The sequence below is a fragment of the Gilliamella sp. Pra-s52 genome (genome assembly GCF_009795805.1).
Classification (GTDB): domain Bacteria; phylum Pseudomonadota; class Gammaproteobacteria; order Enterobacterales; family Orbaceae; genus Gilliamella.
The window spans coordinates 57,672-115,342 of record NZ_WTEY01000001.1 but is presented as its reverse complement, the minus strand read 5'-3'; the positions used below and the strand labels follow the sequence as shown (position 1 = coordinate 115,342).

The window sequence follows — 57,671 nt, the reverse complement described above, 5'->3', positions numbered from 1 at the left end:
ATTTTTTCGACAAACCACATAACATAAAAATGTAGCTAAAATCAATTTATCTTTATAAAGTATTAGTGTAATTATTTATGTTCTTTACAATTCTTTACAAAAAGAAATTCAATCCTGCTAAGTCTATTACAAAAATGTCATTTATCAAAGCGATTTATTACTTTTTTTTGATTTTTTCTATAAATTGCATTTTATAACTATAAAATACAATTAGTTATATTAACATATATTACTATAAATTTTGACAAATTAAATGAAATATTAAATTAAATTAACTATAATTAAATAAAAAATTTATTAATTTGTAATTTTAATTGTTTATATAATATTTCTTTTTTACAATTATTATTGCTATTCATTGACCTTCATTATAGATTTCTAGGTTTTCTGACTCTTTAGAAGCTAAAAATTTTTTACTTTCGCCTCTTTTTTTTTCTAGTGATGATAAATAACTATTATCAATTCCTCCAGTAATATATATTCCATCAAAAACAGAACACTCTAAATGACGAATATTCGGGTTTTGTTCTGTGATTGAATCAATTAAAGCGGATAAGTCTTGAAAAATGAGTTTATCAGCACCAATAACCTTAGCAATTTCATCAACTGTTCGGTTATAAGCAATCAGCTCACTAGCAACAGGCATATCAATGCCATAAACATTTGGATGTCTAATTTCTGGTGCCGCAGACGCTAAATAAACTTTTTTTGCACCAACTGAACGCACCATTTCAACAATTTCTTTTGAAGTTGTACCTCGGACAATAGAATCATCAACTAAAAGTACATTTTTACCTTCAAATTCAATGCGATTAGCATTGAGCTTTCTTCTTACAGATAACCTACGAGCACTTTGTCCTGGCATAATAAATGTACGACCAACATAGCGATTTTTAACAAACCCTTGTCGATAAGGCTTATTTAAAATACGTGCAATTTCAAGAGCAGCATCACAAGAGGTCTCAGGAATAGGAATGACTACATCAATATCAATATCCTTCCACTCTCTAGCTATTTTCTCTCCCAGCTTTTTCCCCATTTCAATACGTGATTGATAAACTGATACGCCATTAATTAACGAATCTGGTCTTGCAAAATAAACATATTCAAAAATACATGGGTAATATTGAGGATTATCGGAACATTGCTTAGAATATAACTGTCCATTTTGACAAATATAGATAGCTTCTCCTGGCTCAACATCACGCATAAATTCAAAATCAAGTATATCTAGAGCAACGCTTTCTGACGCAACCATATATTCAATTTTTTTATTTTCAAGGACTCGTTTACCAATTACTAAAGGGCGGATTCCATAAGGATCACGAAAAGCAACAAGACCATGGCCAATAATCATTGCTACGCAAGCATATGCGCCTTTAATAATACTGTGAACATTATGTATTGCGTTAAAGATATTATCGGCAGTCAATGGAAAAGTAGGAAACTTATCTAATTCATTGGCAAAAATATTGAGTAAAACTTCAGAATCTGAATTTGTATTAACATGACGTTTTGCAAGTTCAAATACTTTATTTCTAAGCTCATCGGTATTGGTTAAATTTCCATTATGAGCAAGCGCAATACCATAAGGTGAATTGACATAAAAAGGTTGCGCCTCGGACGGGCTTGAACTACCTGCAGTAGGATAACGAACATGCCCTATTCCCAAATTACCTTGCAATCGCTGCATATGATGCTCTTGAAACACATCTTTAACTAAACCATTCGCTTTACGCAAACGAAAGCGATTTTGATTATCAATAGTCACAATACCAGCTGCATCTTGCCCTCGATGTTGCAAAACAGTCAATGCATCATAAATAGATTGATTAACAGTACTACACCCTACAATACCAACAATACCGCACATACTATGATTACCTCAAATTTATTGCACTAAAAACGAAGAAGACTGTTGTATAAAATCAAAAAACCAACGAATAATAAAATGAAAATGTGGAATTAATTGTGATTGAGCCCAATACGAAGATTGAGATAACGAAGTAAAGGTATCAACCAAAAAGAGAACTGCCGCAACAACCAAAATACCCCGTAATACGCCAAAACAGATACCTAATACACGATCAGTGCCAGATAATCCCGTTTTTTGGACTAATTGACCAATAAGATAAGATACAATTGAGCAAACTAATAGCGTAGCAATAAATAAGATAACAATGGCTGTTGCAATGCGTATAATATTACTATCAAAATAAGTTAAATAATCGGTAATATAGATATAAAATCGGCTAGAAACAAAGAAAGCTAAAACCCAGCTAATAAGAGATAAAGCTTCTCGAACAAATCCCCGCACAATGCTAATTAATGCAGAAACGGTAATTACACCAATAATCGAAAAGTCAACCCAGTTCATCATAATAACTCACAATTTTATATTAATAATATTTTATTTTAATTGTTATTTGCAATACAAAACAATGACTAATTAGCAATAATAATACCTTTTAATTTTGTTAAATTATTTAAGTTAATAATCACTTGTTCTGCTTGTTCTTTTTTAGCATAAGGACCAACCTGTAACTTAATTAACTGATTAGGTTCAGGGTTTTTGGGTATTGTTTTAACGCTATAATTATTTAGCCTTAACAATGCAACTAACTCTTCTATTTTTTGCCTATTTTTTAAAGCAGTAAGCTGGATCATATAAGGCTTAGGTTCTTGTTGTGACACAGAATCGTTGTTTATCGTTGTTGAAGTATCTGCATTATCAACAATATCTGACGAAACGATTGAACTAGGACTTTGTTCTGAATCAGGTATATAAGAAATATCTGGTATATTATCGGTAAAATCATCATCGTTGGTTGATGCTATAGCCTGATTTTGATGAGTAATAACGTCTGGTTGAAAAATAGGGGTTGTAGAAATTGGCAAGTTAGACTTATCGGTTATTATCCATGGTGTAATTGCTGCAGTAATAAGCAATAATGTAGCAAACCCTACAAGACGATTCCTTATTTTATTGTAATTTTTTGGATTAATTTGTTGATTATCCGTCATAATTAATTCCACTTAAATGAGGAGTTTCAGCTAAAACATCAGATACAGTATGAAATGAACCACATATCACGATAATATCACTCTGTTTAGCATCCTGCATTGCTTTTCGATAAGCTCTAGAAACCGTATCAAATGTTGATACATTAGGTTCACCTTTATTCAATAAGTGTTGTTTTAATACTTCTGCACTACAACCTCGCTCACCATAAAGTGAGGCACAATACCATGCATCGCCAGTTAAAATAGATAAGGTGCTTTTAATATCTTTGTCTTTAAGCATACCAATGACAAATCGTAGTTTTCCAAGCCCCAAATATTTCTCTTTTAATTTTTCTAATTGTTGTGTTAAATAAGTTGCAGCATGGGGATTATGAGCTACATCAAGGATCACCAACGGTGATGTTTTGATAATTTGAAAGCGTCCCGTTAAATTAGAATTTTTTAATCCATTAACTATTTCGTGTCGTGTTATTTTAAGCGATGAATAGCTTAAAGCAGCAACTGCAGTTGCTGCGTTAGCTAAAGGAACATTAGCAATAGGTAAATTTTCATATTGTTTTATAGATGACTGAAATACCCATGAATTGTTATTAACTTGTCTAAAATACCAATCACAATTTACCGAATAGATCGGGCAGTTAACTAATTTTGCAACATTTAAAATAGATGTAGGCATATCTGGCTCACCAACAACAGCAATACTTTTAGATTTAAAAATACCTGCTTTTTCACGCCCGATACTTTCACGGGTATCACCTAAATAATCAATATGATCAATATCAATAGTTGTGATGACAGCCACGTCTGCATCAACAATATTGGTTGCGTCTAACCGCCCACCAAGGCCAACTTCTAATATAACCACATCTAATTTTGCATGTTTGAATTGATAGAGTGCAGCAAGTGTTGCATATTCAAAATAGGTAAGAGATATATCGGCTCTGGCTTTTTCTATTTCGACAAAAGCTTTTACGGTTTCTTGTTCACTTGACTCTTGGTTATTAATACGTACGCGCTCAGTAAATCGTAATAAATGAGGGGAGCTATACACACCAACGTGCAAACCAGCCTCAAGCAATATCATTTCAAGTGTTCGGCAAGTGGTTCCTTTGCCATTGGTGCCAGCAACAGTAAAAATGTAAGGTGCTGGTTGCACTAAATTAAGACGTTGAGCGACTGTCTTTACTCGTTCTAAACCCAAATCAATAGTTGTTGGATGTAATTGCTCTAAATAACAAAGCCATGTATTTAGATCTGACATGGCATTCGGTTGTTTAATTTGCATACTCAATCAAACTGTCTCGGTAAGAGTAATATTATTAAACGGATCAGGTAATCTCATTAATTTAGCTATTAAACTAGCAATTTTAGGACGCATATCTTTACGATGAATGATCATATCAATTGCGCCTTTTTCAAGTAAAAACTCACTGCGTTGAAACCCTTCTGGTAACGTTTCACGAACAGTTTGTTGAATTACTCGCGGTCCAGCAAAACCTATTAGCGCTTTAGGTTCTGCAATGTTAATATCACCTAGCATCGCCAAACTTGCAGATACACCTCCCATGGTAGGATCGGTCATTACAGAAATATAAGGTAAACCTTCATCTTGCATTTTAGCAAGAATCGCACTAGTTTTTGCCATTTGCATTAACGAAAACAAGGCTTCTTGCATTCGAGCACCACCACTTGTTGAAAAACAAATTAAAGGGCATTTATCCTCAATAGCTTGCTCTGCTGCTCGTGTGAATAATGCACCAACAACAGAAGACATTGATCCACCTATAAACGCAAACTCAAAACAAGCCACAACGACTGGAATACCTAGTAATGTACCTTTCATTACAACCATTGCTTCCTTTTCGTGGGTATCCTTTTGCGCTGCGGTTAAACGATCTTTATATTTTTTAGTATCTTTGAATTTCAAAATATCTTTAGGCATAAGCTCTGTACCGATCTCAGTATCCGAACCTTCATCTAAAAAACGGTATAAACGCACACGGGCAGGAATATGCATGTGGTGGTCACATTTTGGACAAACCTCTAAATTAAGATCAAGTTCAGCTTGATAGATAACTTGCTCACAATTACTACATTTAGTCCAAACCCCACCAGGGATATTTGCTTTTTTATGATCTGACGATATATTATTTTTACTAAGAATTTTTTCAATCCAGCTCATTATGATTCTCTCATTCTGGCACTCTTTACAAATTTGGAGCTATTGTACAATACTTTGTGCTAATTCTTAATAGTTGTTTTTATTTTTATCTTATTTGGTAAATGGAATTTCCCTCAGAATATGACATTTAAAACAAATTAAAACACTAAAAATTTAAATACCACTGAGAAAACATCATTTATATATAAAAATAGATTTAATATGACCTTAAAAAATTATTGGTATATAATTGGTAAAATTTTATTTTCCATTTTTTAAAATTAAGGGGTTATAGATGGACAAGGAAAAATCAACCGCACCATCGTTTCAAGGTGTACTTGAATATATTCGTTTATCTCGTCGTTTAAATAAATTAAAACGCGAAATTTCAGATAACGAAAAAAAGATTCGTGACAACCAAAAACGAGTATTATTACTTGAAAACTTAAGTGAATATATTAAACCAGATATGACTTACGAAGAACTTCAAGCAATCATTGCTAACATGAAAAGCGATTATGATGATCGCGTAGACGATTACATTATTAAAAATGCTGAAATTTCAAAAGAGCGTCGAGAAATCAGTAAAAAAATGCGCAGTTATCGTTCTAACTAAGCATACTATTTTATAAATAGCGTCCCTTGCATGTGGACGCTATTTTTTATATAACTAAATCAGCCTCCAGCCAATTTGACTTTAAATCCTTTATCTTCTAACAATGATTTTAATAAATCTCGTTTATCCCCTTGAATTTCAATAATGCCATCTTTAACCGAACCACCACAACCACAACGTTTTTTTAATTCTGCTGCTAACTGTAATAATTGTGCATCACTCATATCAAATCCCGTAATAACACAAACACCTTTACCTTTACGACCTGACGTTTGTCGTTGGATTCGAATAATGCCATCCCCCTTAGGCCGAGAGATCATTGTTTCAGTTGGTTTAATTCGACCTTTATCGGTCGAGTAAACAAGTAGATTTTCTGACATCATTTTGTTTAGCTCTTAGTTGGTTCAAGTGTTGCTAAAATTGTTTTTAACGCTTGAGCAGGATCGTCTGCTTGAGTTATTGGACGACCAATCACTAAATAATCAGAACCAGCAGCTTGAGCTCGCTGAGGCGTCATAATCCGACGTTGATCATCGGGATCGCTACCTGCGGGTCTTATACCTGGTGTAACTAACTTAAAATCACTACCTAATCGTATTCTAAAACTTTGAACTTCTTTAGCTGAACAGACCACTCCATCAAGCCCGCAGTTTTTAGCAAGTGTTGCCAATCTAGTCGCTTGTTCTAGAGGTGATACATTGATACCAATTTCTTGAAGATCGGTTGACTCCATACTGGTTAGTACAGTTACTGCGATCAAAATTGGTGCATCTTTACCATATGAATAAAGCGCATCCTTTGCAGCAGTCATCATGCGAGAACCCCCGCTAGCATGTACATTGGTCATCCAAACCCCCAGATCAGCAGTGGCTGCAATTGCTTTTGCGACAGTATTAGGAATATCATGAAATTTAAGGTCTAAAAAGACATCAAAACCTTTTTGCATAATTTTCTTAATAAAATCAGGTCCAGCATGAGTAAAAAGCTCTTTACCGACTTTGAGTCGACAATCTTTAGGATCTACTCGATCAATAAAATTCCACGCTGATTTTAGATCCGCAAAATCAACTGCAACTATAATTGGTGATAACATAACTCACTTATTCCTTTTAATAAAAATTTAGCTGTTTTTTCTAACAAATTCGTTCAAATCGGTATAAAAAATGCGGGCACTTTCTTTATAGCCTTTCAGAGTCTGATGTACTAGATCTGGGCGAGCTAACTTTTGTTGACGCCATTGTTTAATAGAATACTTACCGCCCATTGCCACTTGCCAATCCCAAAATAATGTTTTTTCAGATTTAGCAACTTGTTTTTGAATTTCCATAACTTTAGCAAAAGACGGAGGCATATCTGTTTCATTTAACATTGTATCTGGCGGTGTCATTAGCAAAATTGCCGCATTAGGTAATGTTTTACGGATCAGTCTAATATTATTGATTAAGTTGTTTCGATACTGATCAGCATTTAATGATTTATCAAAACTTTCATTTGTTCCGTATTGCAGAATAACCAAATCACTTTTTGATACACTTAGTTCTTTATACCAATCTTGCCCCCACTTTTGCAAAATGGTTTGTTTTGCCCCATTCGTAGCAATCGATGAAACAATTACACCAGGTTGTTGGTAACGAGTTAACCAAACGCCACCAAGCTCAATACTTCTTTGCCCTTTTATAATTAAAGGCAATTTAGATACAACCGTTGTAGTTTGCCAAATATTTGATTTAGGCATATAACTAAAATCTAGTTTATTATTATTTGCATCATAAAGTGTTAGTATATTTGAACTGCTTTTAAGCATCTTAAAGGTTAACTTAACTTGCCAAGTTTTATCCTTTAATCCTATAGGTATAATCTGGATAGCCGCCGAATCTTTATTAGGTTTAGCAATAAAACCACCCATAGGGAAATCCAAATTACTTAACTTTCGGCTACTTAACACATCCCAATGATTAAATTTCCATGTCACTGCTGCATGGTTTTGCCCCTTTATCTCAATAGGCGTTATCCAACCAACACCTGCATTACCATACTTTTTTTGCATTAATGTTCTAAATTCACCTGTAAAAAAGTCAGCTGCCGAATGAGAATCGCCAAATTGAGTGATATTAATGACTTTATTAGTTTTTTTGTTATTAGCTAATAACTTTAAACTTCTGGTAAATTGTTTAGTATTAGGATCGCCAAAATCAATAATGGCAGATGCAGTAGAAGTTTTACTTTCTGCTACGCTACATCCAACGGTAATAGTTATTACAATTACCGCTGTAATATATTTTAAAAATTTAATCATTATGGAGGCCCTCTAATTCTTTATAAATTATTTTTTCCATAATTTCTTTTGCCAGAATTTTTTGGCCTGTTGGAGTAAAATGAACGCCATCGTCAACCCTTACTTTGATTTTTGCTTTATCTATTTCTACAAAATTGCTGAATTTTTCGTATGTACATCCTAATAATTCATTGGTTGTTAAAAAATGTTGTCGAGCTTTTTCTATTTCAGATTTATATAAGCTGTTTAAGTAAACCATACCATCATTTAATTTTGCCTTACGCATACAAGGCGCCGCAAGCCAAAGTACTTGAACATTATGCTCTATGGCACTATTTAAGATAGATTTAATACGTAAACGGTATTGATCTTCCCACAATTCAGATTTGAATTTAGCATATTTGATATACCCCTTAACAGGGAAATCCCAAGGATCATTAGCACCAAGAAAAACAACAAGTAATTTAATAGAAGGATCAGCAATTAAATGATCGTTAATTGTTTTTGACCAATCAAAAGCTCTTGGATAAGCAAGACCTGTACTTTGTTTGCTCAAATCAAGGCTTTCTATTTTATACTGTTTAAATAGCATTTTTTTAACATATGGTGCAACACCTTGCATTAAAGAATCCCCTGCAAAAAATACTTTATCATTACTTGTTAATACAATAGGTAGTGATTTATTAGTTAATTCAATCTCTACGTTTAGATTTTTAGGTTCATCTTGCAATACAGGCTCTAGTTTTGCTTTATTCAGTTCGATAGTATCTGAATGTGTATCCGAATTTGAACTTATTTTACTATCTTGAATATTGACTAATTGATCTCTTTTTAAATCCACTTTTGTTACAAGTTCGATTTTATTATGTTGTTTTTCATCTTCAGGATAAGGCGCATTTAACTCTGAACTCTCATTTTCAAAAATAGGCAAAAAAATATTAATAGATGGAGTAAGTAATGTTGATTTTCGTATTGGCAAATATTGTTGAATATTAGGTTCATTATTGTTATTTTCTTCCAATTCTTGAGTTGGTAGTGTGCCTTGAGCAATAAAATTATTACTGTTAAGTAAATCGGTATGATATGCCTGCTGCCAATAAATTAGTATTGATTTATAATAAAGTATAATTAATGCCACTGAGGTAACAAACAAAACAATCAATATATAACCAGCAGATAAATGGTTACTGACAAGAACTGAAGCAGGTTTGTTTTTTTTATTTTTCTGATGACTTTTTTTAAATGTATTTTTATTCAGCGATTTATGATGTTGCCGTTTCAAATTCGATGGTGATTTTTTATTACTTCTCGAAAACGATTTTTTATATATCATCATAACTAAGCACTATAATTAAAAATTAGCGTAAATAAAGTTAGGAATACCTGATGGCGCAATATAAATAGCCAACCATAAAATAAAAATAAATACCAATGGTAAAAAAAACAGTGATATTTTGGTTAATTGCATGATAAACCACTCAGTGAAATTTTTACACATTGGATAAATGAAGTAGATAAAACTAATAACTAAAAACCCCCCTGCATATTGTGGTTCTATCAAAAAATTATGCACTAATGCGGACAAATAATCCAACGCATCAAACACGTTTTCACAATAAAAAAAGAGCCATGTAAAACAAACATAATGCCATGTTAGTAATCTTGCTAACGTTGGCGAACGTAGTGCTATCCTATCTTTACCTAAATAACGATCACCAATATTAAGTGCCACAATGCCAATACCATGACATGCTCCCCAAATAATAAAATTAAGACCTGCACCATGCCATAGTCCAGACAGTAACATGGCAATCATGACATTAATTTGCGTTTGAATAAAACCTCGCCGATTTCCACCAAGTGGAATATAAATATAATCACGAATCCAGTGAGATAAGCTAATATGCCAACTCCCCCAAAAGTCTTTTAAATTCAATGATAAATAAGGAAAATTAAAGTTAATTGGCAAACGAAAACCTAGTAATAAAGCCATACCTGTAACTAAATCTGTGTAACCCGAAAAATTTAAGTAAATTTGTATAGCATAAGCATAAAGTCCAACTAACAAATCAATTACACTAAATTCTAATGGATTGGCAAATATTGGTTTAACCCAATGCTCACTGATTAAACCACCTAAACAGTAAACCTTAATAACAGCCAAAATAAGCAATGTAAATGCACGAAACGGCTCTAAAATTTCGCGAGGTTGGGCAACATTGATTTGCGGTAAAAAATCTTTAGCACGGTTAATCGGACCTGCAATAATACTAGGAAAGAACGATAAAAATAGTGCAAAATCCCAAAATTTAGCAACAGCAAGCTCTTTCTTTTTTATTGAAACTAAGTAACTTACCGAATGAAAAGTATAAAATGAAATACCAATAGGAATTAATACTGTTATAGCTGGCAATAAAACAGATAAATTCAATAAATTAAAAAATTCTTGTAGCTCGTAACGGAAAAAATCAAAATATTTAAATAAGGCTAGATTAATAATTGATACACATAACCCTAAAACGAGCCATCGCTTTGCATGATGTTCCGATGCGGCAATCATCACCGAAAATAAATAAATCACACAGGTATAAATAAAAAGGATAAGCGAAAATTGCCAGCTATAACTACCAACAACAAGATAGCTTGCTACTAAAAGCAGGCTATTTTGTATTTTGGGCGATCGGTAGCATCCCCAATACAAGGCAAAAAAAACAATAAAGAGTAAACCAAATTCAATAGATAAATAACTCACTGTCATCCTTTTTATTTAACGGGATACTTTCCTAAAATTTTTTGACAAATTCCATTATAAATTTTTTAACTCTCCGTTTCGCTAATCAATTCGGATTGAGCAAGTACATTATAAACAATGAGTTCCTTATTCAATCCAGTAACAGTTAATAACTGGTTTCTTGCCTGTAACCATAAATTATAAAGTGCAGAAAGTTTTTCATTACTTTTAGTTGCAAACAATCGAACTAAAGGGACTTGATCACGATTAACAATAAAACGCCCTACTTTTTGCTTCGCTTTTAGCGCATCACTTAATAATGAACAGAACCAAATGATTTGTTCAATAAAATCTTCATTATCAAAGGTTTTAGCCAACTGCCAATAATTATTTTGTGGTACAACGTCTAATAAATGGTTACAAAAAACTTTACGTCGTTGCCACTTTTCAGGTGTTAATAATATCGCTGCTTTTAGTGGCGCATTTTCGCTCAATAATAACGCCGAGGCAAGTTCATTATCGCTATATTGCTGATCATGTTGTTTTTTTAACCACCCAATAGATTGTTCCAATTTAGGAAGAGCCAAAAAATAAGAAAAACAACGGCTATGTATTGTTGGCAATAATTGGCTATTATGTTCATCGCTCAAAATAAAATATGTATTTTGGGGTGGTTCTTCTAATGTTTTAAGCAACGCATTAGCAGCGGCTTCAGTCATTAAAGCCGCATGTTTTATCCAAAGAACTTTATTGCCACCTTGCTGAGATTTTTCGTAAACTTTGCTAGCTATATTACGAATTTGATCAATGCCGATTGAACGTTTACCTTGCTCATTGGTTATTACATCATAATCAGGATGATGATGAGCCAAAAACAATTGACAGCTATGACAGGTTAAGCACGGTTCTAATTGCTGTGAACATTGGCATAATAAACGATTTGCAAGCTTTGAAATAAATTCGTTCTCACCACTACCTTGAACATAATTAATTAGCAAAGCATGATGAGCACGCTTGTTTATAATTCCTGATGCTAATTGCTGATAAGGTAGCGAAAGCCATGGGTAGTCATTTAAGATCATTGAATATTAAACCTATTTTGTTAACCATTTTGTTAAAATTTGTTCAATTTGCTTGGTTACATTGTCAATTGATTGAGCTGCATCAATAATCATAATAGTATTGTCTTGCTTGGCAAGATCCAAATAACGTTGCCGAACTCGTTCAAAAAATGGCAACGATTGTTGCTCAATACGATCGAGTTTCCCTCTCGCTTTTGCGCGCATTAAACCAATTTCAGGAGCAATATCTAAATATAAAGTAAGATCAGGCTTAAAATCACCTAATACTTGTTCTTTTAATGTTGTTATAAAAGTTTGATCTAACTGACGCCCCCCACCTTGATAAGCCTGCGTTGATAAGTCATGACGATCACCTATCACCCACTTACCAGCTTTAAGTGCCGGTTTTATAACATTATCAATCAACTGAATACGCGCTGCATATAGCATTAACAATTCGGCTTTATCAGTCAAAGGGTCGTTATCTAAACCATTTTTAATCATATTGCGTAACGCTTCAGCAATCGGGGTGCCTCCTGGCTCTCTAGTAAATTGCAAATCGTCAATACTGTGTTGAATTAAAATGTGGGCAACGGCATTAATCGCCGTTGTCTTACCCGCCCCTTCAAGCCCTTCTATGACAATAAATTTGCCTGTCATACTAAATTCCTAATCTATTTATGATAAGCCTGTATTTAATATTGCGCTATTGTACGCTATTTTTATTCATTATTTTAGCCTGTATCATAAAAATAGCTTATTAAAATATAGTAGGTACATGGTTCAGAAACATCTAAATTATAAGGACACCTTTTAAATTAAAGTCAAATAAAACATAAATTAAACCATGACGCACATTATGCGAAGCATTACGTAAAAAAAAATATATTATAGCAATCTGTAAATTAATGACATTAAAGCCATTTAATCCTTATAATAATAAAGTAAACAATAACCCCACCAAACAATAACGAGCACAAAACGTAATACACTCTAGAGATATTTATGAATCAACAAGATAATAATAAACACCTTGAAGCTACTCAAACCAATGTAAAATGCCCTTTTATAATGACTATCATGCATAAATTAGTTCCTTTTTCGATGATTTGGATAAGTTTGGTTTTAATGTATGGTGTTGTGTGTATGTACACTAATTCTGTTGGGCAAGACGAGTTTTATCGCTTTATTTTCTTCTTGCGTAGCCCTTTTGTTGTCATGCTTAATTGTATAGCGTTATTTGTTAGCGTCTTCCATACGACAACTTGGTTTAATTTAATGACTAAAACGATACCAAGCGCACTGTTAAATAAAAAGTCGAACAGATTATTACTGATTGTAGGACTGTGGGCAGTTATGCTAGCTGTATCGGTTTTCTTATTTTTATTTGTATTGAAATGAGTGGTATTGAATCAATGAAAAATCAACAAATTCAAACAACAAACAAAGATGGAAGCGTAATAAGAAGTTTGTTTATGCTTGGTGGAACATGGGCTGCTATGTTTGCCCCCATTGTGCTAATAATTATGGCGTTTATGCTCCCCTTTGGGGAGGTTGCGACGCGATCTTATATTCTTAAAATAGCCAATACAGACATAGGTAAAGTTCTTTTATTTTTGACAATTTCATTACCTGTCTGGTTTGGATTACAACAAATTTTAACTATTTTGCATGAGCATCAAATCCACCCAAAACGTGAAAAATTACTGACATTTGGCTTAGCATTAGCATGGACATTACATGCTATTTACCTATTGTTTATTCGAATGTGATAATGTTTTTCTAGTAAATAGATAGAATACAAAAAATGCCATCAACCAAATAACGTTTTTTGTATTCTTGTATTCCTAAAAATTAATAATAAGTCAATTCTCGAGTCACCGTTGTTTGTTTACCACCTTGGTTATTTTTAACTTTACTTGCTGTTAGCCAGTCATTTTTTTCATTAAAAGTTAAAAATTTAGTGACATAATGAGCCGCTTCTTTACCTGCGGATAAATAAGAAGAATCGATGGACATTAATCGATGATGTTCATTATCGTATTGATACGAAAAATCACTTTCATTTTTCATATTATTACTAAATTGATAGAGCACTTTAGCTAACTGTTGATTTTGATACTCAAACGTATAGGTTGACGCCCCTTTTTGTTCTGTACCTGTGTATTGCCCATTCTCATCAATTTCTTTTAGTTGCCATTGTACATTTTTATTGATCAGGCAATTATTCGTGTCGTACATATAATTATCGGTTTCAACAAAAACAAAATCAGCCGCTTTTTTGGTTTGTTGGGATAGTACAATTTTGCCTTGTTCATCAGTACTAAATTGAATAATGCTATTGGTTTTATCTTCTGCATCTTCAATAATATTTTCCCAACCTGATTTATTTTTTTGTAGGTGTTCAGAATAAATTCGGATATCTTTTTCTGAATAAAGATCGTAATGGCTTTGTGTGATAAGCCCATTGGAATCATACATTAGTGTATGCTTAGCTGTTGTACTATTTACATCACTATCACTACCTAATTTAGTCGTTGAATTTCTAACCTCTTGCTTAATACCTTTTATTGGTGAGTCAATATAATCAAGAATCTGAAAGATATAATTATTTGATTCAACAGTATTTTTAGTAAGATTATCACCACAAGTTAGCGCCATCACTTTTATCGACATGAACGACAAACAAGATGTTAATAAAAAAGTGAGTATTCGTTTTTGCATAATGAACCTGTTAAATAAATTAATGTATTGATTTATTAAAAATTAATTATAATTTAAATTATTGTTTTATATATTCATTTTTTACGCATCAACAGCGCATCATCCCAATTGACCTTTTTTTCTTGGTCTGGCTTTTTATTTTGTTGATTTTCTTGTTGAGTATTATCTTTATCAGTAAATTTTACTGTAGTTTCTATTTTTTCAATTTTATCTAGGTGAATCAAAGTCTTATTTTGTTTTCGCGGTAATTTATCCAAAAATGAAAGTAATGTTTTGGTATATTCATCTTCAGGTGAATAGAAAATCTTTTCACGTGAACCTTGTTCAATAATTTGACCTTCTTTCATTACAACCACTTGATGACACATAGAATAAACCAACGCTAAATCATGGCTAATAAATAAATAGCTAAGTTGATACTTTTCTTGCAACGACTTAAGTAAATAAATAATCTGTTTTTGAATAGTATGATCTAACGATGAGGTTGGCTCATCTAAAATCAATAGTTCTGGTTGTAAAATTAATGCGCGAGCAATGGCTATTCGTTGACGCTGACCGCCAGAAAATTCAGTTGGATAACGATAACGCATTTCAGGGTCAAGACCAACTTCTTGCATAATATCAATTACCGCTTGTTCACGCTCCGCTCTACTTAGTTTTTTGTGAGTCACCAATCCTTCACTAATAATCTGCTCAACATTAAAACGTGGATTAAGTGATGAAAACGGATCTTGAAAGACCACTTGAATTCGGCTACGAAACGGTAACAATTTTTTAGCCTTTAAATGTTGTATCGGATGACTATCAAATAAAATATCACCTTGCGATTTAATCAATCGCAAAATCGCTAGTGCTGTAGTGCTTTTACCCGATCCTGATTCCCCCACAATCCCAACTGTTTCGCCTTGGTGTACAGCAAATCCAATGTTGTTAACGATCTTCTTTTTTTGGTTAAGAAATAACTGTTTTTTCCCAATGACTTCAACATTAAGATGATTAACATTAAGCAGAATTCCAGGAGTATCAGGCAGCGGTACTGGTTCCCCGGTGGGTTCGGAATTTAATAATGTTTGAGTATATTCATGTTGTGGGCGTAAAAAAATACGCTGCTTATTATTGTATTCAATAATTTGCCCTTGTTGCATTACAGCCACTTTATCAGCTAGCTTTTTCACAATACTAAGATTATGTGAAATAAATAACATGCTCATATTCAGCTCTTTCTTCAGCTCTTTTAATAACTGAATAATTTGCGCCTGCACTGATACATCCAAAGCAGTAGTAGGTTCATCGGCAATCAATAATTTAGGATGCGTTAAAATCGCCATAGCAATCATTACTCGTTGCCTTTCACCACCTGATAGTTGGTGAGGATAAACCGATAACTTACTTTTTGGATCTTTAATTCCCACACGATCAAGGTATTGCAAAATCTCGCTACGTGCATTATGGCGACTCATACCTCGATGCAATGCAAGGACTTCGTAGAGCTGTTTTTCAACGGTATGCAAAGGGTTTAATGACACCATTGGCTCTTGGAAGATCATACTAATTTCATTACCACGGACTTTACGAAGTTCTTTGTCTGGCGCGTGTAATAATGATTTTTCTTCAAACAAAATCTCGCCAGTTGGATATACCACTTGTTCCTTACGTAATAATCGTAAAATAGATAGTGCGGTAATGCTTTTTCCTGAACCTGATTCCCCTACTAGCGCAAGTGTTTCTTGCTCATTAATATCAAAACTAATATTACTTACTACTTGCGATAGTAAATGTGCACCACGTTTAAATGCGATACTTAAATCCTGTACTGATAATAAAGGAGAACTCATTGATATGTTCCTTTGTTTGGATCAAAGGCATCTCTTACCGCCTCACCAATAAAAATAAGCAGTGACAGTAAAGTTGCAATAATTAAAAATGAACTAATACCCAGCCAAGGCGCTTGTAAATTATTTTTACCTTGTAATAATAAACGACCAAGGGATGGTGAATCAATCGGCAAACCAAAACCTAAAAAATCTAGTGATGTTAAAGTAGTAATTGATCCGCAAAGAATAAAAGGTAAAAAGGTTAATGTTGCTACCATAGCATTAGGTAAGATATGACTAAACATAATCTTACTATCACTTACCCCCATTGCTCTGGCTGCACGGATATAATCAAAATTACGAGTTCGTAAAAATTCGGTACGCACAATTCCAGCTAATCCCATCCAACCGAACAAAACAGTAATGCCGAGCAACCACCAAAAATCAAGTGGCAAAATGCTAGCCAATAAAATAATTACAAATAAACCTGGCAAACCGCACCAAATTTCAATAAATCGTTGCCCTATTAGATCAACTATTCCACCATAATAACCTTGAATTGCACCAATGATTACCCCGATAATTGAAGTAAACGCTGTTAAAAAAATAGCAAAAAACATTGAAATACGAAAGCCATACAAGATATTCGCTAATACATCAAACCCTGCATCAGTGGTTCCCAACCAATGTGACGACGAAGGTGGTGTTGGAAAAGTGCTTGATGTATCGTAAATTAATGTATTGTAACTATAACGAAACGGTGGCCATAAAATCCAACCATTAGCTTCTATTTTCTTTTGTACAGCAGGATCAAGATAATTAGTTTGCGTTTCTAATTGCCCACCAAATTCCGTTTCGGGATAAAAATGAAAAATTGGCGAATAGTAATTATCCTGATATTTAATAAAAATCGGTCTATCGTTAACAATAAAATCAGCAAATAAGCTAATCACAAAACAGATCATAAATAACCAAAGTGAATAATAGCCACGGCGATTATGTTTAAATCGTTGCCAACGTTGTTGATTAATAGAATAATGAGTGGTCATTAGTTGCGAGCCTCAAAGTCAATGCGTGGATCTATCATCATATAAGACAAATCAGATAACAGCTTAGTAACAAGCCCAACCAACGTAAAAATGTAAAGTGACCCAAAAATCACGGGGTAATCACGTTGGATAATTGCCTCATAACCCAATAGACCAAGCCCATTAAGCGAAAAAATAATTTCGATAAGTAACGAACCAGTAAATAAAATCCCCACGAAAGCAGCAGGAAAGCCTGATATAATCAGCAATGTTGCATTACGAAAGACATGTTTATATAAAATTCTTCTTTCACTTAGCCCTTTAGCACGTGCAGTTATTACATACTGTTTGCGGATTTCATCTAAAAATGAGTTTTTAGTCAGCATAGTAAGCGAAGCAAAACCGCCAATAACCATTGCAATAGTAGGCAAACAGATGTGCCATGCGTAATCTTTTACTTTGCCCCAAAAATCAAGTTGATCAAAATGATTCGAAACAAGCCCACGAAGTGGAAAAACATCCCAATAACTGCCACCCGCAAATAGCACAATCAATAACACCACCAATAAAAAAGGCGGAATAGCATAACCAATAATAATTAACGTACTTGACCAAAAATCAAATGCAGAGCCATCTTTCACCGCTTTGCGAATACCTAAAGGGATTGAGATCAGATAAACAATTAAAGTACTCCATAACCCCAATGAAATTGAAACAGGTAAACTTTTGGCAATTAAACCTAATACCGATTCACTTTTAAAAAAACTATTACCAAAATCAAATAGTATATATTTCTTTAGCGTCTCGATATAACGTTCAAATATTGGTTTATCAAAGCCGTATTGTTTTTCTATCATCGCAACAACTTGTGGATCAAGCCCACGTGAGCCTCGATAGTTCGACTCATATTTATACTGTTGTACTGATGTTGAAGAACCACCACTCCCCGGCAATAATCCTTGCCCTGCTTGCGGGCCATTTTCAATCATAGCAAGCGCCTGATCGACTGGTCCACCTGGTGCAACTTGTACAATAAAAAAATTGATAGTCAAAATCACAAACAATGTTGGAATAATCAGCAACAGTCGACGAATAAGGTAATTTAGCATATTAATGTTCCTGATTTTTAGGCAGGCTAGCTGCTTTATTTGCATCATACCACCAACTATCAACCCCTATTGCATAAGTCGGTTGTATAGTTGGTTGCCCAAATTTGTTCCAATAGGCATAATACGTTTTACTGTTATACCACATTGGAATCATTGGATATTCTTGCGTTAAAATACGATCAAGTGCACGTCCTAATGGGACAAGTTCTTCTTGATTATCCACATTCTTAATAATTTCAGCGATAATGCCATCGATAGCTTTATTATGTAACCCCGAAGCATTCCACGATGAGTTAAGGTATTCACTTCCCCAAAACATCAATAAATTAGAATTGGGATAATTTACGGCATAATAATCACGTGCAACCATATCATAATCACGCTCACGAACACGCCGTAAATGTTGTGCGGAATCTAACAAGGTAATTTTCATGGTGATCCCTAAACGGGCCAAATTTTGTTGAAAAGGAATAGCATATTTAATATCGCTACCAAGAGAACTGATCAGTTCAAATTCAAATGGCTGCTGCGTTTCGATATTAATTAACTTGCCGCCTTTAATTTCCCATCCAGCTTGTTTTAGTAATTCAGCCGCTTTTAATAAATTGTCACGATTAAAACCTTGCCCATCACTTTTAGGAATAAAATAAGCATTATCAAAAACAGCGTCAGGAATAATATGCTTATAAAGATTGAGCCACTTTAATTCTTGCCCTGTTGGCTTACCTTTTGCCGAATAAATAGTATTTTCAAAAAAGCTGTAAGGTCTTTTGTAACTGTTATAATAAAACGCATGATTTAGCCATTCAAAATCAAATGCCAGTGTGATAGCTTGACGAACTCTAATATCTTTAAATAGTTCTTTTTGTAAATTGAATGCTAGCCACTTAGTATCGGTTGCGGTTTTAACCGGTCTTTCTTGTTTAATAATATGGTTATTATCAAAATATCGACCTTGATATTGAGTAAACCAATTTTTGGGTTGATCTTCAGCTCGCAGATCATATTCACCAGCTTTAAAGGCTTCTAGTGAAACGTTATCATCCATATAATAATCAATACGTTTTTCGTCAAAATTATCTAGACCTTTATTAATCGGTAAATCACGCGCCCAATAATTCGGATTACGTCGATAAACAACATATTGCCCCATTTTATAATCACTAATATAGTAAGGACCACTACCCACTGGCGGGATGTTTAATGGCTCTGAAAAATCATGATGTTGCCAAAAATGTTGGGGAATAACTCGCATACTACCCACAAACGAAAGAAGCTTTTCACGATCCGACTCAGGGATATCAACTCGCACATGGTAATTATCTATCGCTTTAACGGTAACACCTTTATTATAAACACGGTATTGAGGCACGCCTTCGGTCATAAATTTATGAAAGGTAAATTCAACATCATAAGCAGTAATAGGCTTATCATCTTGAAAACGAGCACGAGGATTTATTGCCACTTCCGCCCAGCGATATTGATTAGAATAGGTAATTGACGTCGCAATAAGGGGATAAAAACTGGTAATATCATCCTCAGTATTAGTAAAAAGACTATCATACAGCGCCCCAGAATTACGTTCAGGTGCGCCACGGCTAGCAAAGCGATTTAAATTATCAAAAGAACCAATTTCAGCCAGTTTAATTACGCCACCTTTAGGTGCATTAGGATTGACATAATCAAGGTGCTTAAAATCATCGGGATACTTGGGTTTACCTGACAGGGAATAGATCGTCTTATGATAAATCACCTCGTGTGGCTGGCGTGGCCCCACAAGCTCAACTTGCTGATTTTCAGGTAATGGCATTGGAGGATTAACATCAACTTCCTCCTCGATTTGGCGCTCGGTCTGTGGCGACACGGTTTGTTCTTCATCAGCAAAAACAGGCGCAGAACAAACGACCATGCCACTTAAGTAACTCAAGATGAATAATATTTTTATAGGTTGTTTTATTCGACTAATCATCCCAATTCCATTCCTGCTCCATTTAACAATAACATATTGATAATAGCATATTTATGTCACTTTTTATTGATTATTAACAAATCAGTCATTCAAGGTAAACACAAACCTCAATTAAGTTGCCTATTTTGCCAAACTTCAACTAAATGAGCAAAACCTAATTAATAAGATAAAATGAGACTACTGGTTAAAAGTATACATGTGATAAAAAATGAAATAATTCTAAGTATGATTAACCAAACTCAAAATATTACGTATTGTCGTTTTTGCTTGATGACTATTTTTCCAACATGTAGAGCCAGTCAATAGAGCGCCTTTACTAAGGACTTCATCTAACGTTGTTTGCCGTAATTGTTGAAAAGAATCAAAACCCATTTGTTCAAGTCTTTCAATAATTTTAGTGCCAACAAATTTAAGTTCCATTAACTGTTGCCGTTCTGTTTCTGAAAAAGCCATATTATCACCTTATGTTAAATCTAAAAATAACCAAGGTACTATAAACTAAGCCTCAAAAAAGGCAAATCAACTTTGTAGGTTTGAATATTTTTTGTAGAAATTATCGACAAAAACTGGTCAGTAAAGGTATTGATTTTATTGAAGTTTTTTGAAATGGTATTTTAGGGGATTACCTTGATTTTATGTCCTATTTTTAGGACAAATGTACTCACTTATAACATACGACGAAAGTCGGTAAAGTTTATAAAATGCAGGATTAGCTTGTTGAAAAGCAAGAAAAACAGATAAAAGAACCAAGAAAAAACTTCAATAAAATCAATATCTTTCCTGACCGATTTTTGGGAGGGTTTTTGCGTTGTTTTTTATAAAAAAGTGACTTATAAAAACCACTTAAGACTATGTTATTTGTTTTATTTCAGCGTCAAAATGTACCAATAATTAAGGCTAGTTGCTTTATCAAGCAAAGAGCATGACTAGGTCATTATAAGCGTCAGACAACAATAACGTCAGGTTTAATGCGTTAGCAAATATTTGTATAGCCTCGGGGGCGAGGCTGTTATTCCATTAATTTATAACTATTTTAGAATAGTGTTAATTAACGATATAGGCAATAAGGTTTGTCTATTACAATAACGTCTTTTTATTATAAATAAACCACGTGCTTGCCCTTTTCTGGCTGGAAGGTTGCTTTGCCAAATTCATCTAAGAAATAAGCAATATGATCGGCTTTATCCCCCACTAGGCGCCCTTTGACTTTGTTCCATGTCATAAGAACTATCATGGCGTCGGGTTCGCAACAAATTAGCATGGGTTGTTCAAACTCCTCGTTCCAATAAAACTCGCCGCCGTATAATTTATGCGCAGTGAGTAATAAGTAACATCCATATTCTTGTGATATCATGTTGAGTTGTTCTTCTGATATGCTGAAGTTTTTTTCAGCTATCTCACTGATGATCATTTCAACGACAGTGATGCTTTTTTCTGAATAATCGAGCTGGTTAATGCTCCATGTTGGGCTGTTTAAAATGGCATTTTGTGCCCATGCTTCGATTTCTTGATACAATTCGTTTTTTTGTTCAGTCATGTTGAGTTACTTCGCTATTAGGGTTAATTTGTTCTAGTTGTTTAACACTTTGCCACGCGGCTTCCATTTCTTCAAGTGTTGCTTGAGTTAAAGTAATATTTTTTTGTTGAAGGATCGATTCGACTTGTTTAAAACGTCGCGTAAATTTTTGGTTAGCCTGCTGCAAGCAGAGTTCCGATTTGATTTTTAAGTGCCTTGCTAAATTAACAGTTGCAAAAAATAGGTCACCAAGTTCTTCTTCAATTTTTTGTTGTTCACAATTGTTTTTATTAAGCTCTTGTTCAACTTCGTTGAGTTCTTCTTTGACTTTGTCTAGAACTGGTTGTAATTCTGTCCAATCAAATCCAACCGATGCACAGCGTTTTTGTATTTTGTCGGCTTTTATTAAGGCGGGGAGCGCATTTGGTATGTCGTCTAATATTGAGTATTGTGAGCGGTTATTACGTTCGGTCTGTTTTAGTTGTTCCCAGTTTGGTTTTTCGGTATTGTTATTGCCAACAGTGTTGTTATTACCCAATAGATGGGGGTGGCGATGCACTAATTTATCCGCCACGGATTGACAAATATCGTCAAAATTAAATGCATTTTGTTCTTTTGCTAAATCGGCATAAAAAATAATGTGAAACAGTAGATCGCCAAGTTCATTTTTAAGTTCGTGCATATCTTGCCGTTCTATTGCGTCTAGTACTTCGTAGGTTTCTTCTAGTGTATAAGATTTTAAAGATTCAAAAGTTTGCACACGATCCCATTCGCACCCTTTTATCGGATCGCGCAGTTGTTGAGTGATGGATTGCAGGCGTTGTAATTCGTTCAAGGTATTTTCCGTCAGTTTTAGGTTAGTTGTGTTATTGTAAAGCTTTCACTACAAAAGCGTTATTGGTTTTAGCGCGAATGGAAATTTATTTTATTTTTATTGGTAAATTATTTGTTAAAAAAACGTTAACATCATGAAAAATAATGTTATTTATGGAACTTCTAGCTGATAAATGTAAATTAAGTATATAATACATAACTTTGAAATTAATTGTATAAAATAATATGAATAATCTACGAGAACTTACGTTAAGGGGTACCATTCTTGGTGCCCTTATTACTGTTATTTTTACGGCGTCAAATGTCTATCTAGGTTTGAAGGTAGGATTAACGTTTTCGTCAGCCATTCCTGCGGCAGTGATTTCGATGGCCGTATTAAGGCTGTTTTCGGGCGCCACTATTTTAGAAAATAATATGGTGCAAACCCAAGCTTCAGCAGCAGGAACGCTTTCATCCATCATTTTTGTTCTTCCTGGTTTGTTGATGATTGGTTATTGGCAAGGATTTCCGTTTTGGTTGACGTTTGCTGTGTGTGCCGGTGGCGGAATGCTTGGGGTTTTATTTTCTATCCCGTTGCGTCATGTGATGGTTGTTAAAAGTGATTTGCCTTATCCAGAGGGCGTGGCCGCCGCTGAAATTTTAAAGGCGGGCTCTAAAACCGATAATAACGAAGCAAATGATGGGCTTAAGGATATTTTATTTGGGGGCACAATCGCTTCTGTTGTTAGTTTATTTACCAATGGCTTTCGCTTGTTATCTGATAGTGCGGCTTATTGGTTTAGTGCAGGTAAGTCTATCTTTCAATTACCTATGGGGTTTTCTTTAGCGTTACTTAGTGCTGGTTATTTAGTTGGCATTATGTCTGGTATTGCTATTTTGATTGGTACGATTATTGGTTGGGTCTTTGGTATTCCAATTTTAAGCGCGATTTATGATTATGATACTAGCGAACCATTAGCCAAAGTTGCAATGAACTTTTGGGCAAAAGATATCCGCTTTATTGGGGCTGGTACTATTGCGATTGCCGCTATTTGGACGCTATTGACTTTAGTTAAACCAATGATTGAAGGATTAAAGCTCTCTTTTAAAAGTATGCGTGCAGATGTGTCAGCTAATGATATTGCACCAACCGAGCGCGATTTATCACCTAAAGCTATTTTCTTAATCATGGCTGGTATGTTGGTTATTTTGTTAGTGACTTTTTATAGCTTTATTGCTGATAGTGGATTGTCGGCAGGCATTGCTTGGTCATTAGTGTTTTGCGCTACGTTGTTTGCTTTTATTATGGGCTTTTTAGTGGCTGCCGCGTGTGGTTATATGGCAGGGCTTGTGGGTTCATCAGCTAGCCCAATATCAGGCATTGCCATCGTTGCAGTGATTGTTATTTCATTGGTTTTATTGGGTTTGGGTGAAGTCAATGGTATGTTAGCTTCTATCGAGGGTTCTAATTTTGCCACAGCGCTTGCCCTGTTTACTACCAGTGCAGTGTTATCAATCGCTTGTATTTCAAACGATAATTTGCAAGATCTAAAAACAGGTTATTTAGTTCATGCTACGCCATGGAAACAACAAGTTGCGTTATTAATTGGCTGTGTGGTTGGTGCGATTGTTATCGCTCCTATTTTAGAAATTTTATATAATGCTTACGGCTTTACTGGTGCTTTACCTCGTGCTGATATGGATCCCAAACAAGTGTTAGCTGCACCACAAGCAACATTGATGACAACAATTGCTAAAGGTATTTTTTCGCATCAACTTGATTGGACAATGATTTTAATTGGGCTTGCTTTAGGTACAATTGTTATCATTATTGACTTAATTCTAGCTCAAAATAAATCTAAGTTTCGTATACCTGCTCTTGCTATTGGTTTGGGTATTTATTTACCGCCAAGTATTACAACACCAATTATTATTGGTACTTTTTTATCATGGATAATTAAACGTTATACTTATAAAAAAGCACAAGCACAAAATTTAGATCCAGAAGCGCAATTTAAGAAAGTGGATCGTAAAGCGGCATTAATTGCATCAGGGCTAATTGTTGGCGAGAGTTTGGTCGGCGTATTATTAGCTATTGTGATTGTTATTAGTATTACAAGTGGCGGGAACGACGCTCCGCTTGCTATTTCAGCCGATTTGGGTGTGCTGCCTGAGTTTTTAGGTCTTTTTGTTTTTGTGAGCGTTTGTCTGTTTTTTATTCGTCGTGCTTTGTCGGCAGTAAAAAAATAGTTTAGTTTAAACGCTGTTAAATTTAAGCCCTTTATTCGTTGTAACAAAGGGCTTTTTTATTTACGTTGATTGTTTTTATGTCATGCTTTATTGTAAGGCATTAAAATAGTATTTTATTAACATATTTTATTTTGAATAATAGATAACAATATCATGATAGTATTTGACACCATCCAAGTTCGCCGCGGTATTAATTTACTTTTAGATAATGCCTCAGCTACGATTAATCCAAAACAAAAAGTCGGGTTAGTAGGTAAAAATGGTTGTGGAAAATCCACGTTATTTTCACTAATTAAAGGTGAAATTCAAGCTGATGCTGGCACGTTAAGTATTCCAACCCAATGGCAACTTGCTTGGGTTAATCAAGAAACGCCAGCATTAGATATTCCTGCCATTGAATACGCTATTGATGGTGATCGTGAGTATCGACAATTAGAAAAGCAGTTAGATATTGCTAATCAGCAAAATAATGGCGAGCAAATTGCTCTTTTGCATGAAAAACTTGATACAATCGATGCGTGGACAATTCGCGCTCGAGCTGCAGCGCTTTTGCATGGTTTAGGGTTTTCTAACGAGCAATTGCAATCACCCGTTAAATCCTATTCTGGTGGCTGGCGAATGCGTTTAAATTTGGCTCAGGCATTAATGTGTCGCTCCGATTTATTACTACTTGATGAACCCACCAATCACCTTGATTTAGATGCTGTCATTTGGCTTGAAAAATGGTTAAGTAATTATTCAGGTACATTGATTTTAATTTCTCATGATCGTGATTTTTTAGATCCTTTAGTCAATAAAATTATTCATATTGAACAAAAAAGTTTATTTGAATACACCGGTAACTACTCGTCATTTGAGATCCAACGTTCAACTAAACTTGCTCAACAACAATCACTTTATGAAAGCCAGCAATTAAAAGTAGCGCATCTGCAAGGTTATATTGATCGTTTTAGAGCTAAAGCCACGAAAGCTAAGCAAGCACAAAGCCGAATAAAAATGTTAGAACGAATGGAGCTAATTGCACCTGCACATGTGGATAACCCATTTCATTTTAGCTTTAAACCATCAGAATTTTTGCCAAGTCCACTCTTAATGATGGACAAAGTTGTGGCTGGTTATGATAATAAAATTATATTAGAAAAGATTAAACTCAACTTAGTTCCTGGTTCACGTATTGGATTGTTAGGCCGCAATGGTGCTGGTAAATCAACACTCATTAAATTGCTAGCGGGCGAAATAGAGCCAAAAGAAGGAAAGATCAGTTTAGCAAAAGGTGTTCAATTAGGCTATTTTGCTCAACATCAATTGGAATATTTGCGTCCTGATGAATCCCCTCTTTGGCATTTAATGCAACTTTCCGAACCCCAAAATACGGAACAAGAGCTACGTAATTATTTAGGTGGATTTGATTTTCAGGGAGATAAAGTTACCGAGCCAGTTAAGACCTTTTCAGGCGGTGAAAAGGCACGTCTTGTTTTAGCTTTAATTGTATGGCAAAAACCAAATCTACTTTTATTAGACGAACCAACTAACCATCTAGATCTAGATATGCGACAAGCGTTGACTGAGGCGTTAATTGATTTTGACGGTGCATTAGTGGTGGTGTCGCATGATCGCCATTTACTGCGTTCAACTACCGATGAATTCTATTTAGTCCATGATCATAAAGTGGAACCTTTTGATGGCGATCTTGATGATTATCAAAAGTGGTTAGCAGAAGTGCAAAAATCTGAACATCAATCCAATGATAAAAGTCAGTCAATAAAAAAAGAAAATACCAATAATGTTTCGGCTCAGGATCGTAAAGAACAAAAACGTAAACAAGCCGAATTGCGCGCACAAATGCAACCGATTAAGAAACAGTTACAAAAAGAAGAACAGTTACTTGATAAATTAACCAATCAATTAAAGCAAATTGAAGAACAATTGTCAGATCCTGCAATCTATGACGCGAGCAAAAAAAATGAACTTACAACTTTGTTACTAGAGCAAAGCCAACTTAAAAATCAATTAGAAGAAACAGAATTGCAATGGTTAGAATTACAACAACAGCTGGAGTCGTTTAACTTAGATTAAATTGGTCATTTCTATTAAGAGGCTTGAGGTAATGGCTATCCATTATCTATAAGCCAGCTATTTAAATTATTCATAGGCTATCCTCTCCAATGTTATCGACGATATCATAGATGTACATTTTTGCCTGTTCAAAGTCATATCCCTCAATACCAAAAACGGATGTGTAAGATATCATACCTTCAAGTATTAACATAATTAGACAAGATGCCTGTTCACATGACTTTGTGCCTCCTAGACATTCAAAAATTCTATCTTGAAGCCATTTTTTATGTTCGCTCACAATAGCGCATATTTCTTCGCTTTTATTGTTATATTCAGACTTAGCTCGTACAAACATACAACCGCGGTAGTTATCATTCTTAAACCATTTTATATGCCATGAAATAATTGCATTGATTTTGTCTTTTTTCTCAGAAAAAACAGTGATAACATCTGTAAGTGATTTTTTTAAAAAAACATTCCGCCTAAGTAATACTTTACTTACCAGCCCATTTTTGTCACCAAAATATTTATATAACGTTCTTTTTGATACACCTGCATTTTCTGCAACAAGCTCTAAACTAACAGAATGATACCCATATTCATTAAATAGCGATTCAGCCGCAACAAGTATTGTATCAACAATTTCAGGTTTCAATTTCATTTTTTATTATTTGTAATTTCTAGAATATTTTCGATTTTATCACAATAGCTCTAATGAAGTTAATTATAAATAATATTTGACCTTTCAAGTCAATAAATATACATTAAGTAAACGATATCGTTTACTTAATACGGTTACTAGTTTTATTAAGATCCCACATTAACCAAACAGGAGAGATTTATGCTAGAAAAATTAAAAGGAGGAGAGGTGATGCAACCTAAGCCTCATGCAGTAGCTATATTGAGAGGATTTATTGGGGGTGCTTTAGGGATTTTGACTTTGCTCGTAATCACTCATTGGGGAGGTACATTAGCAATTATGGCTCCATTTGGTGCAACATGCGTGTTGTTATTTGCTGTCCCTAAATCGCCATTGGCACAACCAAGAAGTGTTATAGGAGGGCATTTTGTTTCGTCTTTTATAGGTGTGTTATTCATTAATTTATTTAGCAATGGAATTATACCGATAGCATTAGCTGTTGGGACATCTATCGCATTGATGCAGTTACTGCGTGTAATTCACGCCCCTGCTGGTGCAAATCCTATTCTAATCATGATGTCTGGAATGACTGACTATTCATTCTTGATAACACCAGTACTTGTAGGTTCGGTTTTATTAGTCATGGTTGCTTTAATAGTTAATAATATAGGAGCCGAAGCTCGTTGGCCTAACTATTGGTTGGGATATCACTTTGATATGGGTAAAAGAATAAAAAAATCTAAAAAAGAGTAGACTGCCTGTATTATATTAATAAGTTAAATTATGATCCTATAGTGGTTTTACCTAGCTTGGCTACTTACTTTAATAAAATACATTAGAAATAGAACTATTATTCTCAAAAGGCATTGTATTTGTTTCATAAAAACAAAAACCACAAGATAGACTCTTGTGGTTTTTTAAAAAAATACTGTAATTCAGTGAAAAAACTATATCAAAAGATTAGCTCTTTTCAACTTGGCTAAAATCTAGCTCTACCGGTGTCGAACGTCCAAAAATAGAAACAGACACTTTTAAGCGACTTTTTTCGTAGTCAACCTCTTCGACAACACCGTTAAAGTCAGCAAATGGACCTTCGTTAACACGAACAAGCTCACCCGGTTCAAATAATGTTTTAGGACGTGGTTTATCACCAACTTGTTGTAGACGATTCATGATTGCATCAACTTCACGTTGGCTAATCGGTGCAGGTCGATCCGATGTTCCACCAATGAATCCCATTGTTCTTGGTACACTTTTTACTAAATGCCAAGTCGCATCATTCATCATCATTTCGACTAATACATAACCAGGGAAGAATTTACGTTCACTTTTGCGACGTTGACCACTTTTCATTTCAACAACTTCTTCGGTTGGTACCAATACTTCGCCAAATGCATCTTCCATATTATGTAATTTAATATATTCACGCAATGATTGTGCAACACGGGCTTCATAGCCTGAATAAGCTTGAATAACATACCATCGTTTTTGCTGTGTTTCACTCATTGTTAGCGCCCTATTGATGTTAAATAAAAAATTACTGAACGGAAGAAAGAGTCCATTCCCCAAAGCGCCAAACCAACAACAATTGTGATAGCCGCAATTAGTAAAGTTGTTTGTGTCGTTTCTTTACGAGTTGGCCATACAACTTTTCTTAACTCTTTTCTAGATTCTTGTAAAAATGATAAAAATAATTTACCTTTACGGGTTGTTATCGCAATGAATAAAGCCAACAGCGAAATGATAACAACCGCAATAATCCGAACGATTGAATTAGGTTGATATATATCATTAGGTTCAGAAAAATAAAAGTTTCCCCAAACAACAAATGCAATCAATACTAGAACTAAACCCCATCTGAATTTATCTAAAATAGTATTTGGATCTTGATTCTCGTTACTTACTAGCATATAAAACCTATATTATGTTATTTATAATAATATCTATTTTCCAAAATGCTCTTTTAATAAAAACATTTTGCTAAACAGACTAGATAAGAAAGGGCATCGACTGACACCCTTTCTATTGCCACTAAGGCTTAACTAAATTATTTAATAACTTTAGCAACCACACCAGCACCAACAGTACGACCACCTTCACGAATCGCAAAACGTAAACCTTCTGCCATCGCGATTGGGTGAATTAATGATACTGTCATTTTGATGTTATCACCAGGCATTACCATTTCTACGCCTTCTGGTAATTCGATAGTACCAGTTACGTCAGTTGTACGGAAGTAGAACTGTGGACGGTAACCTTTGAAGAATGGAGTGTGACGACCACCTTCATCTTTACTTAAGATATACACTTCTGATTCGAAATCAGTATGTGGAGTGATTGAACCTGGTTTTGCAAGTACTTGACCACGTTCGATTTCTTCACGTTTTGTACCACGTAGTAATACACCAACGTTTTCACCCGCACGACCTTCGTCAAGTAATTTACGGAACATTTCAACACCAGTACAAGTTGTTTTTGTAGTTGGTTTGATACCAACGATTTCAACTTCTTCACCAACTTTGATGATACCACGTTCAACACGACCCGTTACTACTGTACCACGACCTGAAATTGAGAATACGTCTTCAATTGGTAATAGGAATGGTTTGTCGATATCACGCTCTGGTTCTGGAATGTATGTATCTAATGCTTCTGCTAATTCAACAATTTTGTCTTCCCATGCTGCTTCGCCTTCTAACGCTTTAAGCGCTGAACCACGAATTACTGGCGTGTCGTCACCTGGGAAATCGTATTGAGATAGAAGTTCACGTACTTCCATTTCAACTAATTCTAATAACTCTTCGTCATCAACCATATCACATTTGTTTAAGAATACGATGATGTAAGGAACACCTACTTGACGACCTAAAAGGATGTGCTCACGAGTTTGTGGCATAGGACCATCAGTTGCTGCTACTACTAAGATAGCACCGTCCATTTGCGCCGCACCAGTAATCATGTTTTTAACATAGTCAGCATGGCCTGGGCAGTCTACGTGCGCGTAGTGGCGAGTTGGTGTGTCGTATTCAACGTGTGAAGTGTTGATGGTGATACCACGTGCTTTTTCTTCTGGTGCGTTATCGATTTGATCGAATGCACGAGCTTGACCACCAAATTTTTTAGCAAGTACAGAAGTAATTGCAGCAGTTAAAGTTGTTTTACCATGGTCAACGTGGCCGATTGTACCAACGTTAACGTGGGGTTTTGTACGTTCAAATTTTTCTTTAGACATTTATCGTCCCTCAAATGTAATACAAATCGGTGGTGAATCACCACATTAACCAAGTATCATATTTAATATAATACTAATTTTAAATTAGCTCTGAATGATAACAGATAAAGCTATCGAGTGACAAGCTATAAAGCAGTCAAATTCGATATTTTTAGAAGTTTAGGAAATTAACAAGAATGGTGCTGATAGGCAGATTTGAACTGCCGACCTCACCCTTACCAAGGGTGCGCTCTACCAACTGAGCTATATCAGCAATTGGAGCGGGCAGCGGGAATCGAACCCGCATCATCAGCTTGGAAGGCTGAGGTAATAGCCATTATACGATGCCCGCATGTTCAAACTCGGCTACCTAAATGCTTCAATTAGCTATTGCTAATATTAGATGATGGTGGTGGGGGAAGGATTCGAACCTTCGAAGTGTGACACGGCAGATTTACAGTCTGCTCCCTTTGGCCGCTCGGGAACCCCACCCCGAATCTTTATAAACTGTTTACTTAGGAAAATGGTGCCGGCTACCGGAATCGAACTGGTGACCTACTGATTACAAGTCAGTTGCTCTACCTACTGAGCTAAGCCGGCCTAAGTGCTGCGCATTATGAACTAGAACATTTATCCTTGCAAGCAAAAAAAACAAATTTTATTTTGTTTGATTAAAAAAAAATCAAAAACATAAAAAAATCCTGAAATATAGACTATTTCAGGATTTTATTTAATCAATAATAATTAATTTATATTAATTCTTTTTGGTTGCTTTTTTCTTAGTTGTTGTAGCTACTCCTTTTGCTTCTGTATGAATAGCAACATCTTCACTAATATTGCCATTATCCTTATATGCACGTCCATAGTAAGTATCAAGCAAAATTTGTTTTAGCTCAGCAATTAACGGATAACGTGGATTTGCACCAGTACATTGATCGTCAAATGCATCAATTGCAAGTTGATCAACTTGTGCTAAGAAAGTTTTTTCATCAATACCAAACTCTTTAATTGAGAAAGGAATATCAAGATCTTTTCTAAGCTGATCTAACCAACCGATTAGCTTTTCAACTTTCTTCTCATCTTTATCCGTAGCTGCTGTTAAACCTAAGTGATCCGCAATTTCAGCATAACGAGCAACCGCTTTAGGGTAACCATATTGGCTAAATGTACCTTGTTTAGTTGGTTTGTCAGTTGCGTTAAAACGCACAACATTACTAATCAACATTGCATTAGCAACACCATGAGGAATATGGAATGCCGCACCAATTTTATGAGCCATTGAGTGACAAACACCTAAGAACGCTTGAGCAAATGATACACCCGCTAATGTTGCAGCACTATGCACTTTTTCGCGTGCTACAGGGTTTTTAGCCCCTTCTTTATAACTTGTCGGTAAGTAGGTTTTTAATAGACTTAATGCTTGTAATGCTTGTCCATCGGAAAACTCACTTGCCATCACCGACACATAAGCTTCTAAAGCATGTGTTACTGCATCATAACCACCAGCTGCACAAAGTGAGCGTGGCATATTCATAACTAAGTTAGCATCAACAATCGCCATGTGTGGTGTAATCGCATAGTCAGCTAATGGGTATTTTTGTCCTGTTGCATCGTCAGTTACAACAGCAAATGGCGTTACTTCAGAACCTGTACCTGACGTTGTTGTTACACAAATAAGTTTTGCTTTTTGTCCCATATTAGGGAAATGACAAGCACGTTTACGAATATCCATAAAGCGTAATGCTAATTCTTCGAATTTTGTTTCAGGATGTTCATATAAAACCCACATGATTTTCGCGGCATCCATTGGAGAACCACCACCTAAGGCAATGATAGTATCTGGTTGGAATGATCGCATTGAATCCGTACCTTTATGAACCACACTTAGCGTTGGATCAGCTTCTACATCAAAGAAAGTTTCACAAATAACACCTTGAGCTTCTAATTGGTCGGTAATTTGTTTTGAGTAACCATTATTAAATAAGAACTTATCCGTTACCAAAAATACGCGTTTTGCGCCTTGTTCAATAACTTCATTTAAAGCAATTGGAAGTGAACCACGTTTAAAATAGATAGAACTTGGTAATTTGTGCCATAACATATTTTCTGCTCTCTTAGCGATTGTTTTCTTGTTGATTAAGTGTTTCGGACCGACATTTTCAGATACCGAGTTACCACCCCAAGAACCACATCCTAGTGTTAAAGACGGCGCTAAATCAAAATTATATAAATCACCAATACCACCATGAGCAGCCGGTTGATTGATTAAAATACGGCAGGTTTTCATTTTACTGCCAAAATAAGTCACACGATCACGGTTACTATCTTGATCTGTGTAAAGCACAGAAGTATGCCCCATACCGCCCATTTCGACCAATTTTTCTGCTTTTTCTACTGCTTCGTTAAAGTCTTTAGCTTTAAACATGGCAAGTGTTGGAGATAATTTTTCGTGAGCAAATGGTTCTGATAGATCAACTTTAGAAACCTCGCCTACTAATACTTTTGCATCTGCTGGTACTTTAATACCTGCCATTTCGGCAATTTTAGTTGCTGGTTGACCAACAATATTAGCATTCAAGGCACCTTTTTCATTTAAGATAATACCTTGTACTGCTTTAGTTTCTTTAGCATTTAAAACATAAGCACCGTATTGTGTTAATAAACGACGCACTTCATCATAAACCGAATCAACCACAACAATGGCTTGTTCTGATGCACAAATCATACCGTTATCAAATGTTTTAGACATTAATACAGAAGCAACAGCACGTTTTAAATCAGCAGTTTCATCAATAATAACAGGCGTATTACCAGCCCCTACACCTAGTGCTGGTTTCCCTGAACTGTAAGCAGCCTTAACCATGCCTGGACCGCCTGTAGCTAAAATAGCTGCAACATCATCATGATGCATTAGTGCATTTGATAATTCGATAGAGGGTTCGTCAATCCAACCAATAATATCTTTTGGAGCTCCAGCTTTAATCGCCGCATTTAAAACAATACGAGCAGCTTCAATTGTTGATTTTTTAGCTCTAGGATGTGGAGAAAAGACAATCGCGTTACGCGTTTTTAGACTAATTAAAGATTTAAAGATTGCAGTGGAAGTTGGATTGGTTGTTGGAACAATACCACAAATAATACCTAGTGGTTCAGCCAATGTTATTGTGCCAAATGGTTCATTTTCAGCTACAACACCACAAGTCTTATCATGACGATATTTATTTAAAATGTACTCAGCGGCAAAAAGGTTTTTTATAACTTTATCTTCGACAATCCCCATTCCTGACTCAGCAACAGCTTGTTGAGCTAGTGGAATGCGTGCTGCAGCTGCGGCTGTTGCGGCTGCCACAAAAATTTTGTCGACTTGTTCTTGAGTATAAGTTGAGTATGTTTCTTGTGCTTTTTTGACTCGAGCCATTAACTCATTTAACTCATTTATGTTAGTTACTGCCATAGATTTCTCCTTGAAATTAAAAAATAAATCTGGATCGTTTGGCGTCTTCCTTGAAACTATTTAATGCTTAAGCATAATAACAAAACGAAATTGACGTTATCGTAAATCAGTTTTTTAATTTATACAATAAGATATTGCACAAAAAACAAATGTTATATGGTAATTTTGATAAGAAAAATTTAAGGATAGATTTTTTTGATAGAAAATTAATACTACTTTAAAGATAGATTAGATAATAATCATTAAGAGTGATTTAATGTTAAAAAGCCCAATCAAGCCTTTCAACGGCTTGATTTACGTTTATTCATTCGGTCTATATTTAAACTTTAGACAATTTACTTAACACATAGCTTACAGCAACAAAACCAAAGGTCGCTGTAACCGTAGTAATAGCACCAAACCCTGATTCACAATCCATTTTTTTAGGCCCGTTAGCATCTCTTTTTGAAACGCAAACTAATCCATTTTGGGAAGGATAAGTTAGTTGTTCAGTCGAAAATACACAAGGAATAGCATATTTACCTTTACTATCTTTGTTTAATTTATAATCATGTTTTAGTTTTTCTCGTAATTTTGCAGCCAATGGATCTTGAATTGTTTTAGCTAAATCGGCAATTTTAATTTGTGTAGGATCTTTTTGCCCACCAGCCCCACCAATGGTAATAATTTTTAACTTTTGTCGCTTACAATAAGCAAGAATTGCTGCTTTATCACGAACACTATCAATAGCATCGATAATATAATCATAACGTGGTGACGTTTTTGTTCCTAAATACTCACTGACATTATTAGCATTAATGAAATTATCAATTTCATTCACAATGCATTCAGGATTAATTTCTACAATTCGCTCAGCCATAACCGAGGTTTTAGATTTACCTATATTAGATTGTAACGCATGAATTTGACGATTCGTATTGGTTATGCACACATCATCCATATCAATTAAGGTAATTTGACCAATACCGCTCCGCGCCAGCGATTCTGCGACCCAAGAACCTACACCACCAATACCTATTACACAAATATGTGCTTGTGAAAAACTCTGTAAAGCCGACTCACCATAAAGCCTAGCTATACCACTAAAACGTTGAAAATAAGATTCTTTATTCATTGATAATTTATAATAGTGTTTATACTAAAACACCTACTCTCCTGAAACTTTTTTACAAATTATAACCGTATTATCCTTTATTTAAACAATTTATCTATAAATATTAGATAACATTATACCTTTCACAAATAAAAAAACTAAATTCATAACTCTTATAAAGATCAACAATATCATCCCGATGATGAGCAATCAGTAGGATATTATTTGTCATTAATTGTATTCGTTTGAATTATTACTTTTTCCTACAATAAACATTGTTAACTACGATTACTTAAGAGGGAATAATGAATGCGTAAACCAAAAAAACTACTCAATGATCCAAATAATGTAAGACAAGAAGTTATGCAGGGGTTGATTTATGCCTATCAGGGAAAATTAACTGCAATTCCAGAACATTGTGCCGTTTATGGCAGCCATATTGCAAGCGATCAAGTTGTTATTGTTTCAGGAGGTGGTAGTGGTCATGAACCAACCTTTGCTGGATTTATTGGTAAAGGAGGTATTGATGGCTGTGCACTCGGTGAAGTATTCACATCACCATCACCAGATCAAATTATTGAAGTAACTAAAACTATAGAAAAAGGGAAAGGTGTACTATTTTTATATGGCAACTACTCTGGGGATGGAATGAATTTTGATATTTCAGCCGAAATATTAGCTGAAAACAATATTACTACTAAAACAATTCGTGCTACGGATGATATTGCTTCAGCTCCATTATCAAAAATTTCAGATCGCCGTGGTGTTGCGGGTATTATGTTTTTATACAAAATTGCAGGCGCTGCGGCACAATTTGAAAAATACGATCTTGATAATCTTTATCAAGTAGTATCAAAAGCCAATAACAACGTTCGAACTATAGGTGTAGCCCTAGATGGATGTGCATTACCTCAGTCGAATAAATTTAATTTTGAGTTAAAAGATAACGAAATTGAAATTGGCATCGGTATTCATGGTGAAGCAGGATTACGTCGACAAGAAATGACATCATCAGATGAGGTTGTCAAGGATATGATAAATCGCCTTTGTGATGATTTACCTTTTAAAAAGAATGACCGAGTGTGTGTGTTGATTAATAATTTAGGAACACTTAGTAACACGGAACTGCTCATCATAACGCGTAAAGTAGGTATTGAACTTGATACTCGAGGCATAATCAGCCACGATGTCGTTGTTGGTCATTTTTGTACATCGCTTGAAATGTCAGGCTTTTCAATCACCTTGATGAAGTTAGATGAAGAACTACAATATCTTTATGATTTACCTTGCAAAACACTAGGATGGAGAAATTAAAATGAATTTATCACAAGTTCGCAAAATGATGTTATTCACAGCCGAAAAAATGATTGAAAGTGAACCAACATTAACATCTTTAGATCAAATTGTGGGGGACGGTGACCACGGCATCGGTATGAAGCGAGGGTTTGCAGCTATCATTGTGTTACTACAAGATGAAAGATTTCAACAAACAAATATAGGTGACTTTTTTATTCAAATTGGCACAAAATTAATGACAAGTATGGGGGGAGCCTCAGGAGCAATTTTTGGTACTTTATTTAGAGCAGGAGGAAAAAGTATTACTGGAATCACAGAATTTGATTCAAGCGCACTATCAACACTACTTAATGAGGGTTGGCAAGCTGTCTATCAACGAGGAAACGCTAAACCTGGAGATAAAACTATGGTTGATGCCTTAGCAGCTAGTGCAACAACGGCAAGCAGATTAACTACTTTGAAATTAAAAGATGCACTACCTAAAATAGCACAATCTGCTATGGAAGGAGCAGAAAAAACGAAACAAATGATCGCTGTATTTGGTCGAGCTAAAAATTTAGGTGAACGAGCAATTGGCCATATGGATCCTGGTTCTGTTTCAATGGCGTATATTTTGAAATTTATGAATGAGTATATTCAAATCCAATAAAATAATAAATCCGCCGATAATATCGGCGGATTTATTATAAAGATATCGATAAAATAAAACCTTCCTTTCTCACTATTTTTTAGTTAACGTATTAAAATTAATAAACTAAAAATTATTTTTAAACTTAATTTGCGAAGGATATGCCCAACTTTGTAACTCCTGTGAAGGGAATCCTCCAGGATCTTTACCACCATTAATAAGCAGAGCGTGATAGTAAATTTCAGCCATTTCTTCAATATAAGCAGCCTTTAATACAGCTTCATAAGGGTCTTTATCTACAGCAATTGCGCCATGTTTTTCCATCAAAATTGCATCAGCTCGTTTTATAGGTTCTATAACGCTATTTGAAAGTTCTGGAGTTCCTGGTCGTCCATAAGGTGCAACAGGAATAACACCATCTTTTAAATTAAGAATGGCACATTCATAAACAACCGCTGGAATAGGTCTGGCTAATACGGCAAATGAAGTTGCAAAAATAGAATGAGTATGCGAAATAGCAAAAATATCAGGGCGAGCTTTATAAATCTCAAGATGCATTAAACATTCACTCGTTGGTCTCAATCCAGAATCAGCTTCAATAACATTTGCTTCAAGATCCATCACAACAATATCTCGAATTGTTAACAATTTTTTATCAATTGTTGTTGGAGTAACAAGCACATATCCTGTTTCTTTATCGCGAACACTAGAATTACCAGCTTTATGTTTACACAATCCCCACTCACTCGACCTTTTAGCCATATCGACAACATATTGTTTTTGTATCTCTAACATTTTCAACTCCTATTTTCACAAGATATTTCATTGATAATTGGCAAACAATTCCCAGATTTCATTGCTATTTTTAGCATTTCTTATGCGAGTTGCGCCGTCATTTAATTCTAATAATTCATTTAATTGAGCAAGAGCTTTAAGATGTTTTTGTGGATTATTTGTTGCTAAAACAACAATTAAATCAGCTTTCATATAACCACAAATATTGATTTTTTCAGATAACTTAAGTAGAGACATTGAAACTTTATTCACACCATCATCAATACCAGCATGAGCAATAATTAATCCATTAACCAACATAATATAAGGTTGTTCGAATTGGATTTTATTAATCATTCTTTCAAGATAATAACTTTCTATGGCTTGGTTATTTAACAGAGGTTGAGCAGCTAATGCCAATGCTTCTTGCCATGCTATATCAACCTTTTCTGTAATATTGATGTGTTCTTTTTGCATTAAGTCAGCTAATGAGGGAACCTCCTGTTGTGTTATTCGTACGGGATTATCATTCACTTCATCGTTATAAAGATATGCTGTTAATTCTTTTTGTAATTCTTTTTGATCTTTAATATTGCTGTATTTTTCAATAATAGATATAAGTTCTTCTACTTGAATTATACTCGGATCAATACCTTGTAAAGCACCAATCACTTGATTACGAAAAGCATTTTTATGGGAGTTATTGAGTAACGAGTTGACAATAAATAACAATTTATCAGTAGATAAATATGAAGTAGAAAAAACAATATCGTAATAGTGATTATATTTTTCAAACTCACGTTTAGACATGGCGTCAGAAAAATGTAATTCAGGAAGTAATACTTGTAAAGTTAAGTAAAGGTAAGTTGAAACAGTTGCACTATTTTCACAAACAAAAATAGCTATCTTTTTCGTTTTAATTTGATTGATCAAACCTTCTCGAGTTAACCATCCACCAAATAAGACAGTAATAAAAGCGACTTCTTCATCTGGCATATTACAATGTAAAATTTTTTCAAAAGGGTAAATTGCTTTTCGAACCATTTCATGTAAATGACCAAACTCTTGTAATACGATACCATATACACTATTAATATTGGTAATGTGATAACGAATGCGATAATAAGCAGGTTTCCAATGCTGATATATACGTTCAATAAGTTCGCTTTTATCTTGAAAAGCTATGCAACTGATCTGTTCAAAATTATTAATAACTTCAACGACACTTTCTAACAAAACCGCATCTAAATGAAAATATTTATCAGATATTGTTTGTATATTAGAACTTTGCACTAATACCATTAAAAAGATTTGTTCATTCAGATCAGTAATACCAAATTTTTCAATCAGTTTTTTTAATAGTTGAAAATCACGGCTATTTGCTGCCTCAGCATAATTTTCAGGTAAACGTTTAATTTTTTTATCTGTTTCTATCCGCTGCAATATAAAACAAATAAAGTAGGTTAATTCTTGCAACTGCTCATCAGTAAAAACAATTTTTAATTTTCTTTCTATTTCACTAAAAACCTGCCCTACTTGTTCTAAATGCCCTTGGGTAATAATCTCATTTTCTCTAAAAATCTTATCAGCTATTGGCATACTAATAATTCTACGAATTAATTTTAGTAACAAATAACGTTTGTCTATTTCATCACCGATAATACGATAACCATTTTCGCGATCATAGTTGATTTGTAAATGATATTGGACAATCATTGTCTGCACTTTTTTAATATCATTTATCACTGTATTCTGGCTGACAGTCAGGGACGAAGATAGATGTATTAATGACAACCTTTCTGTTCTAATTAACAAGAAAAAAAGAAGCAAATGAATACGTTCATCTTCAGAATAAATATAACGTCCAATAGCAAGAGATACTGGTTCATCTCTAAATGTTTCGATCACTAATTTGGGAACACTAAATTTACCAGTTTTAAATCGTCTGATTAATTCAAGGTTAGATGATTCAAGAAAATCATTAATTTTTTTAACGGTGTAACTAAGTTGTTTACGAGTTAACCCGAATTCAGATTGAAGCTCAACTCCACTAATATTTGGATTATGAATTAATGCTTTTAATACAGCATGAATTCGCTTATCGATAACCATATAACAATTACCTTATTGTTCGTTGTCTGATGGTAATAAACATTACCATCAGATTTACTGCAGATTATGTTCAACGAATACTTTAACTATCATTTATTCATTATTTTTCTCAACTATATCTTGTGCAACTTCTTTGCGTAGTTCACGAGCATAGAGGAAATAACCCACACACCAATAAACAGCAAAAATCAATGGAACAAAATAGCCTTGTAAACATTGCCAAATAAATGAAAACGCATAAGTAAAAATAGGTGCATCAATAGAACTATTTGAAATTAACTGATTAGATGGAATATCAATAGCTTTAGTGGTTAATCCTAAATCGGTGATAATCGGTGCAAATTGTGTTCCAACAAATAAAAAGAATGGCACACCAATAATGGCTAAAATCACCATTCTTAAGGTGTTTCCTTTAGTTAATATATAAGCAGGAACAATAAGCGCAACATTAATAATACCTGCAAAAGGTAGAATTTTGTTACCGGGTAAAATAACAGCCCAAATTAAGGTAAAAGGAATGGCAACAATTACTGTAAACCAAATCTCGCTTGAACCACCCATAAATGGCCAATCCAAACCAACAAATAATTTACGACCAGCAAAACGTTTATTCATATAATCACTAATTGCCTCAGAAATTGGCGATAGTGCTTGCATAAATAGCTTAGAGATCATTGGAAATAACATAAGAGCAGTAGCAGCTTGCACACCAAGCATTAAAATAGCTGCAACATCATAACCAGCAATAATTCCAAAAGTCACACCTAATAAAAAACCAATAACATGATTTTCAGCAAAAACTCCAATTTTTGAACGTAATGTTGCTGCATCCATTGGTTTATTTAAAATAGGTATTTTGCGCAGTAAGAGATCAAAAGGATAATAAATCGCACTAAAAAATAACATTCTATGAGTACAAGTTACACCTGGAATACCTGTTAATTTTTCAATTCGATGTTGATTAATATCACCGGAATTAAGTTCTAATATGATCTGCAAAGTAGCAATAATAAAAGCAACGACTAAAGCCATAACAGAACCTAAAATTGGAGTAGCTACAGCAACAACAATAAATGCTGTAAAAATTTTCCCCCACACATTCCATAAGTCAGCATTAAAAGTATCAGTCTTTTTTAATGCCAACATCAAAATATTAACCCCCACTTGCAAAGGAAACATTAAAAATGCATACGGCCAAGCCCAAGATACATTTGCCATAGTAGTCCAACCACCATCAACAATACTAAGTTCAATACCTGTTCGTTCCATCATTGTTTGCGCAGCTGAACCAATAGCACCAACCATAAATCCAATTAGCATACTCATACCAACAAATGCAACGCCTAAGGTAATTGCAGCTGAAGCTCCATCTCTAAATTTCATGCGCACAATTAAACCAGCAATTAACATAATGAAGGGTACAAAAACAGGGGCACCTAAATTCAAAATATAATTTATAATTGTTCCTAAAAAGTCCATATTCGTACTCCTATTTACAGGCATCGATAATTTTTTGTAATTCCGCTTCCATATTTATCCCTGTTAAAAATGCAATACCATTGATAACGGGAATAGGATACTGTTTTTCAATTTTAGTTATCGCTATATAAGCAGCACTATTTTTAATGTGAGTATCAACAGACTTAAGATCAACAACTTCCACTTTTATCTCATCAAGATTCCGTTCTTTTAATAAACGAGTTACTTTACTAGCCACAGTTTGTGATGTAGCCACTCCGCTGCCACATGCAACAATAACTTTTTTCATAATGCCTCCTTATAAATTGATATTCGACGTCAATAATGTAAAAATTTCACGTTCGGTTTCTGCGTGATAAAGCGCTTCTAAAAAATTCGAATTCACAAAACAGGCCATCAATTTTTGTAATAAATCAATATGCCCATTCGGTTGATTAAACCCAAGTAAAAAAACAAAGTTAGCCCTTAATACATTGTCATTATTTGCCATTTCACACCATGGAATCGTACCTTTGGCTCGAGCAAAGTAAATAAAGGGTCTAATAACATGCTCAACATCAGTATGGGGCATAGCAACTACATAAGGTTCTGTTGGTAGTGCGGTTGGGAACAAAGATTCTCTTTGCTTTATTGCATCTAAAAAGGAATGATTAACATAACCACCACTTTTTAAAATAGGAAACGTAAAATCGAAAAATTGATTAGCATTTTGAAAGTTTTTATCTAAAAGGATCAAATTTTCAAAAAACATTTGGTCGTTAGATTCATTTCCCATTTCGTCCTCCATCATGGTGTGATCTGCAAATTTATAACAATATAACTAATTTGATATTGCCTGAATTAAATCAGCACTAATTTGATATCATTAATTTTAGGGAATTAAGATAAAAGAAACGAATAGATTTGATACCAAATAATATCCATGATATTGCTCATCACAGGGACAATTATGTTGAAACAACAAAAACAGACTATTAAGTAAGAGCTAAAAGATAATTTACGAAAATAACAGTAAGATTAGTTTTTTGACATTCCGTCTACTTTAATAATGTAGACGGAATAAAAGAAATATATTTTCATTTAAAATTTAATACATTAATTTTTAAATGAATGAATTGGAGCTGGAATTCGTCCACCTCGATTAATAAAATCACATGAACTAAATTTATTTACTGGCATAACTGGCGCGTGACCAAGTAGACCTCCAAATTCAATATTATCTCCAACATTTAAGCCTACAGCAGGAATAATGCGAACAGCAGTTGTTTTATGATTAATTACACCTATTGCTGCTTCATCAGCAATGATCGCAGAAATCGTTTCAGCTGTTGTGTCGCCAGGAATCGCTATCATATCAAGCCCAACCGAGCAAACACAGGTCATCGCTTCAAGTTTTTCAAGATTGAGTGCGCCATTATTTACTGCATCAATCATTCCTGCATCTTCTGAAACAGGAATAAATGCACCACTTAATCCACCAACATGACCGCAGGCCATTACGCCACCTTTTTTAACTGCATCATTAAGCATTGCTAGAGCGGCTGTAGTACCATGAGTACCAACGGACTGTAATCCCATTTCTTCGAGAATATGAGCAACCGAATCACCAATTGCTGGAGTTGGTGCTAATGATAAATCAACGATACCAAATTTGACGCCCAAACGTTCAGAGGCTTCTTTACCAACCAACTGTCCCATACGAGTGATTTTAAACGCTGTTTTTTTAATCGTTTCAGCAACAACATCAAATGGTTCCCCTTTAACTTTTTCAAGAGCACGTTTAACAACGCCAGGACCACTTACCCCAACATTAATAACACAATCCGCTTCTCCTACCCCATGAAAAGCGCCTGCCATAAAAGGGTTATCTTCAACTGCATTAGCAAACACCACTAATTTAGCACATGCCATACTACTGTTATCTGCCGTTAATTCAGCTGCTTCTTTGATGATTTTCCCCATCTGTTTTACCGCATCCATGTTGATACCAGTTTGGGTAGAACCGACATTGACCGATGCGCAAACTCGTTCTGTTTGTGCAAGCGCCTGTGGAATTGATTTAATTAAAATATCATCCCCTTTATGGTAACCCTTTTGTACTAATGCCGAAAAACCACCAATAAAGTTAACACCGACCGCTTTGGCTGCTTCGTCAAGTGTTTTGGCAAATTCAACATAATCTTTATCATCACTAGCACCGGCAATTAAAGAAATAGGGGTAACTGAAATACGTTTGTTAATAATTGGAATGCCAAATTCAGCTGCAATTTCGTCACCGACAGTAACAAGGTTTTTAGCAAGATGTGTAATTTTATTATAGATTTTTTGACGAGCTTTTTTTCCATCACTATCAATGCAATCAAGCAATGAAATACCCATAGTTATTGTGCGAATATCGAGTTTTTCTTCCTCGATCATTTTAATAGTTTCGAGGATTTGCTTAGTTTCCATTCGTATTATCCTTACTAAAAAGTATAAAGATTAAATTATAAACGATGCATTGCATCAAAAATTTCTTCACGTTGTAAATTAACTTTGACTTTCAGCTTATCGCCCGTTTGAATAAGTGCTGTTTTTGCTTCTTCAAATGAGATATTAACTTTGGTTAAATCAAGTAGCATAATCATCGTGAAATATTCATCCATAATAGTTTGGCTGACATCTAAAATATTAATGTCTAATTCATATAATTTCTGACTAATACCTGCAATAATTCCTGTTTGATCTTTACCAATAACCGTTAAAATGGTTTTCATAACACTCTCCGCACAAAATTTAGACAATTAAATAATATTTATTACCCTATCCATAATAGCATCTTCAAAAATTATCGAAATAGGAGTAGATTATTTTTTTCAGTAAAAACAAAAAAAGAGCGACATTATGGTAAATTTCCAAAAATCCAACAAATTGGATAATGTTTGTTATGACATCCGAGGACCAATCCTTGAGCATGCAAAACGACTAGAAGAAGAAGGTCAAACAATCTTAAAACTCAATATTGGAAATCCAGCTCCATTCGGTTTTGCCGCACCAGATGAATTATTGGTTGATGTTATTCGCAATTTACCAGCATCACAAGGGTATTGTGATTCAAAAGGACTTTACTCGGCACGAAAAGCAATTATGCAACACTATCAGGCTAGAGGGATCACAAGTTTAGATGTTGAAGATATTTATATAGGTAACGGCGTATCTGAGCTCATTGTTCAGTCCATGCAAGCATTACTTAACACTGGTGATGAAATACTGGTACCTATGCCAGACTATCCATTATGGACAGCGGCTGTTAGCTTGTCTGGAGGTAATGCGGTACATTATCTTTGTGATGAAGAAGCAAACTGGTCGCCAGATTTAGATGATATTAAACAAAAAATCACACCTAAAACAAAAGGTATTGTCATTATTAATCCAAATAACCCAACGGGGGCTGTTTATAGTAAAGAAGTGTTACTTGAGATCGCAGAAATAGCTCGTCAAAACAACTTGATCATTTTTGCTGATGAGATTTACGACAAAATTCTATATGATGATGCTGTGCATCATTCCATTGCAGCATTAGCACCTGATTTATTTGTTATTACCATGAGTGGGTTGTCAAAGACGTATCGCGTAGCAGGATTTAGACAAGGATGGATGGCACTTTGTGGTCCTAAACACCATGTAAAAGGCTATATTGAGGGGTTGAATATGCTTGCTTCCATGCGTTTATGTGCTAATGTGCCATTACAACATGCTATTCAAGGTGCACTAGGAGGTTACCAAAGCATTAATGAATTTATCATACCTGGTGGACGTTTGTACGATCAATGCATGTCTGCATGGAAAATGCTTAATGATATTCCTGGAGTTTCATGTACCAAACCGCAAGGTGCGTTATATCTATTTCCAAAATTAGATCAGAAAAAATTTAATATTTATAATGATCAAAAATTAGTATTAGACTTTTTATTACAAGAAAAAGTACTACTTGTTCAAGGAACTGGTTTTAACTGGCATAAACCAGATCATGTTAGAATTGTTGCTTTACCTCATACAGGTGAACTCAAAGATGCTATTGAACGATTTGCTAAATTTTTATCGAGTTATAAACAATAAACCTTTTAACCGTAAAAAGCCATTACCCAAATTTAGTTATTCACTCCCTTAGGTAATCTAGAGGGAGTGAATAACTATTTGATATCTATAAGATAACATCAGTATTTTCAAACATTTTTGTAATTTCTTTCGTACTTGCATCTAATGCTGGCAAAAGATCTTTTTCCACAAGGTCTATTTGTTCTTGTAATTTTGTAATGCCAATAGCAATAACCATATTACCTTTAGCGATCTCATCATGAAGGCGATTAACTTCTCGATAAAAACGTTGAGAATCACGCAAGAACTTAGGTGGAGTTCCGAGTGTCGTTGAAGAAAATTTCATATTATCCCAAACCAGTGTATAAAAATTTAAAGGTTCACTACGGGCACCAAAATAACTACTGTCTTGGCTTTTTGCCATATAAGCTTTTAAAATAGCAATATTATCGAGTAATTCATATTGTAAAGATTTTTGGAGGTAGTAGTTTTCTTTATAACTTTTCATATTCTCGAATTGCACAGCTTGTTTAAACCCTTGATTCGCTGCTAAAAAAACTCCTACAATGGTTGCAATCAGGATAAAAAGTTGGCTAACCCAAAAACTTACTTTTTTTATTTCATCAATTTGATTTTCCTTATGGCTTGAATCCATTCTATTTCTCCGCTATTAGTATTTGTAGTATTTGGTTAATATCAAATAAAAAAGCGCCATTTATGGCGCTTTAGATTAAAAAGTGCAATTTTTATTTTTTAAGTTCAGCAATTTTTTTACGAATGTTTTTAGCACGATCTGATGAAGATGGATGACTACTTAATATAGACGAATCACCACCACCTAATTTATCAAATGCAGTTGCAAGACCTGCAGGATTAATTTTTTTCTTAACTAAGAAATCAAAAGAGTAATTATCCGCATCTTGTTCTTGTTTTTGTGAAAACTGAGAATTAATAACTGCTGATGCTAAAGCACCTAAGCTAGATTTAGATAAAGAGGCAATTTGAGCATTACTAGATGCTGCTGCCGCATCGCGTGCGATTTCAGTAGCATAAGCAACTTGTATTGCTTTCTTACTATGACCTAAAGCAACATGTCCTAATTCATGGCCTAAAACACCTTGAATTTCGTTATCAGTCATCATATCCATTAAACCACTGTAAACACGAACACAACCATTTGCCATTGCCCACGCATTAACATCTTTTGTAATGTAAACTTTATAATTAATCGGTGTGCCATCTAGGTTATTACCAAGCGCCTTAGCAATTTTATTCAATCGTTTAGTATAAGCGCTTTTGGCTGGAGCAATTTTTGATTGAGCATCCATCTCTGCACATGATTGTTTACTTAATTCTTTCACATCATTATCACTTAAAGTAGCAGCTTTCAAACCTTTCATTCCAAGACTCGTTAAGTCATCTACACTCATATTTTTACAACCAACTAGTGACATTGCGGCAACTAAAGGTAAAGCGACTAATAATTTTTTCTGATGTTTTTTCATACTGTTTTCCTTATATCTATATAAATCAATTTCTATCTAACATTTGTTAGATAGTTTGGAATTTTAACTTAACTTTCATAATAATCAACAAATAATTACTTGATCAGACATTATGAGGGCTTTAGACTAGTGCCTAATTTTTTAAGGAACACGATTATGCAACTATCCGATTTTGATTTTTATCTTCCCAAAGAGCTAATTGCCAAACATCCTTCAGAAACCAGAAGTGCATGTCGACTTTTATCGCTTGATAGTCACACGGGTAAAATTGAAGATAATGTATTTACTGATATTATTGATAAAATCAATCCTGGGGATTTACTTATTTTTAATAATACCAGAGTTATTCCTGCTCGCTTATATGGTAAAAAAGCTTCAGGCGGAAAAATCGAAATATTAATAGAAAGACTACTAGAGAATAATCGAGCTCTTGCACATATTAAAGCTTCAAAATCACCGAAGGTAGGAGCGGAATTAATTCTAGGAGAAGACAGCACTATCAATGTTACTATGTTAGCACGCCACAATACTTTATTTGAATTACAATTCCCTGATGATGTTCTTAGCATTTTAAATAAAATTGGTCATATACCATTACCACCTTATATTGATAGACCTGACAATGAACAAGACCGAGAGGTTTATCAAACGGTTTATAATAAGGTTCCCGGAGCTGTTGCGGCACCCACTGCGGGGCTTCATTTTGATCAACCTTTATTAGAAAAATTAAAGCAAAAAGGTGTTGAAATGGCATTTGTTACCTTACATGTCGGAGCAGGAACATTCCAACCAGTTAGAGTTGAAAACATTGAAACGCATATTATGCACTCGGAATATGCAGAAGTTCCAGAGTCAGTTGTGGAAGCGGTATTAGCATGCAAAGCAAGAAACAATAAAGTTATCGCAGTAGGGACAACGTCTGTCAGAGCATTAGAAAGTGCAGCTAAAAAAACAGGTAAAATTGCCCCTTTTTTTGCTGATACCCAAATTTTTATTTACCCGGGCTATCAATTTAAAGTCATTGATTCACTTATTACCAATTTTCACCTACCAGAATCGACGCTTATTATGCTTGTTTCAGCGTTTGCGGGATACGAAAATACAATGAAAGCCTACCAGCATGCCGTTAAAGAAAACTATCGATTTTTTAGTTATGGTGATGCCATGTTTATTACAGATTTAAGCGAAAAATATTAACAATATTTTATAAAAAATAACCGAATAAAATTATGTTAGCAATTAAAGTTAATCAGTTATTTCAAAACGATTTATATAAATACTTATTTACCACCTAACCTATCTAAAATATGATTAATACGGCTTATATTTGGTGGATGCGATGTTATCAGCTTTTTTGTTGAATGGTTCTGCATCTTTTTTAACATGGTTACCAAACCTATTGGGTTGATATTTTCACGCATTAATAAATCAAAAGCATAATAATCTGCGTCGAACTCATATTGCTGAGCAATATCTTCTTTAATAAGAACGAATATCTCTTTATTAGTTATTTCCACATAAGGAGCCTGTCTAAACGATTTTATAGTATGTTTAAGAGCAATATGAGCTTGTTCATGCGCTAAAACAGCCTGTAATTCATTATCGTTAAGTAATTTAATCAATCCACTATTTATACGAATACAACCATTAGCGGTTGACCATGCATTGGGGGAAGTATTTAAATAAACTTTGTAAGTTAATTCAATATTGTTAATCTTTTTTGGTAAAGTTTGAGCTAGCATTTGAAGTTTTTTATCAAGCCAACTGTTTTCGTTAACAACAACAGATTGTTTATCTGATTCAACACATACTTGCTTACCAATAGCCTCAATATCTTGTTCAGATAGATGTTTAATTTGTTCTGATGTAATAATAAATGTAGGTTTCTTATTTGAGGATTGACAAGAAACCAATAAACAAAATAAAAAACATAATATCAAAAATAAAATAATACGCTTCAAACGTCTTAATCTCCCTTCTAATATTGTCTATTGTTTCCTTGCACGATAAACTAGCGCAGCAAACTAATAATACAATAACGTATTATAACAATAATTAGCGCCAAACTGTTTATTTGGTCGCAAGAGGTTAACAAAAATGAAATTTGAACTAGATAATACCGATGGATTAGCTCGCCGAGGGCGTATGAAATTTGAACGCCGGGGAATTGAATATACTGTTGAAACACCGGCATTTATGCCAGTCGGGACTTATGGTACAGTAAAAGGTATGACACCAGAAGAAGTTGCCGCAACTGGTGCACAAATATTACTTGGTAACACATTCCATTTATGGTTAAGGCCAGGACAAGAAATTATGCGAAAACATGGTGATTTGCATGACTTTATGCAATGGCATGGTCCTATTTTAACCGATTCAGGTGGTTTCCAAGTTTTTAGCCTAGGTGATATTCGTAAAATAAAAGAAGAAGGTGTCTATTTCCGAAATCCAATTAATGGTGATTCGATTTTCTTGTCACCTGAGATTTCGATGGAAATTCAATACGATTTAGGTTCAGATATAGTAATGATTTTTGATGAATGTGCACCATTTCCTGCTGACTGGGATTATGTTAAAAAATCAATGGAAATGTCGTTACGCTGGGCTAAACGCAGCCGAAAGCGTTTTGATGAATTAGGCAATAAAAATGCACTATTTGGTATCGTGCAAGGTGGTATACACCAAGAGCTACGTGATATTTCAATTAAAGGATTAACCGAAATCGGCTTTGATGGCTATGCAGTCGGTGGATTGGCTGTTGGTGAACCTAAAGCTGATATGCACCGAATTCTAGAAGGTACATGCCCACAATTACCTGCCAATAAACCCCGTTATTTGATGGGCGTTGGTAAACCAGAAGATTTAGTCGAGGGTGTTAGGCGAGGAATTGATATGTTTGACTGTGTAATGCCAACACGTAATGCCCGTAATGGTCACTTGTTTGTGACAAATGGCGTAATAAAAATACGTAATGCAAAATATAAAGATGACACCACACCGCTTGATCCGCATTGCGATTGTTATACGTGTAAAAATTATACTAAATCTTATCTTCACCATTTAGATAAATGTGGCGAGATTCTAGGTGCGCGTTTAAACACTATCCACAATTTACGTTACTATCAACGCTTAATGGCTAAAATTCGTGAAGCTGTTGCAAACAACCGCTACGAAGATTTTGTTATTGAATTTTATCAACGAATTGGTAAAACACCTGCGCCGTTATCAAAATAAAATCATAACAGATATAATTTTTTATCATAGGTATTGACACTTTTTAGTTAGCGCAGTATTATGCGCTTCCTAACGGCGAGTAGCGCAGCTTGGTAGCGCAACTGGTTTGGGACCAGTGGGTCGGAGGTTCGAATCCTCTCTCGCCGACCAATTTTAAATGAAAAAGCCTACTCAAATAAGTGGGCTTTTTTATTGTTTTATTCAATCTTAATCAAAGTAAAAATTGATTAAACACCAAACAAAGTATAAACAAATAACGTTACTTTAATAATCTCTTTCAAAAATCTAGTATCAAACATTGCTTTACTTTAATTAATCTTTATTAAAATTTATAAACTAGATCGCGGTTTAATCACAGGCAATAATTCCGACAAATCTGACTTGTGCTTACTTTCAGTATTTTTTAGATGATTTAATAATAAAGTTGCGATGTACTCCCCTATTTTTTGGGATTGTAATGCTACTGTTGTTAACGCAGGGAAGCTCACTTGACTAAATTCATTATCACCAAACCCACTTACAGCTAATTGATGAGGAACACGAATATGGCGCCGTTGGCATTCATACAATACTCCACAAGCTAATTCATCTGTAGTGCAAATTAGAGCATCAAGTTCTGACCAATTCAGAAGAATATCAGGTAACAATTCTGCTCCTGTATTAAAATTAGCCGGTTTAGCTGCATTAACAATTCGATGAGAAGGTAAATGATAAGTAAGCATTGCTTTGTACCAACCATGTAAGCGTTGTTGAAAAAGGTGATATTGCTGGTTAGCACAAAGTAATGCAATATTTTGGTAACCTTTTTTAATAACATGTTCAGTTAACTTATACATTGCAAAACTATCATCAAATTCAACATTAATATTGATTAATTCATCATGCTTTTTACCAACATTCATAATTGGTACTGTTTTGTTCTGAATAATTTTCTTTATAAAAGTTTCATGTTCAACATAAAATAGCAGTATTGCTTGAAGATTATGACTGTAAAGTGTGTCTAATAATTGTGATTCACTCTTATGATAATGATAAGATTCTATTATAAATGTTGTATAGCCTTTTTTTATTAAATTTGTTTGTAATGCATCAAGCAATGTTTTAGCTGAATGGTCGTATATTTTTGTTGTAATAATTGCAATAACTTGATTAGAAGATGCAGATGCTAATAAACTGGCTGCAATATTGGGTTTGTATCCTAATGTATCAACAGCAAGTTGAATTTTTTGCCTAAGCTTATCTGATACCAATTCAGGAGTTCGCAAAGCCCTAGATACCGTCATAGTTCCAACACCTGCATGTTTAGCAACATCAAATAAGGTAATTTGCCCAGTACTCCTACGTTTTTTGGTATCCTGCATCTTTCATCCCAATTGACTTTAATTTAACCTTCTTATTTATATAAACTAAACCTTACTTTAAAAGCAGAAAATTAACAGAACATTGTTCATTAATTATGTCTGATATAATAGTTTTATATTTTAAACCATCATTATTTTTATAATATTATTATGCTAATACCCAATTATTTTAGCGTTAATTCTTTAAAAATGTTACCTACATCACACAATAGAAAAAATTTCTTTTAACTTTTGATAGCGCTATCACATTTCTATTATTTTTTAATACCTATTAGTACTTAGTATGTTAACTTGTTAACCATTATTAATAATAACAGTTTTAATGGAGGTAAAATGTTAGAAACATGGTTAACCAGTAAAACAGTCAACATTGTCGATTCAGTCGGCAATTGGAAAGAGGCAATACAACTTTGTGCTGCCCCATTATTAAAAAATAATACTATTACACCAAATTATATTAATTCTATTATTGAGTTACATGAATCAATTGGACCTTATTATGTATTGGCACCTGGTATTGCTATGCCACATGCCAGACCAGAACAAGGCGTAAACCAATTAAGTCTATCCATGTTATTGGTCAAACAAGGGGTTAAATTTAACTCACAAGAAAATGATCCTGTCTATTTAATTACTTTATTAGCAGCGAATGATAATACTAGCCACATTGAAATATTAACTCAATTGGCTGCACTGTTTGGTGAGGCAAGTGATATTCAGAAAATTTTTAAGGCACAAACCTCTGCTCAAATATTGTCTGTTATCAATAACTATTAAATTAAACTCAACAAAAGGATAAACAAAATGAAAATTATGGCTGTTTGTGGTTCAGGTCTTGGTAGTAGTTTTATGGTTGAAATGAATATTAAAAAAGTTATTAAAAAACTAAATATTAATGCTGAAGTAACGCATGCTGATTTGGCGTCTGCAACACCAGATCAGGCTGATCTATTTGTTATGACAAAAGATTTAGCCGCCAGTTCAGGAATTCCTGATGATAAATTAGTGGTATTAAACAATATCATTGATATCAACGATTTAGAAACAAAACTCGTTGAATATTTTGCAAAGCACTAAATTATGAGGTGTTGCCATGATTCAAGAAATAATAAAATTTATTGTTGATATTCTAAAAACCCCAGCTATATTAGTTGGTTTTATTGCTATGGCTGGGCTTATCGTTCAACGTAAATCATTTACCGATACAGTAAAGGGCACTGTTAAAACTATTTTAGGTTTTTTGGTATTAAGTGGCGGTGCGTCTGTACTTATCAGCGCAATTACTCCATTAGGTATGATGTTTGAACAAGCTTTTAAATTACAAGGAATTATTCCTAATAATGAAGCCATTGTATCTTTGGCATTAACTAAGTATGGCACAGCAACAGCTTTAATTATGGCATTTGGTATGGTAGCTAATATTGTCGTTGCTAGGTTTACCCGTTTGAAATTTATATTTTTAACTGGGCATCATACTTTTTACATGGCTTGTATGATTAGTATTATCCTAACTGTAGCTGGTTTTGAAAACTGGCAATTAATATTAACAGGCTCATTAATACTTGGTCTTATCATGGCTTTCTTCCCTGCTTTAGCTCAACCACAGATGCGTAAGATTACAGGAAATGATGATGTAGCATTTGGCCACTTTGGAACTTTAGGGTATGTACTAGCTGGTTATCTTGGTAAATTATTTGGTAAAAATTCTCGCTCAACGGAAGATATGAATTTACCTAAAAATTTAAGCTTTTTAAGAGATAGTTCAATTTCTATCTCATTAACTATGATGATTGTTTATTTGATTCTTGCTATATTTGCTGGTTCTGATTATGTCCAAAAAACATTAAGTAAAGGCGATAATTATCTCGTTTATGCAATCATAGAAGCAATTACCTTTGCTGCTGGTGTTTTTATTATTTTACAAGGTGTTAGGCTTATCCTTGCTGAAATAGTACCTGCATTTACTGGTTTTTCAGAAAAATTGGTACCGAACGCAAAACCGGCTTTAGATTGTCCGGTTGTTTTTCCATATGCGCCAAATGCAGTTTTGATCGGTTTCCTATTTAGCTTCATCGGTGGTCTAGTCGGCTTATTCGTGCTAGGTAAATTAAACACAGTACTTATACTGCCTAGTGTTGTTCCTCATTTTTTCTGTGGTGCAACTGCTGGGGTTTTTGGTAATGCGATGGGTGGTCGTCGTGGTGCAATGATTGGTGCGTTTGCTAATGGTTTATTAGTGACATTTTTACCGGTTCTTTTATTGCCTGTCTTAGGATCGCTTGGTTTTGCAAATACAACTTTCTCTGATGTCGATTTTTGTGGTATCGGGATTATTCTAGGTAATATGGCAAAATGGTTTAATAAAGATATTATAATGGGTATTTTCATTGCTATTTTTGCATTATTGGTAATATTCAACTATACATTTAAACCTAAAAAAAATATCGGAGAGAACGTTGAGTAAATGGTTACTATCTCATTTACAAAAAATATTATGCCAGACAAATTGTCTGGCTTTTTTCATAAACCCTTTTTATTTTTTAGTTGCTAACAAAAAATCCACAAGCAACAAACAAACTAATAATAATAATTGTTGACACTGCAATGGTTACCATTCTTTTTATTTTATATTTTTTAATTTCACCAAGAGAAAGCTCTCTATTTTTATTTTTACAATAGTAATAATAAACAGGTAAACCAATTAAAGTCAGTACAATAGAAATAATACCATTTATGGTTTGGTAAACTAACATACCATAAATAACATAAATAGCTCCTAGCATTGCAATAATAGGGATTATTGGATAACCAATAATTTTATAAGGCCTAGGTACATCTGGATATTTTTTACGGGCAATCATCACTCCAATAAACGTTAATAAATAAAATACCCAGATAGAAAACATTGAAATTTCAGATAATCGATCCGCATCAAGAAACATTGAGTACAGAAAAGAAAAAACAACTAAAACAATAATTGCATTAACTGGTGAACGGCTATCATCATCAATGGTACTTAAATAACGAGCACCGATAAGAGTTCCCCTCTCAGCCATACTAAATATAGTACGAGATAACGTCATAATATATCCATTAATGCCACCCAGAATCGAAACCATAATACCAACGGCCACCAAATTTCCCCCAAAATGCCCAAACATCCGTTGTGAAGCAACAGATGATGCTTTATGCCCAAGAGAAACCATCTCTTGCACAGGAAAAATTTTAAATAATGCAATGTTAATACAAGCATAAACGGCTACAAGAAAAACTATGCCAAAAATAATCGCTTTAGGTAATACTTTTGATGGATTATTTATCTCACCAGCAACTGAAGCTACCTGTGCCCAACCATCATAAGCAAAAAGTGTTGCAAGGATGGCCACAGCAAAAGGAGCACACGTTTCAATACCTTGCCCGCTAGCTGTAAATAATGCCACTTGACCATTACCTTTACATAGCCCAAATATTGCTAATAACAATATAGGAATTAGTTTACAAACCGTAGCAATCGTCTGTAAATAACCAGCCTGCCTAACACCAATAGCGTTAATGAAAGCGATAAAACCTAAAACTCCAGCACTTACAGCCATTCGATAAACATCATTAATGTTAAACAATGAACAAAATACTGAACTAAAATAACCTACTAATGCCCCAACTAAAGAAGGGGAAAAAATAACTGTAATCATCCATCCATAAAGATGAGCTACTTTAGCTCCATAGATTTTTTCTAAATAAACCAGCATCCCTCCTGTTTTTGGAAACATAACACCAAGTTCACAAAGAGTTAAGCCTCCACAAATGGAAATAGCACCACCGATTATCCATGCTAATAATGCATAATTATAATCACCAGTAACTTCTAATACAGCTGGTGGTTTCATAAATGCCCCAGCCCCTAAAACCATGCCAACAACCAACGATAATGCTGAAACTAAACCAAGATCTTTCTTTAGGCTATTTTCTAAATTATGTTCTGCCATAAAGGTCCTCTTAAAACATATAAAATAAATAAGCGAAACTGGGTTATAATAGGCATTTATTAGTAAAACACAAGGAAGATTAAGTTTTTTATATTAAAATTATAAGAATCAAGTAAATAAAACAATTTTATTTATAAAAAAAGCCAGCACTAAGCTAGCTTTTAGAATTGATAGTAAAATTAACTTATTTATTTTTCTTCATTTTCATATCAACAACCATACGACCTCGAATTCTACCAGCTTTCATTTCGTCAATCATATCATTGATATCTTCCAATGGTCTTTTTTCGACTATTGGTACAACTTTTCCTTCTGCACTAAAACGAAATGCTTCCGCTAAATCTTCACGAGTACCCACCAATGAACCTAAAACTTGAATACCATCTAATACTGTTTTAGGAATACTTAAATCCATATTTTCAGAAGGTAAACCTAATGCAACAACACGTCCTAAAGGGCGCACTGAATTGATAGCTTGATTGAATGCTGTTTTAGTCACAGAAGTTACAACGGCACCATGAACACCACCATCAGTATGCTTTTTAATATAAGCACCAACATCTTCAACTTTTTTAGGATTAACAACTAAATCAGCACCTAATGTTTTACATAATTCTAATTGGCTATCACTATTACTGATTGCAACTACTTTATTGTTAAATACTTTTTTACCATATTCAATTGCTAGTGTTCCTAGTCCACCAATACCAAATACAGCAAGCCATTGACCTGGTTTTGTATTTGCTACTTTAATGCCTTTATATGTAGTTACACCTGCACAAGTAACACTTGTTGCTTGTGCGGGATCGAGCCCTTCTGGTACTTTAACCGCATAATCGGCCTTAACAATACACTGTTCTGCCATACCGCCATCAACAGTATAACCAGAATTTAAAGCACTTCGACAAAATGTTTCATTACCTGAAATACAATACTCACAAGTACCACACCCTGCATGAAACCAAGCAATACTAACTCGATCTCCAATTTTCAGGCTTTTTACATCAGGAGCGATTTTGATCACAATCCCTACGCCTTCGTGACCAATAACGCGCCCTGGTTTTTTACCAAAATCCCCTGCTGCAACATGGAGATCTGTATGGCAAAGACCACAATATTCAACATCAACAAGCGCTTCTCCAGATTCTAAAGGACGAACTGGGATATCTTTAATTTCAACTTGCCCATCACATTCTTGTTTGATAACAGCAGCTTTCATATTTTTCTCCTAAATAATTTTAAAGTTAAAATATAATTGATTCTCATTCTAAACGAATTATTTTGAAAAAATATGAGTAATTTCACAATTTTATAAAAAATATTGATGCTTTAATAAGTAGTATTAAAACACATGTTTTCTTGAAGTATTTTGATAAAATCAGTTAGATAATGGTATTACATAATAATTGCTTTTACTTAAATTAAGCCTATAACAAAAACCAGCACAAATGATTAATAAATAGACAAACAAAAAAACTAGAATAGAGATACTTATTAAATGGAGGTCATAAAATGGCTAAAAAATGTATTTCTCGTGGCAAATTTACCCGCATGCAGCAATTATCAAACCAAGATGGCGTTATTGCTGCATTAGCGATAGATCAACGTGGTTCAATGGTTAAAATGATGGAATCAGCTGTTGGTAAAGAACGTTATCATATTGATATGGTTT

General features: G+C 34.3%; 54 protein-coding genes and 5 tRNA genes (1 of these 59 only partly in view). 16 read left to right on the top strand and 43 right to left on the bottom strand.

The features are described 5' to 3' along the window. Nucleotides 1-355: 355 nt before the first annotated feature. The 5 genes from purF to accD form a co-directional block, all read right to left on the bottom strand. Complete coding sequence (gene purF, locus GQ594_RS00580; RefSeq protein ID WP_160411015.1) at nucleotides 356-1,873, bottom strand: amidophosphoribosyltransferase; 1,518 nt, start codon at nucleotides 1,871-1,873, stop codon at nucleotides 356-358. An 18-nt stretch (nucleotides 1,874-1,891) separates the two neighbouring features. Further along, nucleotides 1,892-2,377 (bottom strand): CvpA family protein, encoded by a 486-nt coding sequence (locus GQ594_RS00575; protein WP_160411260.1) that lies wholly within the window; start codon nucleotides 2,375-2,377, stop codon nucleotides 1,892-1,894. A 68-nt stretch (nucleotides 2,378-2,445) separates the two neighbouring features. Then, nucleotides 2,446-3,024 carry an SPOR domain-containing protein gene (locus GQ594_RS00570; RefSeq protein WP_160411014.1) on the bottom strand — a complete coding sequence of 193 codons (579 nt, stop codon included), beginning with the start codon at nucleotides 3,022-3,024 and terminating at the stop codon, nucleotides 2,446-2,448. After that, nucleotides 3,014-4,309 (bottom strand): bifunctional tetrahydrofolate synthase/dihydrofolate synthase, encoded by a 1,296-nt coding sequence (folC, locus tag GQ594_RS00565; protein ID WP_160411013.1) that lies wholly within the window; start codon nucleotides 4,307-4,309, stop codon nucleotides 3,014-3,016. The genes GQ594_RS00570 and folC overlap by 11 nt, the downstream gene beginning before the upstream one ends. A 6-nt stretch (nucleotides 4,310-4,315) precedes the next feature. Further along, complete coding sequence (gene accD / locus GQ594_RS00560; RefSeq protein WP_160411012.1) at nucleotides 4,316-5,206, bottom strand: acetyl-CoA carboxylase, carboxyltransferase subunit beta; 891 nt, start codon at nucleotides 5,204-5,206, stop codon at nucleotides 4,316-4,318. Nucleotides 5,207-5,480: 274 nt separating this feature from the next. Between accD and tmaR the strand changes: the two genes are divergently transcribed. Then, on the top strand, nucleotides 5,481-5,801 hold the full coding sequence (gene tmaR, locus GQ594_RS00555) for a PTS system regulator TmaR (RefSeq protein ID WP_160400530.1): 321 nt from the start codon (nucleotides 5,481-5,483) through the stop codon (nucleotides 5,799-5,801). A gap of 59 nt (nucleotides 5,802-5,860) precedes the next feature. Here the strand turns inward: tmaR and yciH are convergent, their stop codons facing one another. From yciH to tmk, 7 genes are read right to left on the bottom strand one after another with little or no spacing between them, the layout of a single operon-like run. Next, on the bottom strand, nucleotides 5,861-6,184 hold the full coding sequence (gene yciH / locus GQ594_RS00550; protein ID WP_160411011.1) for a stress response translation initiation inhibitor YciH: 324 nt from the start codon (nucleotides 6,182-6,184) through the stop codon (nucleotides 5,861-5,863). Between the two features lie 5 nt (nucleotides 6,185-6,189). Then, on the bottom strand, nucleotides 6,190-6,894 hold the full coding sequence (pyrF, locus tag GQ594_RS00545; protein ID WP_160411010.1) for an orotidine-5'-phosphate decarboxylase: 705 nt from the start codon (nucleotides 6,892-6,894) through the stop codon (nucleotides 6,190-6,192). A 27-nt stretch (nucleotides 6,895-6,921) separates the two neighbouring features. Further along, on the bottom strand, nucleotides 6,922-8,097 hold the full coding sequence (locus GQ594_RS00540) for a GDSL-type esterase/lipase family protein (RefSeq protein WP_160411009.1): 1,176 nt from the start codon (nucleotides 8,095-8,097) through the stop codon (nucleotides 6,922-6,924). Then, nucleotides 8,090-9,412: an SGNH/GDSL hydrolase family protein gene (locus tag GQ594_RS00535; RefSeq protein ID WP_160411008.1), complete on the bottom strand. Its 1,323-nt coding sequence runs from the start codon at nucleotides 9,410-9,412 to the stop codon at nucleotides 8,090-8,092. The genes GQ594_RS00540 and GQ594_RS00535 overlap by 8 nt, the downstream gene beginning before the upstream one ends. A gap of 15 nt (nucleotides 9,413-9,427) precedes the next feature. Further along, nucleotides 9,428-10,834: an MBOAT family O-acyltransferase gene (locus GQ594_RS00530; RefSeq protein WP_442903518.1), complete on the bottom strand. Its 1,407-nt coding sequence runs from the start codon at nucleotides 10,832-10,834 to the stop codon at nucleotides 9,428-9,430. Nucleotides 10,835-10,893: 59 nt separating this feature from the next. Next, nucleotides 10,894-11,889, bottom strand: coding sequence for a DNA polymerase III subunit delta' C-terminal domain-containing protein (locus GQ594_RS00525; protein WP_160411006.1), 996 nt, complete (start codon nucleotides 11,887-11,889; stop codon nucleotides 10,894-10,896). 12 nt (nucleotides 11,890-11,901) lie between these two features. Continuing rightward, nucleotides 11,902-12,528: a dTMP kinase gene (gene tmk, locus GQ594_RS00520; RefSeq protein WP_160411005.1), complete on the bottom strand. Its 627-nt coding sequence runs from the start codon at nucleotides 12,526-12,528 to the stop codon at nucleotides 11,902-11,904. 345 nt (nucleotides 12,529-12,873) lie between these two features. Here tmk and GQ594_RS00515 point away from each other — a divergent pair, with 345 nt between their 5' ends. Further along, a complete protein-coding gene (locus tag GQ594_RS00515; protein ID WP_160411004.1) occupies nucleotides 12,874-13,269 on the top strand; it encodes a hypothetical protein in 396 nt (131 codons plus the stop codon). A gap of 14 nt (nucleotides 13,270-13,283) precedes the next feature. Further along, complete coding sequence (frdD, locus tag GQ594_RS00510) at nucleotides 13,284-13,640, top strand: fumarate reductase subunit FrdD (RefSeq protein ID WP_160411003.1); 357 nt, start codon at nucleotides 13,284-13,286, stop codon at nucleotides 13,638-13,640. 82 nt (nucleotides 13,641-13,722) lie between these two features. On the opposite strand, the gene GQ594_RS00505 is transcribed toward frdD, so the two are convergent. From GQ594_RS00505 to mazG, 8 genes are all read right to left on the bottom strand, one after another. Next, nucleotides 13,723-14,592, bottom strand: a complete 870-nt coding sequence (locus tag GQ594_RS00505; RefSeq protein WP_160400520.1) for a hypothetical protein — start codon at nucleotides 14,590-14,592, stop codon at nucleotides 13,723-13,725. Nucleotides 14,593-14,666: 74 nt separating this feature from the next. Continuing rightward, nucleotides 14,667-16,427 (bottom strand): microcin C ABC transporter ATP-binding protein YejF, encoded by a 1,761-nt coding sequence (gene yejF, locus GQ594_RS00500; RefSeq protein WP_160411002.1) that lies wholly within the window; start codon nucleotides 16,425-16,427, stop codon nucleotides 14,667-14,669. Further along, complete coding sequence (locus GQ594_RS00495) at nucleotides 16,424-17,455, bottom strand: ABC transporter permease (protein ID WP_160400518.1); 1,032 nt, start codon at nucleotides 17,453-17,455, stop codon at nucleotides 16,424-16,426. The genes yejF and GQ594_RS00495 overlap by 4 nt, the downstream gene beginning before the upstream one ends. Continuing rightward, complete coding sequence (locus GQ594_RS00490; RefSeq protein ID WP_160411001.1) at nucleotides 17,455-18,543, bottom strand: microcin C ABC transporter permease YejB; 1,089 nt, start codon at nucleotides 18,541-18,543, stop codon at nucleotides 17,455-17,457. The genes GQ594_RS00495 and GQ594_RS00490 overlap by 1 nt, the downstream gene beginning before the upstream one ends. Nucleotide 18,544: 1 nt before the next feature. Next, nucleotides 18,545-20,353, bottom strand: a complete 1,809-nt coding sequence (locus GQ594_RS00485; protein WP_160411259.1) for an extracellular solute-binding protein — start codon at nucleotides 20,351-20,353, stop codon at nucleotides 18,545-18,547. Nucleotides 20,354-20,731: 378 nt separating this feature from the next. After that, the gene (locus tag GQ594_RS00480) at nucleotides 20,732-20,965 is read right to left on the bottom strand and encodes a helix-hairpin-helix domain-containing protein (RefSeq protein WP_160411000.1); all 234 of its coding nucleotides are present in this window, start codon (nucleotides 20,963-20,965) and stop codon (nucleotides 20,732-20,734) included. Nucleotides 20,966-21,608: 643 nt separating this feature from the next. Further along, nucleotides 21,609-22,049: a hypothetical protein gene (locus tag GQ594_RS00475; RefSeq protein ID WP_160410999.1), complete on the bottom strand. Its 441-nt coding sequence runs from the start codon at nucleotides 22,047-22,049 to the stop codon at nucleotides 21,609-21,611. Further along, entirely contained in the window at nucleotides 22,042-22,878 is an 837-nt protein-coding gene (gene mazG / locus GQ594_RS00470; protein WP_160411258.1) for a nucleoside triphosphate pyrophosphohydrolase, read from the bottom strand. The genes GQ594_RS00475 and mazG overlap by 8 nt, the downstream gene beginning before the upstream one ends. Before the next feature lie 209 nt (nucleotides 22,879-23,087). On the opposite strand from mazG, the gene GQ594_RS00465 reads away from it, so the two are divergent. Both GQ594_RS00465 and GQ594_RS00460 read left to right on the top strand, forming a co-directional pair. Beyond that, nucleotides 23,088-25,091: an OPT family oligopeptide transporter gene (locus GQ594_RS00465; RefSeq protein ID WP_160410998.1), complete on the top strand. Its 2,004-nt coding sequence runs from the start codon at nucleotides 23,088-23,090 to the stop codon at nucleotides 25,089-25,091. A 153-nt stretch (nucleotides 25,092-25,244) separates the two neighbouring features. After that, nucleotides 25,245-27,167 (top strand): ABC transporter ATP-binding protein, encoded by a 1,923-nt coding sequence (locus GQ594_RS00460; RefSeq protein WP_160410997.1) that lies wholly within the window; start codon nucleotides 25,245-25,247, stop codon nucleotides 27,165-27,167. Nucleotides 27,168-27,237: 70 nt separating this feature from the next. Here GQ594_RS00460 and GQ594_RS00455 read toward each other — a convergent pair whose 3' ends face one another. Continuing rightward, nucleotides 27,238-27,810: a TetR/AcrR family transcriptional regulator gene (locus tag GQ594_RS00455; RefSeq protein ID WP_160410996.1), complete on the bottom strand. Its 573-nt coding sequence runs from the start codon at nucleotides 27,808-27,810 to the stop codon at nucleotides 27,238-27,240. A 180-nt stretch (nucleotides 27,811-27,990) separates the two neighbouring features. Between GQ594_RS00455 and GQ594_RS00450 the strand changes: the two genes are divergently transcribed. Further along, nucleotides 27,991-28,542, top strand: a complete 552-nt coding sequence (locus GQ594_RS00450) for an HPP family protein (protein WP_160401723.1) — start codon at nucleotides 27,991-27,993, stop codon at nucleotides 28,540-28,542. 207 nt (nucleotides 28,543-28,749) lie between these two features. Here GQ594_RS00450 and nusG read toward each other — a convergent pair whose 3' ends face one another. The 9 genes from nusG to tcdA form a co-directional block, all read right to left on the bottom strand. Next, nucleotides 28,750-29,295: a transcription termination/antitermination protein NusG gene (nusG, locus tag GQ594_RS00445; RefSeq protein ID WP_160401724.1), complete on the bottom strand. Its 546-nt coding sequence runs from the start codon at nucleotides 29,293-29,295 to the stop codon at nucleotides 28,750-28,752. A gap of 2 nt (nucleotides 29,296-29,297) precedes the next feature. After that, nucleotides 29,298-29,699: a preprotein translocase subunit SecE gene (gene secE / locus GQ594_RS00440; protein WP_160401725.1), complete on the bottom strand. Its 402-nt coding sequence runs from the start codon at nucleotides 29,697-29,699 to the stop codon at nucleotides 29,298-29,300. A 137-nt stretch (nucleotides 29,700-29,836) separates the two neighbouring features. Continuing rightward, the gene (gene tuf / locus GQ594_RS00435) at nucleotides 29,837-31,021 is read right to left on the bottom strand and encodes an elongation factor Tu (protein ID WP_160412441.1); all 1,185 of its coding nucleotides are present in this window, start codon (nucleotides 31,019-31,021) and stop codon (nucleotides 29,837-29,839) included. A 177-nt stretch (nucleotides 31,022-31,198) separates the two neighbouring features. Continuing rightward, nucleotides 31,199-31,274 (bottom strand) — tRNA-Thr (locus GQ594_RS00430). A 3-nt stretch (nucleotides 31,275-31,277) separates the two neighbouring features. Next, nucleotides 31,278-31,352: transfer RNA gene (locus tag GQ594_RS00425), tRNA-Gly, on the bottom strand. A gap of 55 nt (nucleotides 31,353-31,407) precedes the next feature. Beyond that, nucleotides 31,408-31,492, bottom strand: a tRNA-Tyr gene (locus tag GQ594_RS00420). Nucleotides 31,493-31,524: 32 nt separating this feature from the next. Then, nucleotides 31,525-31,600 (bottom strand) — tRNA-Thr (locus tag GQ594_RS00415). 154 nt (nucleotides 31,601-31,754) lie between these two features. Next, nucleotides 31,755-34,454 (bottom strand): bifunctional acetaldehyde-CoA/alcohol dehydrogenase, encoded by a 2,700-nt coding sequence (adhE, locus tag GQ594_RS00410; protein WP_160412315.1) that lies wholly within the window; start codon nucleotides 34,452-34,454, stop codon nucleotides 31,755-31,757. Nucleotides 34,455-34,773: 319 nt separating this feature from the next. Beyond that, complete coding sequence (gene tcdA, locus GQ594_RS00405; protein ID WP_160412313.1) at nucleotides 34,774-35,568, bottom strand: tRNA cyclic N6-threonylcarbamoyladenosine(37) synthase TcdA; 795 nt, start codon at nucleotides 35,566-35,568, stop codon at nucleotides 34,774-34,776. Between the two features lie 288 nt (nucleotides 35,569-35,856). On the opposite strand from tcdA, the gene GQ594_RS00400 reads away from it, so the two are divergent. Both GQ594_RS00400 and dhaL read left to right on the top strand, forming a co-directional pair. Beyond that, the gene (locus GQ594_RS00400) at nucleotides 35,857-36,861 is read left to right on the top strand and encodes a dihydroxyacetone kinase subunit DhaK (RefSeq protein WP_160412311.1); all 1,005 of its coding nucleotides are present in this window, start codon (nucleotides 35,857-35,859) and stop codon (nucleotides 36,859-36,861) included. A 1-nt stretch (nucleotide 36,862) separates the two neighbouring features. Further along, a complete protein-coding gene (dhaL, locus tag GQ594_RS00395) occupies nucleotides 36,863-37,492 on the top strand; it encodes a dihydroxyacetone kinase subunit DhaL (protein ID WP_160412309.1) in 630 nt (209 codons plus the stop codon). A 105-nt stretch (nucleotides 37,493-37,597) separates the two neighbouring features. On the opposite strand, the gene GQ594_RS00390 is transcribed toward dhaL, so the two are convergent. The 7 genes from GQ594_RS00390 to GQ594_RS00360 form a co-directional block, all read right to left on the bottom strand. Then, the gene (locus GQ594_RS00390) at nucleotides 37,598-38,266 is read right to left on the bottom strand and encodes a class II aldolase/adducin family protein (RefSeq protein WP_160412308.1); all 669 of its coding nucleotides are present in this window, start codon (nucleotides 38,264-38,266) and stop codon (nucleotides 37,598-37,600) included. 27 nt (nucleotides 38,267-38,293) lie between these two features. Then, entirely contained in the window at nucleotides 38,294-40,357 is a 2,064-nt protein-coding gene (locus tag GQ594_RS00385) for a BglG family transcription antiterminator (protein ID WP_160412307.1), read from the bottom strand. Between the two features lie 93 nt (nucleotides 40,358-40,450). Then, nucleotides 40,451-41,836, bottom strand: a complete 1,386-nt coding sequence (locus tag GQ594_RS00380; RefSeq protein WP_160401093.1) for a PTS galactitol transporter subunit IIC — start codon at nucleotides 41,834-41,836, stop codon at nucleotides 40,451-40,453. Nucleotides 41,837-41,846: 10 nt separating this feature from the next. Continuing rightward, complete coding sequence (locus tag GQ594_RS00375; protein ID WP_065566501.1) at nucleotides 41,847-42,125, bottom strand: PTS sugar transporter subunit IIB; 279 nt, start codon at nucleotides 42,123-42,125, stop codon at nucleotides 41,847-41,849. Between the two features lie 9 nt (nucleotides 42,126-42,134). Continuing rightward, nucleotides 42,135-42,611: a PTS sugar transporter subunit IIA gene (locus GQ594_RS00370; protein WP_160401091.1), complete on the bottom strand. Its 477-nt coding sequence runs from the start codon at nucleotides 42,609-42,611 to the stop codon at nucleotides 42,135-42,137. 320 nt (nucleotides 42,612-42,931) lie between these two features. Then, on the bottom strand, nucleotides 42,932-44,287 hold the full coding sequence (locus GQ594_RS00365) for a PFL family protein (protein ID WP_160412306.1): 1,356 nt from the start codon (nucleotides 44,285-44,287) through the stop codon (nucleotides 42,932-42,934). Nucleotides 44,288-44,322: 35 nt separating this feature from the next. Next, the gene (locus tag GQ594_RS00360) at nucleotides 44,323-44,592 is read right to left on the bottom strand and encodes an ACT domain-containing protein (protein WP_160401089.1); all 270 of its coding nucleotides are present in this window, start codon (nucleotides 44,590-44,592) and stop codon (nucleotides 44,323-44,325) included. Nucleotides 44,593-44,719: 127 nt separating this feature from the next. On the opposite strand from GQ594_RS00360, the gene GQ594_RS00355 reads away from it, so the two are divergent. Then, on the top strand, nucleotides 44,720-45,934 hold the full coding sequence (locus tag GQ594_RS00355; RefSeq protein WP_160401088.1) for a pyridoxal phosphate-dependent aminotransferase: 1,215 nt from the start codon (nucleotides 44,720-44,722) through the stop codon (nucleotides 45,932-45,934). 85 nt (nucleotides 45,935-46,019) lie between these two features. Here GQ594_RS00355 and GQ594_RS00350 read toward each other — a convergent pair whose 3' ends face one another. Then, nucleotides 46,020-46,568 (bottom strand): hypothetical protein, encoded by a 549-nt coding sequence (locus GQ594_RS00350; protein WP_160412304.1) that lies wholly within the window; start codon nucleotides 46,566-46,568, stop codon nucleotides 46,020-46,022. A 91-nt stretch (nucleotides 46,569-46,659) separates the two neighbouring features. Further along, nucleotides 46,660-47,418: a M48 family metalloprotease gene (locus GQ594_RS00345; RefSeq protein WP_160412302.1), complete on the bottom strand. Its 759-nt coding sequence runs from the start codon at nucleotides 47,416-47,418 to the stop codon at nucleotides 46,660-46,662. A gap of 156 nt (nucleotides 47,419-47,574) precedes the next feature. Here GQ594_RS00345 and queA point away from each other — a divergent pair, with 156 nt between their 5' ends. Further along, a complete protein-coding gene (gene queA, locus GQ594_RS00340) occupies nucleotides 47,575-48,615 on the top strand; it encodes a tRNA preQ1(34) S-adenosylmethionine ribosyltransferase-isomerase QueA (protein WP_160401085.1) in 1,041 nt (346 codons plus the stop codon). 83 nt (nucleotides 48,616-48,698) lie between these two features. Here queA and GQ594_RS00335 read toward each other — a convergent pair whose 3' ends face one another. Continuing rightward, a complete protein-coding gene (locus GQ594_RS00335) occupies nucleotides 48,699-49,379 on the bottom strand; it encodes a M48 family metalloprotease (RefSeq protein ID WP_160412301.1) in 681 nt (226 codons plus the stop codon). 136 nt (nucleotides 49,380-49,515) lie between these two features. Between GQ594_RS00335 and tgt the strand changes: the two genes are divergently transcribed. Together tgt and GQ594_RS00325 are read left to right on the top strand one after the other, a co-directional pair. Further along, nucleotides 49,516-50,652 (top strand): tRNA guanosine(34) transglycosylase Tgt, encoded by a 1,137-nt coding sequence (gene tgt, locus GQ594_RS00330; protein ID WP_160412298.1) that lies wholly within the window; start codon nucleotides 49,516-49,518, stop codon nucleotides 50,650-50,652. 73 nt (nucleotides 50,653-50,725) lie between these two features. Next, nucleotides 50,726-50,802: transfer RNA gene (locus tag GQ594_RS00325), tRNA-Pro, on the top strand. Nucleotides 50,803-50,981: 179 nt separating this feature from the next. Here GQ594_RS00325 and GQ594_RS00320 read toward each other — a convergent pair. Then, the gene (locus tag GQ594_RS00320; protein WP_160401071.1) at nucleotides 50,982-52,013 is read right to left on the bottom strand and encodes a LacI family DNA-binding transcriptional regulator; all 1,032 of its coding nucleotides are present in this window, start codon (nucleotides 52,011-52,013) and stop codon (nucleotides 50,982-50,984) included. A 333-nt stretch (nucleotides 52,014-52,346) separates the two neighbouring features. On the opposite strand from GQ594_RS00320, the gene GQ594_RS00315 reads away from it, so the two are divergent. Genes GQ594_RS00315 through GQ594_RS00305 form a run of 3 tightly spaced genes read left to right on the top strand, consistent with a single transcriptional unit; the run spans nucleotide 52,347 to nucleotide 54,477 of the window. After that, nucleotides 52,347-52,790, top strand: a complete 444-nt coding sequence (locus tag GQ594_RS00315; RefSeq protein WP_160401070.1) for a PTS sugar transporter subunit IIA — start codon at nucleotides 52,347-52,349, stop codon at nucleotides 52,788-52,790. Nucleotides 52,791-52,817: 27 nt separating this feature from the next. Beyond that, the gene (locus tag GQ594_RS00310; RefSeq protein WP_160401069.1) at nucleotides 52,818-53,090 is read left to right on the top strand and encodes a PTS sugar transporter subunit IIB; all 273 of its coding nucleotides are present in this window, start codon (nucleotides 52,818-52,820) and stop codon (nucleotides 53,088-53,090) included. A 16-nt stretch (nucleotides 53,091-53,106) separates the two neighbouring features. After that, entirely contained in the window at nucleotides 53,107-54,477 is a 1,371-nt protein-coding gene (locus tag GQ594_RS00305) for a PTS ascorbate transporter subunit IIC (protein ID WP_160401068.1), read from the top strand. A gap of 76 nt (nucleotides 54,478-54,553) precedes the next feature. On the opposite strand, the gene GQ594_RS00300 is transcribed toward GQ594_RS00305, so the two are convergent. Continuing rightward, nucleotides 54,554-55,999, bottom strand: a complete 1,446-nt coding sequence (locus GQ594_RS00300) for an APC family permease (RefSeq protein WP_160401067.1) — start codon at nucleotides 55,997-55,999, stop codon at nucleotides 54,554-54,556. A 184-nt stretch (nucleotides 56,000-56,183) separates the two neighbouring features. Continuing rightward, nucleotides 56,184-57,218: an alcohol dehydrogenase AdhP gene (adhP, locus tag GQ594_RS00295; RefSeq protein WP_160401066.1), complete on the bottom strand. Its 1,035-nt coding sequence runs from the start codon at nucleotides 57,216-57,218 to the stop codon at nucleotides 56,184-56,186. 293 nt (nucleotides 57,219-57,511) lie between these two features. On the opposite strand from adhP, the gene GQ594_RS00290 reads away from it, so the two are divergent. Continuing rightward, nucleotides 57,512-57,671 carry the 5' end (the start) of a tagatose 1,6-diphosphate aldolase gene (locus GQ594_RS00290; RefSeq protein ID WP_160412296.1) on the top strand. It continues 881 nt past the right edge of the window, so 160 of the gene's 1,041 nt are visible here — the first part of the coding sequence; the start codon lies at nucleotides 57,512-57,514; its stop codon lies off the right edge, out of view.

Coding starts and splice junctions, on each gene's coding strand:
- secE (WP_160401725.1), bottom strand. CDS start 29,699: ATGCTAGTAAGTAACGAGAATCAAGATCCAAATACTATTTTAGATAAA.
- purF (WP_160411015.1), bottom strand. CDS start 1,873: ATGTGCGGTATTGTTGGTATTGTAGGGTGTAGTACTGTTAATCAATCT.
- folC (WP_160411013.1), bottom strand. CDS start 4,309: ATGCAAATTAAACAACCGAATGCCATGTCAGATCTAAATACATGGCTT.
- GQ594_RS00485 (WP_160411259.1), bottom strand. CDS start 20,353: ATGCCATTACCTGAAAATCAGCAAGTTGAGCTTGTGGGGCCACGCCAG.
- GQ594_RS00475 (WP_160410999.1), bottom strand. CDS start 22,049: ATGACTGAACAAAAAAACGAATTGTATCAAGAAATCGAAGCATGGGCA.
- accD (WP_160411012.1), bottom strand. CDS start 5,206: ATGAGCTGGATTGAAAAAATTCTTAGTAAAAATAATATATCGTCAGAT.
- frdD (WP_160411003.1), top strand. CDS start 13,284: ATGAAAAATCAACAAATTCAAACAACAAACAAAGATGGAAGCGTAATA.
- tgt (WP_160412298.1), top strand. CDS start 49,516: ATGAAATTTGAACTAGATAATACCGATGGATTAGCTCGCCGAGGGCGT.
- GQ594_RS00380 (WP_160401093.1), bottom strand. CDS start 41,836: ATGGACTTTTTAGGAACAATTATAAATTATATTTTGAATTTAGGTGCC.
- GQ594_RS00530 (WP_442903518.1), bottom strand. CDS start 10,834: ATGACAGTGAGTTATTTATCTATTGAATTTGGTTTACTCTTTATTGTT.
- pyrF (WP_160411010.1), bottom strand. CDS start 6,894: ATGTTATCACCAATTATAGTTGCAGTTGATTTTGCGGATCTAAAATCA.
- GQ594_RS00515 (WP_160411004.1), top strand. CDS start 12,874: ATGAATCAACAAGATAATAATAAACACCTTGAAGCTACTCAAACCAAT.
- tmk (WP_160411005.1), bottom strand. CDS start 12,528: ATGACAGGCAAATTTATTGTCATAGAAGGGCTTGAAGGGGCGGGTAAG.
- nusG (WP_160401724.1), bottom strand. CDS start 29,295: ATGAGTGAAACACAGCAAAAACGATGGTATGTTATTCAAGCTTATTCA.
- GQ594_RS00350 (WP_160412304.1), bottom strand. CDS start 46,568: ATGGATTCAAGCCATAAGGAAAATCAAATTGATGAAATAAAAAAAGTA.
- yciH (WP_160411011.1), bottom strand. CDS start 6,184: ATGATGTCAGAAAATCTACTTGTTTACTCGACCGATAAAGGTCGAATT.
- GQ594_RS00570 (WP_160411014.1), bottom strand. CDS start 3,024: ATGACGGATAATCAACAAATTAATCCAAAAAATTACAATAAAATAAGG.
- GQ594_RS00320 (WP_160401071.1), bottom strand. CDS start 52,013: ATGCAGGATACCAAAAAACGTAGGAGTACTGGGCAAATTACCTTATTT.
- GQ594_RS00505 (WP_160400520.1), bottom strand. CDS start 14,592: ATGCAAAAACGAATACTCACTTTTTTATTAACATCTTGTTTGTCGTTC.
- GQ594_RS00465 (WP_160410998.1), top strand. CDS start 23,088: ATGAATAATCTACGAGAACTTACGTTAAGGGGTACCATTCTTGGTGCC.
- yejF (WP_160411002.1), bottom strand. CDS start 16,427: ATGAGTTCTCCTTTATTATCAGTACAGGATTTAAGTATCGCATTTAAA.
- GQ594_RS00305 (WP_160401068.1), top strand. CDS start 53,107: ATGATTCAAGAAATAATAAAATTTATTGTTGATATTCTAAAAACCCCA.
- GQ594_RS00535 (WP_160411008.1), bottom strand. CDS start 9,412: ATGATGATATATAAAAAATCGTTTTCGAGAAGTAATAAAAAATCACCA.
- GQ594_RS00345 (WP_160412302.1), bottom strand. CDS start 47,418: ATGAAAAAACATCAGAAAAAATTATTAGTCGCTTTACCTTTAGTTGCC.
- tcdA (WP_160412313.1), bottom strand. CDS start 35,568: ATGAATAAAGAATCTTATTTTCAACGTTTTAGTGGTATAGCTAGGCTT.
- GQ594_RS00300 (WP_160401067.1), bottom strand. CDS start 55,999: ATGGCAGAACATAATTTAGAAAATAGCCTAAAGAAAGATCTTGGTTTA.
- GQ594_RS00375 (WP_065566501.1), bottom strand. CDS start 42,125: ATGAAAAAAGTTATTGTTGCATGTGGCAGCGGAGTGGCTACATCACAA.
- GQ594_RS00390 (WP_160412308.1), bottom strand. CDS start 38,266: ATGTTAGAGATACAAAAACAATATGTTGTCGATATGGCTAAAAGGTCG.
- adhE (WP_160412315.1), bottom strand. CDS start 34,454: ATGGCAGTAACTAACATAAATGAGTTAAATGAGTTAATGGCTCGAGTC.
- adhP (WP_160401066.1), bottom strand. CDS start 57,218: ATGAAAGCTGCTGTTATCAAACAAGAATGTGATGGGCAAGTTGAAATT.
- GQ594_RS00450 (WP_160401723.1), top strand. CDS start 27,991: ATGCTAGAAAAATTAAAAGGAGGAGAGGTGATGCAACCTAAGCCTCAT.
- dhaL (WP_160412309.1), top strand. CDS start 36,863: ATGAATTTATCACAAGTTCGCAAAATGATGTTATTCACAGCCGAAAAA.
- GQ594_RS00310 (WP_160401069.1), top strand. CDS start 52,818: ATGAAAATTATGGCTGTTTGTGGTTCAGGTCTTGGTAGTAGTTTTATG.
- queA (WP_160401085.1), top strand. CDS start 47,575: ATGCAACTATCCGATTTTGATTTTTATCTTCCCAAAGAGCTAATTGCC.
- tuf (WP_160412441.1), bottom strand. CDS start 31,021: ATGTCTAAAGAAAAATTTGAACGTACAAAACCCCACGTTAACGTTGGT.
- GQ594_RS00385 (WP_160412307.1), bottom strand. CDS start 40,357: ATGGTTATCGATAAGCGAATTCATGCTGTATTAAAAGCATTAATTCAT.
- GQ594_RS00400 (WP_160412311.1), top strand. CDS start 35,857: ATGCGTAAACCAAAAAAACTACTCAATGATCCAAATAATGTAAGACAA.
- GQ594_RS00360 (WP_160401089.1), bottom strand. CDS start 44,592: ATGAAAACCATTTTAACGGTTATTGGTAAAGATCAAACAGGAATTATT.
- GQ594_RS00365 (WP_160412306.1), bottom strand. CDS start 44,287: ATGGAAACTAAGCAAATCCTCGAAACTATTAAAATGATCGAGGAAGAA.
- GQ594_RS00460 (WP_160410997.1), top strand. CDS start 25,245: ATGATAGTATTTGACACCATCCAAGTTCGCCGCGGTATTAATTTACTT.
- GQ594_RS00455 (WP_160410996.1), bottom strand. CDS start 27,810: ATGAAATTGAAACCTGAAATTGTTGATACAATACTTGTTGCGGCTGAA.
- tmaR (WP_160400530.1), top strand. CDS start 5,481: ATGGACAAGGAAAAATCAACCGCACCATCGTTTCAAGGTGTACTTGAA.
- GQ594_RS00525 (WP_160411006.1), bottom strand. CDS start 11,889: ATGATCTTAAATGACTACCCATGGCTTTCGCTACCTTATCAGCAATTA.
- GQ594_RS00355 (WP_160401088.1), top strand. CDS start 44,720: ATGGTAAATTTCCAAAAATCCAACAAATTGGATAATGTTTGTTATGAC.
- GQ594_RS00490 (WP_160411001.1), bottom strand. CDS start 18,543: ATGCTAAATTACCTTATTCGTCGACTGTTGCTGATTATTCCAACATTG.
- GQ594_RS00370 (WP_160401091.1), bottom strand. CDS start 42,611: ATGGGAAATGAATCTAACGACCAAATGTTTTTTGAAAATTTGATCCTT.
- GQ594_RS00495 (WP_160400518.1), bottom strand. CDS start 17,455: ATGACCACTCATTATTCTATTAATCAACAACGTTGGCAACGATTTAAA.
- GQ594_RS00540 (WP_160411009.1), bottom strand. CDS start 8,097: ATGATTAAATTTTTAAAATATATTACAGCGGTAATTGTAATAACTATT.
- GQ594_RS00575 (WP_160411260.1), bottom strand. CDS start 2,377: ATGAACTGGGTTGACTTTTCGATTATTGGTGTAATTACCGTTTCTGCA.
- GQ594_RS00480 (WP_160411000.1), bottom strand. CDS start 20,965: ATGGCTTTTTCAGAAACAGAACGGCAACAGTTAATGGAACTTAAATTT.
- GQ594_RS00315 (WP_160401070.1), top strand. CDS start 52,347: ATGTTAGAAACATGGTTAACCAGTAAAACAGTCAACATTGTCGATTCA.